Here is a 56,947-nt window from a genome sequence, read left to right as displayed (position 1 = left end):
CTCGACGGCCTGCTCGTCGTGGCCGTCGACCGGGCCGAGGTACTTCAGGCCCAGGTCCTCGAACATCCCCTGCGGGGCGACGATGTCCTTGATGCCCTTCTTCATGCCGTGCAACGTCTCGTACATCGCGCCGCCGACGACCGGGGTCCGCGAGAGGGTGCTCTTGCCCCAGTCGAGGAAGCGCTCGTACCCGCGGGTGGTGCGCAGCGTCGCGAGGTGCTCGGCGAGGCCGCCGATGGTCGGGGCGTAGGAGCGCTCGTTGTCGTTGACGACGATGGTGAGCGGCAGGTCCTTGTCGGCGGCGATGTTGTTGATCGCCTCCCACGCCATGCCGCCGGTGAGGGCGCCGTCACCGATGACGGCCACGGTGTGGCGGCCGCGCTCTCCGCGCAGGCGACGGGCCTTGGCGATGCCGTCGGCCCAGGACAGCGCGGTGCTGGCGTGGCTGTTCTCGACGACGTCGTGCTCGGACTCGGCGCGGCTCGGGTAGCCGGACAGGCCGCCGCTCTTCTTCAGCCGGCTGAAGTCGTGCCGCCCGGTGAGCAGCTTGTGCACGTACGACTGGTGCCCGGTGTCGAAGACGATCGTGTCCTTCGGGCTGTCGAACACGCGGTGCAGGGCGATGGTGAGCTCGACGACGCCGAGGTTCGGGCCGAGGTGACCACCGGTCTTGGAGACCTCGGTGACGAGGAACGTGCGGATCTCCTCGGCCAGCGCCGGGAGCTGGGCAGGCGTCAGCGCCTTGAGGTCTGCCGGGCTCGCGATCGTCTCGAGCAGTCCCACAGGGTGCGTCCTTTCGCCGTGCTGCGTCCTTCGCGGACCCGTGCTGCGTCCTGGGGGGAACGCCCGAGTCTAAGCCGTCACCACCACGGAGACCGAGTCGGGCAGCCCCTCCACGTGCACGCCGCCGTCACGGTCGACGACCACGGAGAACGAGGTCGCGCCCCACCTCAGCCCCCGCACCCGCAGGCTGCCGAACGGCGGCGTGGCGGGCGGCCGCACGACGAGCTCCCCGTTCGGCACGTCGGCACGCAGGCCGAGGGCGGTCGTGACGAGCGCGCCGACCGACGCGGCGGACCACGCCTGGGGTCGGCAGGACGCGGGGTACGGCGCCGGGCTCTCGATGACGGGCAGGCCGGAGTAGAGCTCGGGCCACCTGCGGTCGAACGCGGTCCCGGAGCCGACGAGGGCCTGCGCCAGGGTTCCCGCGAGATCGCCGAAGCCCTCACGCGAGAGCCCCACCGCGGCGATGGCGGTGTCGTGGGTCCAGATCGAGCCGGTGTGGTAGCCGATGGGGTTGAACCCGCCGGTGTCGGTCGACATGGTCCGGACGCCGAACCGGTCGAGCAGACCGGGCGAGGTGAGGCGCTGGGCCACGAGGGCGGCCTCGTCCGCGGTCACCGCGCCCGTGCCGAGGACGTGGCCCATGTTCGAGCCGACGCCGTCGACCGGCGCCCCGCTGCCGTCCAGGGCCATGGCGAGGTAGCGCCCCTGGTCGTCCTCGACCCAGAACCGGTCTCGGACCCGCGCCGCCACGTCCTGCGCCTGCCCCGCCCACCGACCGGCGTCGTCGGCGCCCAGCGCCTCGAGCAGGTCGGCCGCGCCGGCGAGCGCCTCCACGGCATACGCCTGGGCCTCCACCAGCGCGATGGGGGCGTCGGCGATGCGGCCGTCGCGCATCCGCATCGAGTCGCCGGAGTCCTTCCACCCCTGGTTGGCCAGGCCGTGGCCCGTGGTGTCGATGTACTTGAGCAGGCCGTCGGTGTCGGGCCGGCCGGGTCCGGTGAGCCAGTCCAGCGCGGCGTCCAGGTTCGGCAGCAGCGCGCGGACCTCGTCCTCGGGAAGGCCCCACCGCCACGCGTCGACGAGCAGGCAGACCCACAGCGCCGTCGCGTCGACCGTGCCGTAGTAGAGCGGCGGGAGCTGGAGCGCGTGGCCGGCCGCGCCGTATGCCGTGCGGCGCACCTCGTGCGCGATCTTGCCGGGCTGCTCGGCGGAGTCCGGGTCGTCCTTCGTGCCCTGGCGTCGCGCGAGGGAGCGCAGCGTGCCGGCTGCGAGCTCGGTGCCGAAGGGCAGCATGAGCCGTGCCGCCCAGATGGAGTCACGGCCGAAGAGCGTGAGGTACCAAGGGGTTCCGGCCGCGGCGAAGACGTCGGCGCGGTCGAGGGGGTCCCTCAGGAGGAGGTGGCGGAGGTCGGCCATCGACTCGGCCACGAGCGGTGCCAGTCGGGGGTCGTCCGCCTCGACGACCACGTCGTCCCACGTGACCGCGTCGAGCCCGGGGTCGGCGTCGAGCGCGCTCTCCGTCCGCCGTGTCGTCCCGACGCGAACCACCAGCTCCAGGGAGTCGCCGGGCGGCAGGTCGAAGGGGTGCTCGTAGACGGCCGCGCCTGCCTCGACCCGCGGCGACGCCCCTGCCTCGACGGTCACGCGGTGACGAGGGGCCTCCAGGAGCACGCGGGCGCCGTCGACGGACGGTGCCAGCGGGGGCTGGTCGACCTGACCTGCTTTGACCGTGGCCATGTCGGCACCATCGGCCTCGAGCTCGACCCGCAGGACCGAGCTCACCGTCGTGGCCGCCCGGGAGACGACGCGGATCGTCTCGACCAGACCGGCCTCGACGAGCTCCCTGCTGCGCCGGACCTCGACGGTCGGGTCCGCGCCGGGGTTGCCGAGGTCCCGGGCCGAGGAGAGGAACTGGGCCCTGCCGGCGCGCGCCTCCCCGGCGACCAGGCTCGGCTCGTCGCCGCCCACGGTCACGCGCAGGCCGCTGAGCACCCGCTCGTCGTCCACGTAGAGGCCGTGCGCCGTGCCGGGGAGGAGCTGGCCGTCCTCCCCGGACAGGGCCGTCACGTTGCCGCGGACGGTGATCGCCAGGTCGTGCAGCCACGGCTGGCGGTGTCGAGTGGGCATGCGGGCGGCTCCTTCGGGTCGGTGTGCGTCGTACCGGGCGTGGTGGCACGCGGTGCTGCCACCTTCTCAGGTGGCGGACCGTCCGCCGAGCCGGGACTCCGGCAACTTCTTGACGACGCAGTCGCTGTCGGTCATTCTTCCGGTGGACACGGATTTGAACGTTCCAATCGGTGTCCGGGGCAACCGTCCCACCACCGACGATCACTTCGCAAGGGAGCGACGTGGCACCGAGAGCGACCCGGCAGGGCGAGCGCGTGACGATCGTCGACGTCGCCGCCGCGGCCGGCGTGTCGCGCCAGACGGTGAGCAACGCGCTCAACAAGCCGCACCTGCTCGCGCCCGAGACTCTCGCCAAGGTGCACGCGGCGGTCGAGCAGCTCGGCTTCGCCCCCAACGCCGCCGCCCAGCAGCTGCGCCGCCGCCGTGCGAGCGCCTACGGGTTCGAGGTCAACCCGTGGGGGGTCGAGCGGATGGGGCACATCCTCGACGGGTTCCTCGTCGAGATGACGGTGGCGGCGCCGGGCCACGCCGCGCACCTCGTCACCTTCGCCCCCGAGCCGGACTCGCTCATCGAGGGCTACGAGCGGCTCCTCGGCAGCGGGCTCGTCGACGGGTTCGTGCTCGGCGACACCCGGCACGGCGACCCCCGGCCGGACTGGCTGCTCGCGCAGGACGTGGCGTTCGTGTCCTTCGGTCGCATCTGGGACCGCCCCGACCTGGACTGCTGGGTGGACGTCGACGGCCGCGCGGGCATGCGCATGGGCGTCGAGCACCTGCTCTCGCAGGGGTACGAGCACGTGGCGTGGCTCGGCTGGCCCGAGGGCTCCCCCGTCGGCGAGGACCGTCGCGCCGGCTGGCTCGACGCCCTCACGACCTCCGGGCACGAGGACGACGCGTCGCTCACGGCCGAGTCGGTGCAGGACCTGGCCCGAGCCACTGCCGCCGCCGAGCGGCTGGTCGACGGGATGGCGGGCCGCGGGGCGATCCTGTGCGCCTCGGACCTGCTGGCCCTCGGAGCGGTCCGCGCGATCCAGGCCCGGGGCCTGCGGCTCGGTACCGACATCGGCGTCGTCGGCTTCGACGACTCCGACGTCGCCGAAGCGCTCTCCATCACGAGCCTGCGGCAGCCTCTGCACGCGGCGGCCGAGGCCGCCTGGGGCATCCTCCAGCGCGGCGCGCCCGAGGGCGAGGCAGCTGCGCGGACCGCTCTCCTCCCACCCACCCTGACCATCCGTGCGAGCAGCACACGAGACCCGTCCGGCACCCCCACCGGGCGCACCACCCGAAGGAGCAGTTCATGAGGCGCACCCCCATCCTCGCCGTCGCGTTGGCGGCCACCTCCGCACTGGCGCTGAGCGCCTGTGGCGGCGGCGGCTTCAGCAGCAGCACGGCCACCCAGAACACCAAGAAGGGCCCGGTCAAGCTCACCGTCATGATCGGCAGCTCCGGCGACGCCGAGACCAAGGCCGTCAAGGACGCGACGGCCGCGTGGGCGTCGAAGACCGGCAACACCGTCGAGGTCATCGCGGCCTCCGACCTCGGCCAGCAGCTCGGCCAGGCGTTCGCGAGCTCGACCCCGCCGGACCTCTTCTACACCGACGCCTCGAAGATCGGCACGTACGCCAAGGCGGGCAACCTGTACGCCTACGGCGACCAGGTCAAGGACGCCGGCTTCGTCGACTCCCTGGTGAAGACGTTCACCTACGACGGCAAGTTCTACTGCGCCCCCAAGGACTCCTCGACCCTGGCGCTGGAGATCAACACCGACCTGTGGCAGAAGGCCGGCCTCACCGACGCCGACGTCCCCAAGGACTGGGCCGGCCTCGAGACCGTCGCCAAGAAGCTCACCAAGGGCAATGTCACGGGCCTGGTCATCGGCAACGACATCAACCGCTCCGGCGCGTTCATGAAGCAGGCCGGGGGCTGGGTCGTCAGCGACGGCAAGATGAGCGCGGACGCACCCGGGAACCTCCAGGGCCTGCAAGAGGTGCAGAAGATGATGAAGGAGGGGTCCCTCAAGTTCAACACCCAGACCAAGCCTGCCGCCGGCTGGGGTGGCGAGGCGTTCGGCAAGGGCCTGGCCGCCATGACGATCGAGGGCAACTGGATCGCCGGTGGCATGAAGGACTACCCCAACATCAAGTACAAGACGGTGGAGCTCCCGGCCGGCCCGGCCGGCAAGGGCACGCTGCTGTTCAGCAACTGCTGGGGCATCGCGGCCAAGTCCCCCAACCAGGCCCAGGCGGTCGAGCTGGTCAAGTCGCTCATCACGCCCGAGCAGCAGATGAAGTTCGCCGACGCGTTCGGCGTCATGCCCTCGACCACCGAGGGACTGCAGCAGTTCTCGGCGAAGTACCCGGACAGCAAGGCGTTCGTCGACGGCGCGGCATACGGCCAGGGCCCGGTGAACCTCCCGGGTCTGGACGACGTGATCGGCAAGTTCAACAGCCAGCTCGCGACCCTGACCGGCACCTCCGGTGACCCCAAGGCGTGGCTGTCCGACCTGCAGAAGAACGGCTCGGCAGCGCTCGGCGGCTGACCCGTCCCCGACCGCGGGCGGCGTGCGAGCGACCCCCGACGCCTCGCACGCCGCCCGCCACCACTCCTGACCCACCACCGCAATCCCGTTCCACCCGGCCGCCGCGCGGCAGCACGCCCCAGGAGGACCCATGACCCAGCTCGGCAGCAGCGCCAACCAGGCGGTGCGCACGGAGGCCCTGACAGCGACTGCCCGCGCTCCCCGCGGGCGGGGTGGCCGAGGCGCGCCCGGCGGCCGGGGAGGCAGCAGGGGCAAGGGGATCCGGAGTGGCGAGGGCGTGGCCGGCTGGGTGTTCGTGAGCCCGATGATCGTCATCCTGGGGCTGTTCATGGTGGTCCCGATCGTCATGGCCCTCTGGGTCAGCCTCACCAGCTGGAACGGCTCGGTGAACCCGTTCGGCGGTGGCCCGGGGGCCGAGTTCGTCGGGGTGCGGAACTACAGCGACCTCTTCGCACGCGACGGCCTCACCCGCTCCAACTTCATGCAGTCGATCGGCAACACCTTCTGGTACGTGCTGTTCGTCGTGCCCCTCCAGACGGTCCTGGCCCTGGGGCTGGCACTGCTGGTGAACAACCGGATGCTCAAGGCCAAGGGCTTCTTCCGCACCGCGTTCTACTTCCCGTCGGTGACGAGCTCGATCGCCATCTCGACGGTGTTCCTGTTCCTGTTCTCCGCCACCGGCGCCGTCAACGCCCTCCTGGGTGCCATCGGCGCCGGTCAGCCCAACTGGTTCACCGACGACCGCGGCCTGGTCCACCTGCTCCTCAGCGCCGTCGGCGTCGACAACCCCGGGTGGGCTCAGGGCGAGATCCTCGGCCGCTCCCTGTGGGACTGGGTCGCCGGGCCGTCCGTCGCGCTCAGCGTCATCATCATCCTCGTCGTGTGGACGACGTCGGGGACCTTCATGCTCATGTTCATCGCGGCGCTGCAGGACCTGCCCGTCGAGATCGACGAGGCCGCGGCCCTCGACGGCACGAGCGGTTGGCAGAAGCTGCGCCACATCACGATCCCGATGATCCGGCCGACCCTCTTCCTCGTCATCACCCTCGGGCTCATCGGTACCTGGCAGGTCTTCGACCAGATCTACGTCATGGGCAAGGGCAACCCCAACGGCACGACGCTGACGCCGGCATACCTCAGCTACCAGCAGAGCTTCGGCAACTTCAAGTACGGCTCGGGAGCTGCCATGGCGTTCGTCGTCTTCGCGATCATCGTGGTGCTCACGCGGATCCAGCGCTGGGTGCTGACCGACAAGGACGAGCGTCGACCACTGCTGCGCCGGTCGAAGGCGGTGGCCCGGTGAACCGCCGAACCAGCCCGCTGCGGCAGGTGCTGCTCTACGTGGCCCTCGCGCTCTTCTCGGTCCTGTTCATCTACCCGTTCCTCATCCAGATCGCGACGTCGTTCAAGACCGACCCGGACGCCGCGGCCCATCCCCTGTCCCTGGTCCCCAACCCCTTCGACCTGCACGCGTGGAAGCAGATCTTCGGGCAGGGCGCCGGCAGCGTGCCGTTCATGCGGTGGCTGTCGAACTCCGTGGTCATCGCCGTCGTCGTCACGGTGGGTCGCGTCTTCCTCGACAGCCTGGCCGGGTATGCGTTGTCCCGCCTCAGGTTCCGCGGGCGCGGCTTCGTCTTCGCGGCCCTGCTGGCCGTGATGAGCGTGCCCAGCGTCGCGCTGCTCATCCCGAAGTTCCTCATGGTCAACTACCTCGGGATCTACGACACGTATGCCGCGATGATCCTGCCCCTGATCGTCGACGGGGCGGGCGTCTTCATCATGAAGCAGTTCTTCGACTCGGTGCCTGTCTCGATCGAGGAGGCCGCCCGGATGGACGGCGCCAGCATCTTCCGCACGTTCTGGTCGGTGGTCCTGCCGATGGCCCGGCCGGCCCTCATCACGCTGACGATCCTGTCGTTCCAGGGGTCGTGGAACGAGTTCTCGCACTTCCTCGTCGTCACGCGTGGCACCCCCGAGCACATGACCCTGGTGACCGGCCTCGCCAGCCTCGTCAGCGGCCAGCTGGGCACGGGGACGCAGTACCCGCTCAAGCTGGGCGCGGCCCTGCTCACGACGATCCCGGTCGCCGTCCTCTTCTTCGCCCTGCAGCGCCACTTCATCCGCGGCGCCAACGAGGGCGGCGTCAAGGGCTGACATCCATGCGCGAGACCTATGGTTGGGCGCATGACGACCTTCCGCACAGTGCTCGAGTCGACGGGTGGCAACAACGTGGGCATCGTCGTTCCCGAGGAAACGGTGCTGTCCTTCAACCGCGGCAAGCGAGTACCCGTCGTGGTGACGATCGACGGCGGCTACACGTACAGGACGACCGTCGGGGTGATGGGCGGCCGCTACCTCGTCTCCTTCAACGCGGAGACCCGTAAGCAGACGGGGCGTGGCGCGGGCGACGAGGTCGAGGTGGAGCTGGTGGCCGACCCGGACCGCTGAGGCGCGGGGTTCCACCCGCGTGGCCACCGACCAGCGGGGCGGATCACATCGGGGAGACGTCGAAGTCCTGCATGCGGGCCTCCCGGGAGGTGCCGTCCTTGAGCGTGATCCGCACAGTCGGGTTCGGGGGTCCGAACGAAGGGATCAACGACTGCCGACCCGGCCACCAAGCGGCGAAGTAGCCGTCCTTCAGGGTCGACTCCACGTCGCCGATGTCCGTGACGATCGACACGGAGGCGACGTCGGCTCCTGCCTTGCCGGTGACCTCGAACGCGACGTCCCCGTTGTCGTTGGTCATCGGGCGAACGCTGTTCGTCACGAGACCCGCCGATGGAGGGTCTTGCGTCAAGGTGCCCTCGTAGCCTCCGACCATGACCAGGCGGCTTGCGTCGGGGTTCTCCACCAGGCACGTGGCTTCGTGCCCGTCAGCACGCGTCAAGACGGTGTACGCGTAGCTGCCGCGCAGCTCGACGAGCCTGATGAGGTACCCCGTCCCGCTGAGGTGCGACATGCAGTCCCAGCCCAACCGGGCTTGCTGTTGGGGGCTGGCAACGCGTGCGGCCGGCGTCCACGAGGCGTATGCCGTGCCGCCTCTCGCGAAGTCGACGAGGACGGCGCCCCCCACCAACACCGTTCCCGCCGCAACGGCGTACTTCAGGACCTGGCGCGCAGCCAGGCGGGCCGGCGGCGCAGGCAGCTGCGTCTCGTTCATGATCCGGCTCAACGTCCGACGCGCGTGCGGGCTCCTCACGAGGTCATCGGGAACGCCCCTCGCGGCATCGCGTCCTCGTGACCGACCTCGGCCGCATCCAGGTCCGTCGGGTCGCACACCCGGACACGCAGGGCGAGGTCCCGACGGTTGCTCGCCATCAGGAGGTTGCGGGCGATACCGAACAACCATGCCCGCGCGTCGCCCAACTCACGGGGCAGGTCGGCCGACCGTCGCCAGGCGACGGCGAGGGCCTCCGCCGCGATCTCCTCCGCCCGCTGCGGTTCGGTCCGCCGCGCGGCGAACCTCACCAGATCGGCATAGGTCGCCTCGAACACCTCGACGAACCACTCCCCTGTGTCCCTCACGCCCTGATCATGTCGCCTGGACCGGAAGTGTTTCGTCCGAATTCGACGCACCGCGCCGGCGACCGCGTCGTCCCCGGCGGGAAGGCACCCCCTCAGAGCCGGGGCACGTAGCGCTTGCCCTGCAAGGCGTCGTAGACCAGGCCGGCGCTGCGGCGAGCCGCCAACAGCCGCACACCCTCGGACTCGAGGTCGGCGAGCACCTGCGCGAGTCCCTCGTCGGTGAGGTGCTCACCGAGCTCGACGCGCACCTCGCGGTACGCCTGCCGCATCGCGACGAGCTGGGCGTCGATGTGGCGGGTCGCCAGCCAGGCGAGGGCCACCGGCTGGCGCCGCCACGAGGCGTAGAGCCGGTAGTCCGCCGGGCAGAAGTCGAGCAGCCACGACACCGCCGGCACCTGCCACCCCTCGGCTTCAGGGGGCGGGACGAGCGGCGGCCAGCCCGGCGGCACGGCTGCCGTCCTGGGCTGTCGATCGAACACATGTTCGAGTGTAGGACAGCTCCCCGGGAGCTGCGGAACGACCGGGAAATCAGGTCACGAACTGGCCGGAAGCGCTCCTACGCTGGATCCCATGGACACCTCCTCGCCCCAGCCCCAGTCCCCCACCACTGGCTCGCGCGAGCGCGACGACATCATCGAGACGCTGCGCCGCCACCGCGGCTTCCTGCGGTTCACCGTCCGCGGCATCACCGACGAGCAGGCCCGCACCCGGACCACCGTGAGCGAGCTGACCCTCGGCGGCCTCATCAAGCACGTGGCCGAGACCGAGGCGAACTGGGCCACGTTCATGACCGAGGGCGCCGGCACCGCGCCGGACATCGACTGGGCGTCGATCGACTGGCAGAACCCGCCGCCGGAGGTGGCCGCGTTCCAGGACTCCCACCGCCTCACCGCGGACGAGACCCTCGCCGGGCAGCTGGCCCGCTACGAGGAGGTCGCGGCCCGGACCGACGAGCTCGTCCGGACCCTCGACCTCGACACCGCGCACGAGCTGCCGAAGGCCCCGTGGTTCGAGCCAGGTGCGACGTGGACGGTCCGCCGGGCGGCGCTGCACGTCATCGCCGAGACGTCGCAGCACGCCGGCCACGCGGACATCATCCGCGAGGCGCTCGACGGCCAGAAGACAATGGGCTGAGGCGGATCCGCACCCCAGCCGGTGCCGGGCGGACCACGGGGTGGACGCCCGGCATACCCAATCCGCGGCTTCGGAGTTAGCGTGAGGCGGTGACGCACCCTTCCTCCGCGACCACCACTCCGACTCCCGCTCCCACTGCCCGCACCGTGGGCGAGCTGCGCGCCTCCGGCCACCAGCACAAGCCGCTGCGCCAGGAGGTCCGCGACAACCTGCTGGCCAAGCTTGCCGCCGGCGAGGACCCCTGGCCCGGCCTGCACGGCTTCGAGAGCACCGTGATCCCCCAGCTCGAGCGGGCGCTGCTCGCCGGGCACGACGTCGTCCTGCTCGGTGAGCGCGGCCAGGGCAAGACCCGCCTGCTGCGCAGCCTCGTCGGCCTGCTCGACGAGTGGACCCCCGTCATCGAGGGCTCCGAGCTCGGCGAGCACCCGTTCCACCCCGTCTCCCCCGCGTCGATCCGGCGCGCCGCCGAGCTCGGCGACGACCTGCGGGTGGCGTGGCGCCACCGCGACGAGCGGTATGCCGAGAAGCTCGCCACCCCGGACACCTCCGTCGCCGACCTCATCGGCGACGTCGACCCGATGAAGGTCGCCGAGGGCCGCTCGCTGGGCGACCCCGAGACGATCCACTTCGGCCTGATCCCCCGCAGCCACAGGGGGATCGTCGCGATCAACGAGCTGCCCGACCTGGCCGAGCGCATCCAGGTGGCGATGCTCAACGTCATGGAGGAGCGCGACATCCAGATCCGCGGGTACGTCCTGCGGCTGCCCCTGGACGTGCTCGTCGTGGCCAGCGCCAACCCCGAGGACTACACCAACCGAGGCCGGATCATCACGCCGCTGCAGGACCGGTTCGGCGCCGAGATCCGCACGCACTACCCGCGCGAGCTCGAGGACGAGATGGCCGTGATCCGACAGGAGGCCGACCTCGTCGCCGAGCTGCCCGACCACCTCGTGGAGATCCTCGCGCGGTTCACCCGCGGGCTGAGGGAGTCGTCGTCGGTCGACCAGCGCTCGGGCGTCTCGGCCCGCTTCGCGATCGCAGGCGCGGAGACGGTCGCGGCCGCCGCCCTGCACCGTGCCACCCGGCAGGGTGAGGACGAGGCAATCGCCCGCGTCGTCGACCTCGACAGCGCCGTCGAGGTCCTCGGCGGCAAGATCGAGTTCGAGACCGGCGAGGAGGGCCGCGAGCAGGAGGTCCTCACCCACCTGCTGCGCACCGCTGTCGCCGAGACCGCACGCCGCCACCTCGGCGGCATCGACCTCGGGCTGCTCGTCTCCGCCCTGGAGAACGGTGCCAGCGTCACGACGGGCGAGCAGGTGTCGGCGCGCGACGTGCTGACCGGCCTACCCGTGCTGGGCGAGTCCGACCTCTACGACCAGCTCGCCGACCGCCTGGGCGCCACCACGGACGGCGGCCGTGCCGGCGCCGTGGAGCTGGCCCTCGAGGCGCTCTACCTGGCGCGCCGGATCGACAAGGACAGCGCCGACGGCGAGACGGTCTACGGATGAGCGAGTCCTCCGCTATGCCGGGTGGGCGCGGCCCGCACGGAATGGCCCGTGGGCACCGGGCCCGTTACGCCCGGTACTCAGGTGGTCCCGACCCGCTCGCTCCACCGGTCGACCTCGCCCAGGCCCTCGACGCCATCGGCGAGGACGTCATGGCGGGGTACTCCGCGGAGCACGCGATGCGTGAGTACCTCCGCCGGGGCTCGCGCCAGCAGACGGGCCTGGACGACCTGGCGGCACAGGTCGCCCGCAAGCGCCAGGAGCTGCTGCAGCGGCACTCGCTCGACGGCACCCTGCAGGAGGTCAAGGAGCTGCTCGACCGGGCGGTCCTGGCCGAGCGCAAGCAGCTGGCCCGCGACCTCGACGACGACGCCCGGTTCGCCGAGATGCGGATGGAGAACCTGCCGCCGTCGACGGCCGGAGCGGTGAGCGAGCTCGCCGATTACCAGTGGCGCAGCCCTTCCGCCCGGGAGGACTACGAGCGGATCAAGGACCTGCTCGGCCGTGAGGCCCTCGACCAGCGGTTCGCCGGGATGAAGCAGGCGCTGGAGAACGCCACGGACGAGGACCGCGAGGACGTGCGGCGCATGCTGTCCGACCTCAACGACCTGCTCGCGGCACACCGCCGTGGCGAGGACACCACAGACCAGTTCCGCGAGTTCATGGAGCAGCACGGCGACTACTTCCCGGACAACCCCCAGTCCGTGGAGGAGCTCGTCGACAGCCTGGCGCAGCGCGCCGCCGCGGCCCAGCGGATGCTCAACTCGATGACGCCGGAGCAGCGCGCCGAGCTGATGGAGCTGTCGGCGCAGGCGTTCGGCAGCCCGGCCCTCATGGACGCCCTCGCCGACCTCGACGCGAACCTCCAGGCACTGCGGCCCGGCGAGGACTGGTCGGGGTCGGAGCAGTTCGAGGGCTCGCAGGGGCTCGGGCTCGGCGACGGCACCGGCGCCCTGCAGGACCTCGCCGCCCTCGACCAGCTGAGCGAGCAGCTGTCCCAGTCCTACCCGGGTGCGCGGATGGACGACATCGACGTCGACGCCCTGGCTCGCCTCGTCGGTGACGCCGCCGCGGTCGACGCGCGCACGCTCTCCCGCCTCGAAAAGGCGCTGCGCGACTCCGGCTACCTCAACCGCACCTCGGACGGCCAGCTCCGCCTCTCCCCCAAGGCGATGCGCCAGCTGGGCCGGGCGCTGCTGCGTGACGTGGCACAACGACTGTCGGGCCGGCAGGGACAGCGTGACGTCCGGCAGTCCGGCGCCGCGGCGGAACCGAGCGGTGCCACCCGCGAGTGGCAGTTCGGCGACACCCAGCCGTGGGACGTCACCCGCTCCGTCACCAACGCCGTCCTGCGCACAGCCTCCTCCGGGGGCGGGCTGGGACGTGGGGGCGCCGGCGTCGGCCGGGCACCCGGCATACGCATCGACATCCGCGACGTCGAGGTCTCCGAGACGGAGGCACGCACGCAGGCGGCGGTGGCGCTCCTGGTGGACACGTCGTTCTCGATGGCGATGGACGGGCGGTGGGTGCCGATGAAGCGCACGGCGCTCGCGCTGCACCACCTCGTGCGGACGCGGTTCCGGGGCGACCACCTGCAGCTCATCGGGTTCGGCCGGCACGCCCAGGTCATGGAGATCGAGGAGCTCACCGCGCTCGACGCCGAGTGGGCCAAGGGCACCAACCTGCACCACGCACTCCTGTTGGCGCAGAGGCACTTCCGCAAGCACCCGAGCGCGCAGCCGGTGCTGCTCGTCGTGACCGACGGCGAGCCGACCGCCCACCTCGAGCCGGACGGCGGCGTCTACTTCGACTACCCGCCGCACCCGCTCACGATCGCCTACAGCGTGCGCGAGCTCGACAACGTGGCGCGGCTCGGGGCGCAGGCGACGTTCTTCCGGCTCGGCGAGGACCCGGGGCTGGCACGGTTCGTCGAGCAGATGGCCAAGCGGGTCGAGGGACGCGTCGTCGCCCCCGAGCTCGACGACCTCGGTGCGGCGGTGGTCGGCAGCTACCTGGGCTCGCGCGGCGGCCGGGGCGGCGGGTCGTACCGCGACCACTTCGGCGACTGGTTCGGTGGCGGACGCGGCTTCTGGGTCGACGACTAGAAGTCGAGGAGCAGCGGCTGGCGCTCGACGTACGCCTTGCCCGCCAGCGGCAGCAGCGTCGACAGCCCGAACCGGGCGCAGGTCTCCACGTCCGCGTCGCGGTCGGGTGGTCCGGCCGCCCGGATCGCGACTCGCTCCTCGCGGTCGGTGAGACCGATGGCCTCGGCGACCTCCTTGAGCTCGAGCAGCAGGCGGCTCACCGGTGCCATGGTCGTCACCGGTCCGTCGGGGCGTGGCGCCCGGAACACGCGACCGCGGGTCTCGACCGGCAACCACCACTCGGTGCCGCCGAGCAGGCTGGGGAAGCGCGCCGGGGCGGCGCTGGCCGCCTGGTAGGCCTCCGCCCGCTGGAACCCGCGTGGGTCGTCGGCGTGCGCGCGCCGGAAGAGACCGCCCCGCGAGGTGGGGACGAGCTCGGGACGTTCGAGGTATGCCGCAAGCAGCACCAGGCCGCCGTACCCGTCCCAGTCGGGCTTGTCCGTCCAGTACGGCAGGTCGTGGTGGTCGTCCCAGGGGGTGTCGCTGCCGAGGGCCGCGAGCAGCTCCGCCTGCCAGGTGCTGACCATCACATCGGCCGCCTCGTCGTCGAGGAACGGCTGCGCGTCGTCCTGGCTGGCCGGTGAGTCGCCGACGTTCAGCACCTGCACGCGGCGGCCCGTCGCGGCCCCGACCTGCTGCACGACGGTCATCCAGTTCCGCGCGAGGTACCGCGACAGCGGCCCCACGTAGACGTCCATCCCCATGCCGGCAGGCTGGCACGATGACCCGGCGTGGGTGGCCGGGACCGTCGGATGTCGACCGTTCGGGGGAGGCAGCTCGACCTGGCAGGGACGTCGGCAGACCATCACCGGAAGGAACAGGGTGGACTACCGGTGACGCCAGAAGTCGTTGTGGCCCAGTCGCTTTCGCTTGCGCTCATCGACGTTCGGCTGTCGGTGGTCGCACCTAGGCTTGGGTCATGTCCACCGCAGACGAGGGCTTCGCCTGGCGAGGAGCCGCCGGGCCCAGGCCGGTGCTGGCTGCCACGGCGGCGGCACTCGAGGCGATGACCTCCTCGTCGCCGGAGCGGCTGTGGGCCCTGGGCGAGGGGGAGGTCACGGCGGCCCTGCAGCTGCTGGGCCGCCTCTCGGCGTGCGTCGACGCCCACCTCGTCTCGGTCCTCGCGGAGGCGAAGCGGCGCAGCCTGGACCAGGGCGAGGGATGGGGTCCTGTCGACTGGGCCCGGGCCGTCGCACCGGAGCTGCCCCAGCGGACCGTCCTCGCCGCCGACGCGGTGGCGGGGTCCGCGGACGAGCCTCGACTGGCCGACGTGGTCGCGGCCGCGACGGCAGCCTGCACCGGCGACACCGCCTCGAGCCTGCCGGTCTCGAAGGCGGCGCAGCTGGTCCGGTTCCACCGGTCCGTGCGCGGCCTGGCCGATGCCGACCAGCTCGAGAGCCTGACCGGCATCCTCCTCGACTCCGCGCGCGGGCACGGCGGCCTGTCGGAGGGTGACCTCGCCGTGGCCCTGCGCCACACCGCCAACGAGCTGCGCCCCGACCGGCTGGTGGAGCACGAGGACGACGCCCGGCGAGCACACCGGTCGATGGTCAAGAGCAGGGGCCCGCTCGGCCTCTCCCGCTACACGTTGCTGCTCGACGACGAGGGCGCCGCGGTCGTCGACGCCGCTGTCGACGCGCTCGCCAGACCCTCCCGCGACGAGGAGACCGGCGAGCTCGACCTGCGCACCCCCGCCGCCCGTCGCGCGGATGCCCTTCTCGACCTCGTCCGCCGCGCCGTCGAGGTGCCGGACGGGATCCCGCGGCAGGCCAAGACGACCCTGGTCGTGACCGTCGGCCTCGATGTGCTGACGCGGCGCTGCCGGGGCGCCGGCCTGACCTCCGGCGACGCCCTGCTCACCACCGACACCGTGCGGCGGATGGCATGCGACGCCGAGGTGGTGCCGGTCGTGCTCGGCTCTCGCGGTGAGGTGCTCGACCAGGGCCAGGCGAAGAGGCTGTTCACGCCCGGTCAGATCAGACACCTGTGGCTTCGGGACCGGCGCTGCACCTTCCCCGGCTGCTCCAAGCCCGCGCGCTGGACCGATGCCCATCACCTCGTGCACTGGGCCGACGGCGGGGCGACCGACGTCGGCAACGCCGCCCTCCTCTGCCGCGCCCACCACACCGTGGTGCACCGGCAGCGGTATGCCGGGTCGGTGGTCGGGGGCGACCACGGGCCCGTCGTGCAGTGGCAGCTCGTCCCCGGCTCGTACGACGACCTGGTCGAGGCGCTGCGACGCAGCCGCCTCCGTGTGGCGCCGCCGGGCGACCCCGACGGCTGTCCATCACCCCGACCACGTCCCTGCTCCTGACCCCGCCCAGCCGGACGGGGCCTGCAGCCTGCCCGGTGCACGGCCCAGGCGTCCGTGCCTGGCGGAAGTGGGCGGCCGAGGGCGGTCCCGGGACCGTGGCTGTTTCAGTCCCGGGACCGCCGGCTCGCGCATCGGCACCTGACAGCGGCCGACGCAGCCCTCGGTCAGGCCGCCGTGGGCACCCACTTCCTGGTCGTCAGCGCTGCCGCGCCCACCAGCAGCAGGGTCAGCGCCAGGAGCAGCAGCTGCAGGGCTGCAGCACCCGTGTGGGCGAGGACCGTCCCTGCGGCGGTGTCCAGAGCGGGAACCGCAGAGGCAGCGCCCGAGCTGGACGGACCCGCACTGGGGTCCACGACGTCCCCACTCGGCGTGCCCCCGCCACCGGAACCGCCCGGCGTGGTCGTGGAGCCGCCGGTCGTGTCGGGCGGTGTGGTGGAGCCGCCGCCACCGTCACCGGGCGGCGTCGAGCCGCCTCCCCCACTGCCCGGGGGCACCGTCGAGCCACCCCCGGGCGGGGTGGTCGTCCCACCCGTCGAGGGGTCGACGGTGCTGGCGTCCCCCACGACCGAGACCGCGTTCCCCCCGATGGTGACGGGAAGCGTGACCGGGGCGGTGACCTGGTTGCCCCCAGCCGTGGAGTCCGTCCCACTGGTCGTCGAACCCGAACCCGATCCCGTCGAACCCGACGTCCCCGACCCGCTGGTCGACGTCGATGCGGACGCGCCGCTCGAGGACGCGTCCCCCAGCACCGACACCGCGTTGCCGCCGACCGTCACCGGCGCAGCCACCGGGGCGGTGACCTGGTTGCCCCCAGCGGTCGAGTCCGTCCCACTGGTCGTCGAACCCGAACCCGATCCCGTCGAACCCGACGTCCCCGACCCGCTGGTCGACGTCGACGCGGACGAGCCGCTGGAGCCCGAGTCCCCCAGCACCGAGATGCTGTTGCCGGACACGGCGACCGGCGCCGACACCGGCGCTGCCACTTGGTTGCCACCAGCCGTCGAGTCGGTGCCGCTCGTCGTCGAACCCGAGCCCGACGCCCCCGAGCCGCTGGTCGACGTCGAGGCGGACGAGCCGCTCGAGGTCGCATCCCCCAGCACCGAGATGCTGTTGCCGGACGCGGCGACCGGCGCCGACACCGGCGCTGCCACCTGGTTGCCCCCAGCGGTCGAGTCGGTCCCGTTCGTGGTGGAGCCGGCCGTCCCGCCCCCACCAGCCGTGCTCGATCCCGTCGAGCTGCTCGACGTGGAGTCCCCCAGCACCGAGATGGTGTTGCCGGACGCCGTCACCGGCGCGCTGACGACGGTCGCCAGCTGGTTGCCGGCGAGGGTGCCCGACGTCCCGTTCGTGTCGTCGGCCGAGGCCGTCCCTGCGAAGAACAGGATGCCTCCCCCGACGAGCAGGGCCGCTTCGAGGCCCCTGCGCACGTATGCGTGCATGGTCGTTCCTTCCTGATCGTGAAGTCGCCCGCACGAGCGGGCATGGCTCTGTCGCGTCCGGCGAGGGACGCAAGGGAGCCGATCAGTCAGGACGGCTGTCGGGTCGTTCGGGGTCGGAGCCCGTCAGGGACCCCGCGCGGCGCGAACCGAGCGCGCACACCGCGGCACGGAGCACCACGTGCGACGGCAGTGCGGCGACGTCGCCGGCCACCGGGCCGGACGAGCTCGAGGTAGCTGGCGCTGCCGGTGCCTGCGGTTCGGGAGCGAGCGGAACCGCCGGACCGGGATCGTCCGCGCCCCTCGGTGACGCCACCGAAGGCGTTGACGAAGGCGACGTCGACGCGACTCGCGTCTCCACCGCGCCGCTCGGCGGCCCGACAGGTCCGGACGACGCAATCGACTGCGGCGCAACGACTTCGGGGGCCACGCCCTCCTCGGGCGCCATGCGCTCCGAGCGAGGCTGCGCATGCGCAGTCGTCCCGGTGGACGGCTCCCCCGCCGGCGGCTCGGTGGCCTCCGTCGGCTCGACTCCCTGCGACGGCGCCGGAGACGGAGCCGGAGCCGGCTCGGACGGCGCAGGCGGGAGCGCGGCGTCCACCGTGTCAGCGACCGGCGTCGTGACGTCCTCGACGACGTCCCTGACGACGGGGGTCACCTCGGCGACCGCCTGCCCCGCGACGGGCACGCTGCTCGTGGTCCGTTCGACCACCCGCGTCGCCTGCCCGACGACCTCCTGGGTGGTGTCGACGGTGGCCGCGACGGCGCCATCCAGCGGGGCCGTCACCACCCCCGTCGCAGTGCCCGTCACAGCCGCAGTCGCCTGCGCAGACGTCGTCGTGACCTCGTCGAGAGCCGGGAGGAGGGGTGGGGACGCCGTGGCGGCGAGCAGGCCGGCGGGGCGCGGCGAGTCAGCCGCCTGGGCCTCCACCGACGAGAGCACCACCCACGCGACACACAGGAACCCGGCACCGAGCAGCAGCCGCACAAGGCGGCGCCACGGCACGATTCCCCTCATTCCCCTGCTCCCCCAAGCTCCCCGGCTCAAAGGACTTCTGACACCCAGTGCAACACCAACCAGAAGGGGATGCAACCGAACCAGCGATCCGACACCCTCCGCGCGACGTGTCGGCAGCAGTCTCCGCACGGCGTTCGGAGGGGCGTTCGCAGGCTGTCCGCAGGGTCTCTCCGCAGGGCGGGTCCCCGACCGGCGCGGACGGTGGACGGCCCGGCCAGCGCACGGAGAAGGGGTATGCCGCGTGGTCTCCCACGCGGCATACCCCTTGGCGAACTCCGTTGCGGCGGAGGGGAACTCAGCCGTTCACGAGCGAACGCAGGACGTACTGGAGGATTCCGCCGTTGCGGTAGTAGTCGGCCTCGCCGGGGGTGTCGATCCGCACCACCGCGTTGAACTCGACCGGCTCGCCGCCGTCCTTCTCGGCCCGGACCTTCACGGTCTTCGGCGTGCGGCCCTCGTTGAGCTCGGCGATTCCGGTGATCGAGAACGTCTCCGTGCCCTCGAGACCCAGCGACTCCGCCGACTCCCCCTGCGGGAACTGCAGCGGGATGACGCCCATGCCGATGAGGTTGGAGCGGTGGATGCGCTCGTAGCTCTCGGCGATGACGGCCTTGACGCCCAGCAGGCGCGTGCCCTTGGCGGCCCAGTCACGCGACGAACCCGAGCCGTACTCCTTGCCCGCGAGGATCACGAGCGGAACGCCGGCCTCCTGGTAGGCGGCGGAGGCGTCGTAGATCGTCGTCTGCTCGCCGCCCTTGGTGAAGTCCCGCGTGAAGCCGCCCTCGACACCGTCGAGGAGCAGGTTCTTCAGGCGGATGTTCGCGAACGTGCCGCGGATCATGACCTCGTGGTTGCCGCGGCGCGAGCCGTAGGAGTTGAAGTCCTTGCGCTCGACGCCGTGCTCGGCGAGGTACTTGCCGGCGGGGCTGTCGGCCTTGATCGAGCCGGCCGGGCTGATGTGGTCGGTCGTGACCGAGTCACCCAGCTTGGCGAGCACCCGCGCGCCGGCGATGTCCTCGACCGGGGTCGTCTCCATCTGCATGCCGTCGAAGTACGGGGGCTTGCGGACGTAGGTCGAGTCCTGCGCCCAGTCGAACGTCTTGCCCTCGGGCGTCGGCAGCGACTGCCACCGCTCGTCGCCGGCGAACACGTCGGCGTAGTCCTTGGTGAACATCTCCTGGTTGATCGACTGGGCGATCGTGTGCTCGACGTCGTCCGGCGTGGGCCAGATGTCCTTGAGGAAGACGTCCTTGCCGTCGGTGTCCTGGCCCAGCGGCTCGGACTCGAAGTCGAAGTCCATCGTGCCGGCGAGGGCGTAGGCGATGACCAGCGGCGGCGACGCCAGGTAGTTCATCTTCACGTCCGGGTTGATCCGGCCCTCGAAGTTGCGGTTGCCCGACAGCACCGACACGACAGCGAGGTCGTTGTCGTTGATCGCCTTGGAGATCTCGTCCGACAGCGGGCCCGAGTTGCCGATGCAGGTGGTGCAGCCGTAGCCGACGAGGTGGAAGCCGAGCTTCTCGAGGTAGGGCCACATGCCGGCCTTCTCGTAGTAGTCGGTCACGACCTTGGAGCCGGGCGCCATCGACGTCTTCACCCACGGCGCCACGGTGAGGCCGCGGTCGACGGCGTTCTTGGCCAGCATCGCGGCGGCCATCATCACCGACGGGTTGGAGGTGTTGGTGCAGCTCGTGATCGAGGCGATCGACACGATGCCGTGGTCGATCTCGAAGGAGGCACCCTCGGCCGTCGTGACCGTGACCTTCTTCGAGGGACGGTCGCTGCCGTCACCCTCGTATGCCGGCTGGTCGCCGCCGTTGTACCCGTCGCCCGAGCCGCCACCCGCCTGCGGGTCGCTCGCGGGGAAGGACGAGGCCGCGCCCGGGTCGCCCTCGTGGTGGGCGACGTAGGTCGGGAGCACCTTGCGGAACGCCGACTTGGCGTCGGTGAGCGCGATGCGGTCCTGCGGGCGCTTCGGGCCGGCGATCGAGGGGACGACGGTCGACAGGTCGAGCTCGAGGTACTCGGAGTACCGAGCCTCGGGCTGGTCCGGGCCGGACTGCAGCCACAGGCCCTGCTCCTTGGCGTAGGCCTCGACGAGCGCGACCGACTCCTCCGAGCGGCCGGTGAGGCGCAGGTACTCCAGGGTGACGTCATCGATCGGGAAGATGGCGCAGGTGGAGCCGAACTCGGGGCTCATGTTGCCGATGGTGGCGCGGTTGGCCAGCGGCACCGCCGACACGCCCTCGCCGTAGAACTCGACGAACTTGCCCACGACACCGTGCTTGCGCAGCATCTCGGTGATCGTGAGGACGACGTCCGTGGCGGTGGCGCCGGAGGGGATCGAGCCGGAGAGCTTGAAGCCGACGACGCGCGGGATCAGCATGGAGACCGGCTGGCCCAGCATGGCAGCCTCGGCCTCGATGCCGCCGACGCCCCAGCCGAGCACACCGAGGCCGTTGACCATCGTGGTGTGCGAGTCGGTGCCGACGCAGGTGTCGGGGTAGGCCACGCCGTCGCGCACCATGACCGTGCGGGCGAGGTGCTCGATGTTGACCTGGTGGACGATGCCCGTGCCGGGCGGGACGACCTTGAAGTCCTCGAACGCGGTCTGGCCCCAGCGAAGGAACTGGTAGCGCTCGCCGTTGCGCTGGTACTCGATCTCGACGTTCTTCTCGAAGGCGTCCTTACGGCCGAAGACGTCGATGATGACGGAGTGGTCGATGACGAGCTCGGCCGGGCTGAGCGGGTTGATCCTGGTCGGGTCGCCACCGAGGTCGGCGACGGCCTCGCGCATGGTGGCGAGGTCGACGACGCAGGGCACGCCGGTGAAGTCCTGCATGATCACGCGGGCGGGCGTGAACTGGATCTCGGTGTCGGGGTCGGCGTTCTCGTCCCAGCCGCCGAGCGCGCGGATGTGGTCGGCCGTGATGTTGGCGCCGTCCTCGGTGCGCAGGAGGTTCTCGAGCAGCACCTTGAGGCTGTACGGGAGGGTCTCGCTGCCCTCGACCGCGGAGAGTCGGTACACCTCGTAGGAGCTGTCACCGACCTTCAGCTCACCGTGGGCGTTGAAGCTGTTCGTGCTGGCCACTGCAGGCTCCTTCGATGCTGTCGACTTCTTCGTCCGATTTATCTTGACGTCAAGATATCACGTCAGGAGGGGCTCTGCGATCGATCCTGCTCCAGCGCGCGACGCAGTGGAAGCGGAAGGTCTCGCTTGGTCCGCTCGGCGAGACCGGCCGCCACGTAGGTGATGGTGAGGACGGCGCACAGCTGCCCGTCGCCGGCCCGGTGGATCTCGTGCCGGAGGGTGAACGACGTGGTGCCGACGCGCACCGGGCGGACCACGATCTCCGCGTGGTCCCCCGCGGACAGGCTCGCGAGCCACTCGATCTCGGCGTGCCGCACCAGCGGCATCGCGTCGTGCGCCCTGGCCTCCTCGATGCCGTACCCGCGCGAGTCGCAGTAGGCAAGACGTGCGTCGTCGCACCACGCGAGGTACCACGCGTTGAAGACGACCCCGACCTGGTCGACCTCGTAGAAGTGGACCTCGACCCGGTGCACGAACGGGTCGGCGGCCGTCCCGCTCGTCCCGGGCTCCCCCGCGGCGCTGGTCAGGTCGGTCCGGTCGGTGGTGCTCACGTGCGGGTCCTCTCGAAGAGCGCGATGCACTCCAGGTGGTGGGTCATGGGGAAGGCGTCGAAGGCGCGCAGGGCCTGCAGGGCGTAGCCGTGGTCGGCGAGGTATGCCGTGTCGCGCGCGAGCGCCGCCGGGTCGCAGGCGACGTACGCCACGGCCCTGGCACCCAGCGCGGCGACCTGCGCCACGACCTCGCGCCCCGCCCCGGTGCGCGGCGGGTCCAGGACGACGAGGTCGGCCGTCGGCGGCAGCATCGGGTGACGGCGCAGCTTGCGGCCGCGAGCCGCGCGCCGGTTGCCCGACGACCCCTTGCGGGTCGGCCGCGGGACACCGAACGCGTCGTCCACCCTGGCCCGCACGACCAGAGTGGACGGGTGAGCCGCCAGGTTGCGCTCGGCCTTGTCCGTGGCGCGCGGGTCGGACTCGACGGCGACGACCCGGCCGGTGGGGCCGACCTGCTCGGCCAGCGCGCGGGCGAAGAGGCCGACGCCGGCATACAGGTCGAGGGCGGTGTCCCCCGCACGCGGCGCGAGCATGCCGAGGACGGTGTCGACGAAGGTCGTCGCGGCGGCCGGGTGGACCTGCCAGAAGCCACGCGCGGACACCTCGAACTCGCCGGAGAACCGGTCGCCGCGGACGGCCTCGGTGACCACGGGCACCGCCTCGGCGCCGGGGACGGGGACCACGACGGGCTCCCCCACCGAGGGCGCCACGACGTCGACCGACTGCTCCCCCGCCCAGTCCTGTTCGAGCACGCCGGTGGCCAGCACCCGCGGGTCGGCGATGAGGCAGGTGTCGACGGGGACGAGGTCGTGCGACCGGTGCTTGCGCAGGCCCGCCCGGCCGTTCTCGTCGACGGCGAACTCGACCCGCGTGCGCCAGCCGAGGCCGTCCGGCGCACCGGGCAGCGCCTCGACCTCGACGTCGACCTCGAGCCCGGCAAGGCGGGACAGCTGCTCGCGCACGACGGCGGTCTTCAGCTCGCGCTGGTACGCCAGGTCCGCGTGCTGGAAGTCGCACCCGCCGCACCGCCCCGGCCCGGCATACGGACAGGGCGGCTGGACCCGGTGCGGGCTGGCGGTCGTCACGCCCACGGCGTCTGCCCGCACGAACCGCTGCCCCTCGCGCGCCTCGGTGACCCGGGCGACCACCCGCTCCCCGGGGAGGGCGTGCCGCACGAACATGACCCGACCCTCGTGCCTGGCGACGCAGAAGCCGCCGTGCGCGACAGGGCCGACCTCGACCTCCACCTCGTCACCGACGGACAGGTCGCCGGCACCGCCCGGCACCGTGGGCTCGCTGCCTTCGCTCACTGGCCGAGCCGGACCGAGCCCGCCGTGGGGCCGTCGAGCCGCTCCTCGACGCCCTCGGAGGACCGCAGCTGCCACGGCACGCTGGCGACCATGACGCCGGGCGTGAACAGCAGCCGGCCCTTGAGCCGCAGCGCGCTCTGGTTGTGCAGGACCTGCTCGTACCAGCGGCCCAGGACGTACTCGGGGATGTAGACGACGACCACGTCGCGGGGGTGGCCCGAGCGCAGCGACTTGACGTACTCGACCACGGGCCGCGTGATCTCGCGGTAGGGCGAGTCGAGGGCCTTGAGCGGCACCGGGATCCGGCGCCGGTCCCACTCCTCCTGCAGGGCCTTGGTCTCGTCGGGCTCGACGTTGACTGTGATGGCCTCGAGCCGGTTGGGCCGCGTGGCCCGGGCGTAGGCGAGCGCCCGCAGGGTCGGCTTGTGGATCTTGGACACGAGCACGATGGCGTGGACGCGGCTCGGCAGGAGCTGCGCCTCGCTGTCGTCCTCCATCACCCGCAGCTCCTCGCGGACCCGCTCGTAGTGCCGGTGGATGCGCAGCATGATGAAGAACAGCACCACCATGGCCGCAATGGCGTAGCCCGCGCCGTGGACGAACTTGGTGAGCAGCACGACCACCAACACCAGGCCGGACATGGTCGCGCCGATCGCGTTGATGACCCGGCTGCGCATCATGCGGGCCCGTGCCCTGGGGTCGCGCTCGAGGCGCAGGTGCCGGTTCCAGTGCCGGATCATGCCGGTCTGGCTCAGCGTGAAGGAGACGAAGACGCCGACGATGTACAGCTGGATCAGCTTCGTGACCTCGGCGTTGTACAGGATGATGAGGAACGCAGCGGCGCCGGCGAGGATGAGGATGCCGTTGGAGAAGGCGAGCCGGTCACCGCGGGTGTGCAGCTGGCGCGGCAGGTAGCCGTCCTTGGCCAGGATCGAGCCCAGCACCGGGAAGCCGTTGAACGCCGTGTTGGCGGCGAGGACGAGGATGAGCCCGGCGACGATGGAGACGATGACGACGCCCGGGTGGAAGCCGGAGAACACGGCCTTGGAGACCTGCCCCATGATCGTGTCCTGGACGTAGCCGTCGCCGACCGGCTTGCCGTCGAGCAGCAGCTGCTTGGCCGGGTTCTCGGCGTACTTGATGCCGGTCCACTTCGCCAGCACCAGCATCGACATGAGCATCGTGATGGCGACCAGGCCCATCATGAGCAGCGTCGTCGCGGCGTTGCGGGACTTGGGCTTCTTGAACGCAGGGACGCCGTTGGAGATCGCCTCGACACCGGTGAGGGCGGCACAGCCGGAGGAGAACGCCCGCAGCAGCAGGAACATCAGGGCGAAGCCGCCGAGGGACTCGAACCCCGTCTCGGGGGCGAGCGTCAGCTTCGCGCTCTCGGCCTGCGGCAGCGTGCCGGTCACCTCCCGGATGAGCCCGACGACGCCCATGCCGATGACGCTGGCCATGAACGCGTAGACCGGGATGGCGAACGCCTTGCCCGACTCGCGCACGCCGCGCAGGTTCATCGCGGTGAGCAGCACGACCAGCGCCACGGCGACGACGACCTCGTGCCCGCGGATGAAGGGCAGGGCGGCGGCGGCGTTCTGCACGCCCGAGGAGATCGAGACCGCGACGGTGAGGACGTAGTCGACGAGCAGGGCCGAGGCGACGGTGAGGCCGGCCTTGGGCCCGAGGTTGGTGTTGGCCACCTCGTAGTCGCCACCGCCGGAGGGGTAGGCGTGGACGTTCTGCCGGTAGGACGCGACGACGACCAGCATGACGGCGACGACGCACAGGCCGATCTGCCACGAGTGGGTCAGGGCCAGGAAGCCGCCGGCGAGGCCGAGGGTCAGGAAGATCTCGTCCGGGGCGTAGGCCACGGAGGACAGCGCGTCGCTGGCGAAGATGGGGAGCGCGAGCTTCTTGGGGAGCAGGGTCTCCCCGAGGCGGTCGCTGCGCATCGCGCGCCCGACGAGCACCCGCTTGAGGACGCGTCCAGAGGTTGGCACGGCGAACACTCTATGGGGCCCGGGAGGCCCCTGCGCGCCGCCCTCCGCCGGGGGTCTCGCCTCGGTGTAGCGTCGGCGTCGTGCATTTCGTGATCATGGGCTGTGGGCGGGTCGGGTCCTCCCTCGCGCACAGCCTCGAGGCGCAGGGCCACGACGTCGCCGTCATCGACCAGGAGGAGTCGGCGTTCCGCCGGCTGGGGTCCTCCTTCGAGGGGCGCCGCGTCACCGGCGTGGGCTTCGACCGCGACACCCTCAAGGAGGCGGGCATCGACGACGCCTACGCCTTCGCGGCCGTCTCGAGCGGTGACAACTCCAACATCCTGGCGGCCCGCGTGGCCCGGGAGACGTTCGGCGTGGAGCACGTGGTCGCCCGCATCTACGACCCCGGCCGCGCCGAGGTCTACCAGCGGCTCGGCATCCCCACCGTGGCCACGGTGAAGTGGACCTCCGACCAGATGATCCGCCGCCTGCTCCCCCAGGGCCACGTGCCCGAGCTGGTGGACCCCTCCGGCAAGGTCGTCATCGCCGAGGTGACGGTCAACCCCGCATGGGTGGGCCACCGCATCAGCGCGCTCGAGGAGGCCACGGGCGCCCGCACGGCATACCTGACCCGGCTCGGCTCCGGCATCCTCGTCGAGCACGACACGGTCTTCCAGGAGGGCGACCTGCTGCACGTCGCCACCCTGGTGAGCGACCTGCCGTCGGTGGAGCGCACGCTCGATGCCCCGCCCGCTCCCAGCGAGCACTGACGAGAAGCACGAACCAGGAGGACATCGATGCGTGTCGTCATCGCCGGCGCCGGCAGCGTGGGCCGTTCCATCGCCCGCGAGCTGCTGCACAACGGCCACCAGGTGCTGCTCATGGACAAGGAGCGCAAGGAGATCCAGAGCCGGATCCCCGAGGCGAGCTGGCTGCTCGCCGACGCCTGTGAGATCACCGCCCTGCACGAGGCCGGCCTCGCCGAGTGCGACGTCGTCGTCGCCGCGACCGGTGACGACAAGGTCAACCTCGTCGTCTCGCTGCTCGCCAAGACCGAGTTCGGCGTCCCCCGCACCGTGGCCCGGGTCAACAACCCGAAGAACGAGTGGATGTTCGACGAGGCCTGGGGGGTGGACGTCGCCGTGTCGACGCCGCGCCTCATGACCGCCCTCGTCGAGGAGGCCGTGAGCGTGGGCGACCTCGTCCGGATCTTCCAGTTCCAGCAGGGCCAGGCCACCATGGTCGAGCTCACGCTGCCGGCCGACAGCCCGTATGCCGGGAAGCGCGCCGGCGACGTGGCGTTCCCCGGGGAGACGGTGCTCGTGGGCATCATCCGCGAGGACCACCCGATCGCACCGAGCCGGGACGACTCGCTCGAGCCGCACGACGAGCTGCTGTTCATCACGACCCCGGAGTTCGAGGACGAGCTCGAGGCGATGCTCAGCCCGGGCGACCGGGTGCCGCGCGCGGCCGACTGACCCGCGCCGGCGTCGCGCACGACCGACCGACTCGCGGCCCACGGCTCCCCGGGGGCGTCGCGCGTCTCAGCGCGGTGCGGTCTCGGTGTCCCTGGCCGCCTGCGCTAGCGGGCTGCGGACTCGGTGTCCGTCGCCGGGCCGCGCTCGGCGACCTCGACGGCGTGGTGGGGTGCGTGCTCCACCTCGGTCCCCGGCGCGACCTCCTGCGGGGTGTGGCCCCGGACCAGCAGCACGCCCATGACCGCGACGGCGCCGAGCCACAGCGGCCACCCGAGGACGATCTTGGCGACGCCGAGGGCCGCGACGGCGCCGGCGAGGTAGAGCGGGACCATCACGGCGAGCCGGATGGCGAAGATCGCGACCAGCACGAGGGTCAGCCGCTGACAGACGCGGACCAGCCCGCGGTCGCGCCGCCACCCCAGGGGGTCCTCGGCGAGGTCCGGGTCGCCCGCGGCGACCATGAAGCCCACCAGCGGCCAGCGGGTCGCGACGGACACGACCGCGACGACGCCCATGACGGCGTTCCAGAGGATGCCGGGCAGGAACGCGTCCTCGGCCCGGCCCGAGCGCAGCGCGAAGACGGCGGCGACCACGGTCGGCACCACGGCCTGCAGCACGAACTTGACGCTCTGGCGCTGGGCGAGCCGGACCACGGCGAGCACGACCGTCACGGCGACGGCGGCGACGACGGCCGTCCGCAGGTCGTTCCGCGCGACCCACGCCACGACGAAGGCGAGCGTGGGCAGGGCGGTCTCGAGCGAGCCGCGCCAGCCGCCGAGGGTCGCCGACAGCCGGTGGCGGATGACCTCCTCCACCGTCGTCAGCGGGACCGTGGTCCCGCCGACGTCCGCAGCCGGGCGGTCAGTGGCCACGCGGCGGGACGATCTCGTAGGACGGGTTGAAGATGGTGGGCACGCCGCGCGTCCAGGTGACGCGGCCGCTGGCCCGCAGGTAGGTGCCCGGCGAGATGCCGCCGATGGTGCGACGGCCGAGCCAGACGAGGTTGATGGTGCGGCTGCCGTCGTAGAGGTCGACGACGAGGGCCGGCACGTTGACGCGGGGGCGCAGCGTCACCGCGCGGACGGTGCCGGACACCGTCGCCTCCTGCCGGTCGACGAGGTCGCACATGGGGGTGCAGCCCATGCGGGCGGCGTCCTCCTGCAGCTCGTCGGCCTCGATCTGCGTCACCGACTTGGTGAGCCGCTCGCCGAGCCGGGCCAGGGCCGACCGGTGTTCCTTCGTGCCCGTGCCGCCGACCCGGGTCGGGGTGCTGGGGTGAGCCATGGCTGCCTACCTGACCTCGGTGATCTCGGGGCCGCGTTCGAAGGGCTTGAGGTCGTCGGCGCGCCGGGCGGGTGCGTCGTCGCCCTCGGTCGCGTCGCCCTCCGGCACCTCGGCCTGGGCCGGGAGCTGGAGCGGGAGCATCTCCCGCGGGGCCATCGCGGCGTCGCCGCGGACGACGACCGTGTTGCGCACCACCTCCAGCAGCGGGGCGGCCGCCTCGTCCTCGATCGCCGCACGGCCGGAGAACACGGCGCGCAGGAACCAGCGCGGGCCGTCGACGCCGGCGAACCGCGCCGGGGCGAAGACGGTCCGCCCGTCGGGACCGGCGGACGGCATGCGCGTGCGCAGCTCGAGGCCGAGCTCGCCGCGGACCTCGTCGGCGGTGCCCCCCTGGTTGAGGATCGACTCCGCGATCTCGCCGCGGATCTCGTCCCAGATGCCGGCGGTCCGGGGGGCGGCGAAGGCCTGGAGCTGCACGGCGGAGTCGGCGATGACGGCAGTCGCGCCGACCACCTGCCCCGCCTCCTCGTCGACCTCGAGCCGCAGCTCCATCCCGGGGACGCCCTGGATGCGCAGGCCACCGAGATCGAGCCGGCCGTCCGACTCGCCGTCGACCTCCGAGCTGTCGAACGGGCCGAGCTCCTCGCGGCGGCCCGTGCGCGGTGCGCCGGTCGCGTCCGCGTCGGACGGGCCGCTGGTGTCCTCGTCGTAGCCGGTCGCCAGGTCCGCGGAGCCGACCGTGGCGGTGTCCGCGTCGGCGTCCGCGGCGGAGTCCTCGACGGAGAGGTCGTCGACGGCGTCGGCGGGAACCGTCTCGTCGGTCGCCGCGGTCTGCTTGCCTCGTCGGAAGATGCCCACTGCTGTCGTCAGTCCTTCGTCGTCGTGGTGTGGTGCCCGAAGCCACCACTGGCCCCGTGTCCAGTGTCACCCCGGGAGCTGTCCTCGAGCGAATCGACCTCGAGGAACTGCACGCGGGCGACCTGCTGCACCACGAGCTGCGCGATGCGGTCACCACGGCGCACCGTGAACTCCTCGCAGGGGTCGAGGTTGACCAGGTTGACCAGCACCTCCCCGCGGTAGCCGGAGTCCACGGTCCCGGGTGCGTTCACGATCGTGATGCCGTGCCGGGCCGCGAGCCCGGACCGTGGGTGCACCAGCCCCACGTAGCCCTCCGGCAGGGCGAGGGCCACCCCGGTGGGAACGAGCGTGCGCTCACCCGGGGCCAGGGTCACCTCGACCGCTGCGTGCAGGTCGGCGCCGGCGTCGCCCGGGTGGGCGTACGAGGGCACCGGGAGGTCCGGGTCGAGCCGGCGCAGGTGCACGGGCACCGCCGGCTCCGGGACGCGGGAAGGGTCAGCCACGTGGACTGACCCTATCCCTGCCCGGCCCTGCCGTCGTCCGTCCGGACGCGGGTGCCACCTACGCGGCGCACTCCCGGCACACCAGCACCCCGCCGGCCTCGCTGGCCAGCTGGCTGCGGTGGTGCACCAGGAAGCACCGGGAGCAGGTGAACTCGTCGCTCTGCCGCGGGATGACCCGGACCGAGAGCTCCTCCCCGGACAGGTCGGCACCCGGGAGCTCGAAGCCCTCGGCCTGCTCGGCCTCGTCGACGTCCACGCTCGAGGCGCTCTTGTCGACCCGTCGGGACTTCAGCTCCTCGATCGAGTCCTCGGACAGCTCGTCATCGGTCTTGCGCGGCGCGTCGTAGTCAGTCGCCATGGTCGCTGTCGCTCTCCTGTTGCTCGGTACATCTGGCCTCCCGCTCGCCGGGAAGCCATTTCGCCGGTGTCAACGCAGGTGCGTGCGGTTTTGTGCCCACCGCAGGCCGGGATTGTGCCCCATGGAGACCGGGGCGTCACCATCGGGTCCAGATTCGCCTGCCGCACTCTCGCCGGCGTCCTCGTGAAGCGTCCCGTTTCTGCCCGAACGTGGCGGTTCCAAACGCCAAGGAAGCGTCTGCATTCACCCACTGTTCACCCAAGACGGGCAACCCGGTTCCCGGTTCCTGCGTTCGGGTGCATAGAGTCTCTGCTCCGGCCCGAGCCCGACCTACACCTCGTCCCAGACGAAGAGAGGGGTGCACGATGACCGAGTTCCACAGTGAGATCCGCTCCCACGCCCAGAGCGCCATGGAGTCCCTGCGCGGGGCGCGGGAGTCCGGTGACGACTACCTCGCCTCCGTCCGGGAGGCCGAGCTGGAGAACCTCGCCCGCCTCGCTGACGAGCACGGCCTGCGCATCCCGGAGCTGGCGGGGTTCGCCGCCAGCGCCTGACGCGAGGGCGGTGGCCGGCGGTCCCGTCGCCGTCGGGCGCCGGGACGATCGTCACCGTGGGCCTGGCACCGGTCAGGCGCGGGCGGCCCTCGCCTCGCGGACGACGCGCTCGAGCTCCGCGTGCAGGGCCGGCGCCCCGGCCACGACCATGTCGGGCGTCGGCGGGGCGTCCCCGAGCCCGGTGAAGACCCCGCCGGCCTCGGTGAGCACCAGCCACGCGGCAGCCATGTCCCAGGCGTTGAGCCCCTGCTCGTAGTAGCAGTCCAGGGTGCCGTGGGCCACCGCGCAGATGTCGAGCGCGGCGCTGCCGAGGCGCCGGATGTCCCGGACTCGCGGCAGCACCTCGACGAGGAGCCGCGCCTGCTCGCGCCGTCGCTCGGGGTCGTAGCCGAACCCCGTGCCCGTCAGCGCCTGGGCCAGCACCGGGGGCGCCCCCACCTCGAGCCGCTCGTCCTCGCCGTCGCCCGTGCGCAGCCACGCACCACCGCCCGCGCGGGCGTGGAAGAGCTGGCCCGTGACGGGGTTGACCACGGCCCCGGCGACCGGCTGCCACGCGCCGGGCGTGGCGGGGTCGCCGACCACGGCCGCGACGGACACGGCATACGCGGGCAGGGCGTAGAGGTAGTTCACGGTGCCGTCGATGGGGTCCACGACCCACGTGACGTCGGACCGGGCGGCGGCGCCGCCCTCCTCCTCGCCGAGGAAGCCGTCCTGCGGGCGCAGCTGCCCCAGGCGGGCGCGGAGCAGGTCCTGGGCGCGCTGGTCCATCACGGTGACGATGTCCGTGGCCGTGCTCTTGGTCTTCGACACGCCGAGGTCGCGCGGGCGCTCGTCGACGATGAGCCGGCCCGCCTCACCGGCCACGGTGACGGCCACGCGCTCGAGCTCCTCGAGCTCCTCCCCCGACGGCAGCACCGCGTCCACGGTCAGTCCCGGCCGCACAGGGCGGGCTTGGCGACGCGCAGGTTGGGGCAGCAGCCGGGGGCGCAGACCCAGTTCAGCGGCTTGTCGCCCGGCCACGCCGGCTGCTGCGGCTGCTCGCCGCGCGCGAGGGCAGCCCGCTCGAGGAGCAGGTCGGCCAGGCCCGAGACGAACTCGGGGTCGACGCCGACGGTGGGCACACGCACCATGCGCAGCCGGAGCCGCTCGGCCGTCTCCGCGGCCTCGGTGTCCAGGTCGTAGACGACCTCCATGTGGTCGGACACGAAACCGATGGGTGCCACCACGACCGTGCGGGCCCCCTCGGCGGCCAGCTCCTCGAGCCGGTCGTTGACGTCGGGCTCGAGCCACGGCTGGGTGGGCGGGCCGGAGCGGGAGCAGAAGACGAGCTCGCCCTCGAGGTCGGTGTCGAGGGTGGCGTTGACCTCCTCGGTGATGGCCGCGCCGAGGGCCAGGTGCTGGCGGGAGTAGGCGTTGCCCTCGCCGTCGCCGGGACCGGACGTGTCGTCCATCGCGGTCGGGACGGAGTGCGTCACGAAGAGCAGCCGCACGGCCGACGGGTCCTCGCCGGAGCGCAGCACCTCGCGGACCGCCTCGGTGACCAGCCGGCTGTTGGTGCGCGAGAAGCCCGGGTGGTTGGCGTAGGTGCGGACCTTGTCGAGCTCGACGTCGACACCCGCGGCCTCGACCTCCTGCTGCGCGGCGGCGAGGTCCTCGCGGTACTGCCGGCACGAGGAGTAGCAGGAGTACGCGCTGGTCATCACGGTCACGAGCCGTCGTATGCCGTGCTCGTGCGCCTCGGTGAGGGCGTCGGCCACGAACGGGGTGAAGTTGCGGTTGCCCCAGACGATGGGGGTGTCGATCTCCCGGCGGTCCAGCTCGGCGCGCAGGGCGGCGATGAGGGCGCGGTTCTGGTCGTTGATCGGGCTGCGGCCGCCGAAGCCGTAGTAGTGCTCGCCGACCTCCTCCAGCCGCTCGTCGGGGATGTTCTTGCCCGCGGTGACCCGGCGCAGGAACGGCAGGACGTCCTCGGGCTTCTCGGGGCCGCCGAAGGACAGCAGCAGGATGCCGTCGTACGGCGCGAGGGGGCTGGCGGTGTTCTCAGGGGTGCTCACAGGAGGAATCCTTCACTGGGGAAGCTCGGTGCGCAGGGGACGGGGGGCGTGGACGTCCAGGACGACGGCCACCATCCGGACCACGAAGACGAACGCGACGCAGGCCCAGATGACGATCGGGGTGACCAGGTTGAAGTGGTGGGCGGTCACGATGAGGGCCGACCCGAAGAGCGCGGGCAGCGCGTACATCTCCCGGCGCAGCACCTCCGGCACCTGCCCGGCGAGCAGGTCGCGCAGCATGCCGCCGCCGACGGCGGTGATGCCCCCCACCAGCACCGAGGTGAGGGGGTCCATGCCTGCGCCGAGGGCCTTGAGCGACCCGCCGATCGCGAAGACGGCCAGGCCGGCGGCGTCGAGGACCCGCACGAACCGCGAGATGCGCTCGACTCCCGGGTGGTAGACGAAGGTCACGAGCCCGGCGACGACGGCGCTGGTCACCAGCCGCCAGTCCGAGATGCCGACCGGCGGCACGTCGCCGATCAGCAGGTCGCGCAGCACCCCGCCACCCAGCGCCGCGGCCCCGGCCAGCACCAGCACCCCGAACAGGTCGAGCCGCTTCTTCACCGCCACCAGTCCCCCGGACAGGGCGAACGTGAAGACCCCGACCAGGTCGAGGACCAGCTGCAGGTGGGTGTCGAGGGTGAGCATCGCAGGTCAAAAGTACCTGCGCGGCGTGGGCGCTTTCGTGGGGACCTCACGGATGGCAGAGTCGAGCCGATGCCCAGCACAGACCAGGGCGGTACGGGAGAGGCAATGCGAGACCTGCGGCTCATCGGAGTCCACGAGGACGGTCAGCACCTGCTGCTGTCCGACAACGAGGGCGAGCGGTTCCGGGTGCAGCTCGACGAGCCGCTCCGCGCTGCCGTGCGCCGTGACCGCCCACGCCTCGGCCAGCTGCAGATCGAGATCGACGGCGGCATGCGTCCCCGCGAGGTGCAGGCCCTGATCCGGGCGGGCTACTCCGCCGCCGAGGTCGCCGAGCGCTCGGGCTGGACCGTCGAGAAGGTCGCCCGCTACGAGGGCCCGATCCTGGCCGAGCGCGAGTACGTCGCCGGCCTGGCCCGGACCGTGCGGGTGCGCGCCCGGGGCGGCGGTGGGCAGCAGGCCACCACGCTCGCCGCGCGGGTCAGCCAGCGCCTGTCCGGCCGCGGCGTCGACCCGGCGCTCGCCGAGTGGGACTCCGCGCGCAACGACAGCGGCGAGTGGACCGTCATCCTCACCTTCCCCGCCGGTGGCCGCGAGCGGCAGGCGCGGTGGGCCTTCGACGTGCAGGCGCGCACCGTCACGGCCGCCGACGACGAGGCCCGCTGGCTCAGCGAGGAGGAGGCGGCCACCCCGGCCTCTCCCCTGCCTGCCCCCCACCTGGTCTCGACGCCCGCCCGGGCGACCACGGTCTACGACGTGGAGGCCGAGGGCGGTGTGTCCTCGCCACGCCGCCAGGCCGCTCCTCCGGTGCCCGACGAGCCGCTCGACCTCATGTCGGCGATGCGCGAGCGGGCAGCCCACCGGGGTCGTCCCCGCCGGCGCCGCAGCAGCCCCGCCGCGACACCGGTCGACGAGGCCCCGCGCGAGGACGCACTGCCCCTCGAGGACTTCGCGTACGACCCCGAGACCATGCCACCCCCGCCCGCGGCCAGGGGCCCGCACCCGCTCGACGCCGACTCCGCCGGCGAGGTCGGCCACGACGTGCTGCCGGCCGCGTACACCTCGCCCGAGGACCGGCCGGACCCCGTCTCCGGCGTCGGGTCCGCGCCCGGGCCAGACGCCTCCACGGCTGCGGAGGGCCAGGAGACCGACGAGCCCGACGAGTCAAGCCCGCGGCAGCGCGAGGACCGGGCACAGCGGAAGCCGGCACGGCCGGAGACCGAGGACCGCTCGCAGGCGGAGCCCGACCAGCAGCAGGAGCCCCGGCAGGAGGCGCCCGCGAAGGAGCAGTCCTCCCCGGCCGCGTCCAACCGGCCGGCCAAGCGGCGGACCGGTCGCCCGAGCGTGCCGAGCTGGGACGACGTCATGTTCGGGGCCAAGCCCCGCGAGTGACGCCTCGCGCGTGACCTGGGGGAACCGGCGCTCAGGCCTGCGGCACCGGGCAGAGGTCGAGGTCGAACGGCAGCACGTCGGGCGAGCTCGAGGCGGCCCGGGCTGCGGCCGAGTTCATCCGCCGCATGAAGTGGCGGCGGCACAGCACCTCGTACTCCACGAGGTCCTCGCCGCCGGGCTGGGTGTCGCCGACGACGACCTGCTCGCCCTCCACGACCATCGCGCCGTTGACGACGCGCGCGTTGTGCGTGGCGCGGCGGCCGCACCAGCACAGGGCCTCCACCTGGAGCACCTGCACCTTGTCCGCGAGCTCGATGAGCCGTCGTGAGCCGGGGAACAGCTGGGTCCGGAAGTCGGCCGTGATGCCGAAGGCGAAGACGTCGACCCCCATCTCGTCGACGATCTTCGCCAGCTGCTCCACCTGCTCGGCCGAGTAGAACTGGGCCTCGTCGCAGATGAGGTAGTCGACCGGCAGCCCCGAGGTGGCGTGTCCCACCACGGTGTCCCAGAAGTCGAGGTCGTCGTGCACCTCGTGCGCCGCGGTCGACAGCCCGAGCCGGGAGGACAGCCGGTCCTCTCCGGCGCGGTCGAGCTTGCTGAAGATGAGCCCCCGCCGACCCCTGGCCCGGTGGTTGTGGTCCATCTGGAGGGCGAGGGTGGACTTGCCGGAGTCCATGGTGCCGGAGAAGAAGACGAGCTCAGCCACGAGAGGACACCCTAGGCGTTCACCCGGGCAGGGACGTGGAACAACGGCACCGCGGACTCCTCGGGTGTCAGCGACCCGTGCAGCCCGAGCAGCGCCAGCAGCTGTGGCCGGGCGCGGCGGGAGTCGACGATCGCGAAGTTCTGGCGCATCGCGACGACCAGGTCTCCGATGCGGGCCCGGTTGCGGTCCTCCACCCGGCCGAACCAGCCCTCCTCGATGGCCTGGTCCCGGGTGCGGATCCACGCCCGCTCCTGCACGCGCTCGCGCCAGACGTGGGCGACGTCGTGGGCAGCGCCCGGCTGGCAGTACAGCTGCAGTGCCCGCGGCTCGCCGCCGACGTGCCGGACTCCGGCCGCGAGCTCGAGGTCGTGGGCCAGGTCGATGCGCAGCGCGTGCGGCGCGTCGACCATGCCGTGGTCGGCGGTCACGACCACGGCCGTGTCGGGCGGCACCCCGGCGACCAGCCGGGCGATCTCCGCGTCGATGGCCTCGAGCTCGTCACCCCACTCCCAGGACTGGCAGCCGTGGACGTGGCCGACCTTGTCGAGGTCGCCCCAGTAGACGTAGACCAGCGAGCGCTGGTCGCGCCGCAGGGCCGTCTGGGCGGCGTCGACGCGGTCGGCAAGGCTGTTGGCAGCCACGAACCGGCCCCCGCGCACCGCGGCCCGTGTGAGCCCCGAGCCGTCGAAGAACGCCGGGCCGACCCGGGTCACGGCGACGCCGTCGCGGTCGGCAGCCTCGAGCACGGTCTCCAGCGGCTGCCAGGTGAGCGGGTCCGGGCCGTCCTCCCAGGACAGCTCGTTGACGAGCCGGTCCTCGCCGGGCACGAGCACCTCGTAGCCGAGCAGCCCGTGCACCCCGGGCGGGGCCCCGGTACCGAAGGTGCCCATCGAGGTGGCCGTGGTCGACGGGAAGCCGGCGGTGAGCCGGTGGGCGCCCGGCAGCAGCGAGCGCAGGTACGGCGCGTGGCCGCCGCGGCGGCGGATCAGCTCGTAGCCGAGGCCGTCGACGAGCACCACGACGGCGCGTCGCGCCGGCGGCAGCTCGATCGGGGCCCGTCCGGCATACCCCTTGACCCCGAGCGCGGCGGCCACGGAGGGAAGCACTCCGGCGAGGCCTGCGTCGTCGTAGTGGGGTGGGGTCAGACCCTCGTGCGGCATCGGCTACCGGACGTCCGGAGGGGGGAGCACCGTCACGGTCCTCACCGGCCGATGCCGGCCGACAGCTGCCGGGCGAAGCCCAGCGCCTGTCGCAGTGCCGCCTCGCCCTCGGCGTCAGCGCTGATCCGCAGGGAGATGTCGTCCGAGGCGATGCTGCCCTCGTAGCCGTGGTCGGCGTCGCAGTCGGGGTCCGCGCACGAGGCGGGCACGAGGTCGACCCGGCTCACCGCGCCCCACCCGAGGGTCAGGGTGATCTCACGACCGAGGGAGCCCGGGCGGTACTCCTGCGGGTTCGACACGACATGGGTCACCATCACGCCACGCACGGCCGACAGCGGGACGCTCTCGGTGGTGGCGGTGGCGGTGTCCTCGTGCTCGGGGCTGTCGTCGGTGTGGTCGTCGGCGTGGGCTATGACCAGCCGGCTCGAGGTCAGGGCGAGCACGGTGATGTGCCGCCGCACGACGTCGTGGTCGAAGGTCGTCTCCTGGTGCACGAGGTGCGAGACGACGTCCTCCCCCGCGAGCGCTGCCTGGACGACGTCACCCACGAGGGCGGGGTAGTAGCCGGCGCGCTCGATGGCGCGCGTGAGGTCGTCGGGCAGGGGTGCCAGCGGTGTCGACGCGCTGGACGGGGAGGTTGGACCCATGGGGCCATCCTGCCCTAGCCGTGGGCACCACGCCGGAGTGGAGGAGCCCGCCGACCATACCTGCAGGTCAGCCCGCTGCACCCGCCCGCCGCCGCGTCCGTCGGCCTCAGGTGAGGGTGCGCCGGCCCGGGTCCTTGCGCCGCGGCGTGGGCGACAGGGTGACCTCCGCACCGAGCACCTCCACCCCGCCGGCGTGGGCGTTGACCGGGTTGAGGACCAGGCTCGCGACCTCGGGGAGGTTGTCCGCGAGGACCGAGACGCGGGCGATGAGGTCCGCGAGCGCGGCGCGGTGCACGGGGGCCGCCCCGCGGTGCCCGTGCAGCATCGGCGACGCCTTCACCGAGGAGATGAGGTCGGAGACGTCGACGTCGGTCAGGGGCGGGATGCGGTGCCCGATGTCGCCGAGGAGCTCAGTGGGGGCGCCGGCGATGCTGAAGGAGACGACCGGTCCGAAGAGGGGGTCCTCCTCGCTGCGCACGACGCAGGAGATGCCCGGCTGGGCCGCCATCCGCTGCACGACGAACGCGTTGGCGGACAGCGGCGTGAGCAGCTCGTTGAGCGCCTCGAACGCCCCGCGCAGCTGGCCCTCCGTGCGCAGGTCGACCCGGATGCCGGACAGTCCCGGTGAGTGCTGCATCAGCGGCGCGACCGACTTCACCACCACCGGGTAGCCGACGGCCTCGGCCGCTGCGACCGCCTCGTCCGCCGTCGTGACGGGGATGCTCTGCCACATCTCGATGCCGTACGCCTGGAGCAGCTGGGCCGCCTCGGTCGGCGTGAGGCGCCGCCCCTCCGGGTCGCGCTCGAGGACCTCGTCGACGAGGTGCTGGGCCGCCTCGCGGTCGATGCCCACCGGCCGCACGGGCACGCCGTGGTCGCGCGAGCGCCACGCGGCATACCTCGTCGCGGCGGCGAGGGCGCGCACCGCGTCCTCGGGCATGGAGTATGCCGGGACCACCTCCTCGCGTCCGTCGCTCGTGGTGCCGGCCAGGCGCTCGACGACGCCGCGCATGCCGAGGAACGTGGCGACGCACGGCTTGTCGGACAGCAGGGCCGCATCGCGGACCGCGGTCGCGACGTCCTCGTCGAGGGTGACCAGCGGCGGGATGAAGCAGGTGAGCACGCTGTCGACGTCGGGGTCGGCGAAGGCGTCCGCGAGCGCCTGCGCGAACAGCTCGCCGCGGGCGTCGCTGGGCAGCGACACCGGGCCGTGCGTGACCTCCAGGCCCCAGCTGACGCACGCCTCCGCGGTGAGCGCGCCGAGCGCGTCCGAGTTGCCGACGACGGCCACGCGGTTGCCGCCCGGAAGCGGCTGGTGGACGAGCAGCTGGGCGACGTCGAACATCTGGTGGACGTTCTCGACCCGGATGACGCCGGCCTGGCGCAGCATCGCGTCGAAGGCCTCGGGCCGCACGCGGGTCGTCCGGGCCCGGTGGCCTGGTGGGACGCCGTAGCTCGACACGCCGGACTTCACCACGACGACCGGCTTGGTCAGGGCGAGCCGCCGGGCGATGCGGGAGAACTTGCGCGGGTTGCCCATCGACTCGAGGTAGAGGCCGACGACGTCGGTGTCCTGGTCGTCGATCCAGTACTGCATGAAGTCGTTGCCGGAGACGTCGACGCGGTTCCCCGCGGAGGCGAAGACCGAGATGCCGAGGCCGCGGCGCGCGGCGGAGGCGAGCACCGCGATGCCCAGAGCACCGCTCTGGGCGAACAGGCCCAGCCGGCCGGCCGGCGGCAGCTCGGGGGCGAGCGAGGCGTTGAGCCGCACGTGCGGGGAGTTGTTGATGACCCCGAAGGAGTTGGGACCGAGGACACGCATCCCCGCGGCCCGGGCGCGGGTCAGGAGCTCGGCCTGGAGCTGCTCCCCCTCCGGCCCTGCCTCGGCGAACCCGGCACTCACCACCAGCAGGGTCCGCACGCCGGCCTCGGCGCAGTCGGCGACGACGTCGAGCACCTCGTCGGCCGGGACCGCGACGACGGCGAGGTCGACGTCGTCCGGGATCTCCGAGACGCGGGTGTGGCTCGGCAGCCCGAGCACCTCCATGGCCTCGCGGTTGACCGCGTGCACGGCGCCGTGGAACCCGGCCGCCAGGATGTTGGCGAGGATGTGGTGGCCGATGGAGTCGGTCCGGCGGCTGGCCCCGACGACCGCGATGGAGTCCGGGAACAGCACCGAGTGCATGCTCACCGACTCGGCGCGGTGCTCGCGGGAGAGCCGCACCGCCTCGGACCGCTCGGTGGGCTGGATGTCGAAGCGCAGCGACACGACGCCGTCCTCGAACCGCCGGCTCACCTCGTACCCGGCGTCGCCGAACACCGACATCATCTTGCGGTTCTGCGGCAGCACCTCGGCGGTGAACTCCTCGATGCCCGAGTCCCACGCGATGACGGCGAGGTGCTCGAGCAGGACCGACCCGATCCCCTTGCCCTGGAAGGAGTCGGAGATGTTGAACGCCACCTCGGCGCTCGTCGGCGTGATCCGGTCGTACCGGCCGATGCCGATGATCTCGCCGCGCACGGTCGCCACCAGGGCCACCCGGTCGTGGTAGTCGACCGTGGTGAAGCGGGTGACGTCGCGCTCGCTGAGCTGGCGCAGCGGCGCGAAGAAGCGCATGTAGATGGACTCTTCTGACTGGCCGGCGTGGAAGCGGTGGACTGCCGGTGCGTCAGCGGGGGTGATGGGGCGCAGGTGGGCGACCGATCCGTCGCGGAGCACGACGTCGGCCTCCCACCACGCCGGGTACCCGGGTGGAAGGGCCGCGGCCTGCGTCATGGCGCAAGCATGGCAGACCGGTACGACGTGCCCGTCGGGTCGGCGCCGAACCTCGTGTGCTCAGCGCCGAGTGCCCGTCGCATCAGTGCCGAGTGCCCGTCGCGTCAGCGCCGCAGCGGGACGCGGGTGAAGCGCTGGCCCGCATCGGTGCTCTGCCAGTACGCGAGCCCGCCCTCGACGGCATACACGAGGGAACCACCCGCGGCACCCGCCCAGACCGGCGCTCCCCCACGTCCGGGACCGGTGTCGCCCCACGTGCGCCCGCCGTCGGCGCTGACGAGCAGGGCGCTGGCGGCAGGTGTGCCGGACGAGCTGGTGGGCACGCCACCGGTCACGGCGACGAGACGCTTGGCGTCCGTGCCGGTCAGCCACGTCCCCGGCGCCGTGGGGCGACCCAGGCCCGGCGCCGGCGTGGCGGTCCAGGTCATGCCGCGGTCGGTCGACACGACCACCGACCACTCCTGCGCCGGCTTGCCCTTGGTGGCGCAGAGGCCGACGAGGGTGCCGCGGGCGGCCGCGGCGCCGGAGGCCCAGACGCCCCCGTCGCAGCCGTCGACGGGATCGAGCGCACCGGCCGGCCCCGTGAGCCGGACCAGCGGGCCCGGCAGCGCCTGACCCCGTCGGGCCGGGTCGGGCACCGAGGTGTTGAGGTACGCGTCGTGGCCGTCCATGGCCACCCAGGCGGCGTCGACGGCGGTCGGGGTGCCGTTCGCCTGGACCGGGGTGGTCGTGGTGTCACCGGCCCTGCCAGTCCTGGCCTGGACGTCGGTGCAGCCGCCCTGCTGGCCGAGGTCGCTCGGCGTGCAGGAGCGTGCCGTCGCCATCCAGATCCGGTCGCCGTCGGTCTCCAGCGACAGCACGGTGCGGCGGTCGACGTCCACCGGCTGCCAGCTCCGGCCACCGTCGGTGGTGCGCAGGGTGGTGCTGCCGAAGACGTAACCGACGTCGGGCTCGGCGAAGCGGATGCCGACGAGCTGGTTCGGGCCGGTCGGGGTCGTGCGGGCACCGGCCGTCGTCAGCGTCGTGAAGGTGGAGCGGGCGACCCAGGTGCGGCCGTCGTCGCGGGACGTCACGACCTGCGTGCACGGGTTGCCGCCGGGGCAGGTCGCCGAGCCCAGCGCGTAGAGGACGTTGCCGCCGGCGTTGGTCATCGAGACCAGGCCGAAGGACTGCGCGACGGGCAGCGGTCCCGTCGCCGTCGAGACCGCGGGGCTGGGGGTCGTCGCCTGTGCGGGGAGCGAGGGCGTGGAAGGTGCGGTCGTGGGCGTCGTCGTCACGGTCCGGGTCACCGTCTCGGCCGAGCGCTGGGACGACGCGGTCGCGGGCGTGGTGCGGTCGTCGGGCCGGTGCACGAGACCCGCCCACGCCCCCGCGGCGACGACCGCGGCGACGGCAGCCGCGGCGGCATACGGCAGCCACGACCGTCGCGCGGGCCTGCGGGCCTCGCGGACGATGCCCTCCCAGTGCTCGCGCCCGGCCGGCAGGTCGCGCAGGTCGGCCCGCTCGCGGGCGAAGAACTCCTCCACGGGGTCGCGCTGGTCGCCGGCCCCGGGCAGGTCGGTCAGGTCGCGGCGGCTCATCGGGTCTCTCCCAGCATCTGCGCCATGCGCTGGCGCGCGTCGAACAGGTCTCGCTTCACGGTGCCCTCGGACTTCTCCAGCTGCCGGGCGACCGTCGCCACCGGCAGGTCGGCGAAGTAGTGCAGCAGGACCACCACCCTCAGCCGGTCCGGCAGCGCCTGGACGGCGTCGCGCACCGTGAGGGTGGTGGCGTGGTCGGGCGCGGGCGTCACGAGGTCTCGCCCCGCCTCGTGCCGCTGGTATGCCGCGGCCTCGCGACCGCGCTTGCGCCAGTGGTCCCGCACGAGGTTCGCGGTGACCGTGTAGAGCCAGGGGCGGGGCTCGTCGACCTTGGCGAACTCCCGGTAGAGCTTCACGAAGGCCTCGCTGGCCAGGTCGTGGGCGGTGTCCGGGTCGCCGACCAGCTTGGCGGTCCAGCCGGCCAGCCGGGCGTAGTGCACGTCGTAGAGCTCGCGCAACGCGGACTCGACGTCCACCGACTCGTGCGCAGGCACCGACAGCCCTCCCCGACTGCTCACCGCGGGAATCGGCCCGGCCAACGTGGTCATGTCCCTGTGACGCCACTGTGGTCCGCGCGGTTGGGCCCATCCTCCCAGCCCGGGTGACCGGGAGGACCTTGGCCCCTGCGCATCCGGCCTGACCGGTGCCCAGCATGGGTCATGAGGTCCGCTCGTGCGAGGTCGAGCCGCGCCGCCCCGGTGGTGGCCCTGATCGCGGGTGCGCTCCTGTGGTCCGGCTGCGGCGGCCCGGAGCGGACGCCCGCCACCAGCCCCCCGGGCACGTCGACCGGCAGCACGACCACCGGGCCCACCACGTCCGGCCCGCAGTCCCCGTCGAGCTCCTCGACGTCGCCCACGAGCCGCGGCACGAGCCCGACCACGCCCCGGCCGAGCTCCTCGACACGGGCGACACCGTCACCGTCCCGGACCTCCTCGACGTCGCGGCCGCCCACGACCTCGCCGACGTCACCGCGCCCGACCCTGCCGGCGGCGCTCGCCGACGGCGTCGTGACGCGGGTCCCGACGAGCCGCAAGGTCGTGGCCCTGACCTTCGACGGTGGCGCGGGCGCCCAGGGCGCGGCGTCGATCCTGTCGACCCTGCGGGCGCAGGGCGTCCCCGCCTCCTTCTTCGTCACGGGCCAGTTCGCCACCGCGAACCCCGCCCTCGTCCGTCAGATGGCGGCCGTCGGCCCCGTGGGCAACCACACGTGGGACCACCCGCACCTGCCCGCCCTGTCCGACAGCGCGGTCCGCACCGAGGTCTCGCGCGCCGAGTCGGCGATCCGGGCTGCGACCGAGCGCACTCCGCGGCCGTTCTTCCGGTTCCCCTTCGGCGAGTCCAGCAGCCACTCCCTCGCCCTCGTCCACGCCGCCGGGTACGGCGCCGTGGGCTGGACCACCGACTCCCTCGGGTGGAAGGGCACGAGCGGCGGGCAGTCGGTCGACTCGGTGGTCGCGCGCGTGCTCGCCGGCCGCACCCCCGGCCAGGTCGTCCTCATGCACGTGGGCGCGAACCCGGACGACGGCACCACCCTCGACGCCGCCGCCCTGGCGCGCGTCATCGCCGGCTACCGCGCGGCCGGGTACGGCTTCACCACCCTCGACGCCCTGCGCTGAGGCCGGCGCCGACACAATGGCCGCGTGGAGCTTCGCGAGGTCCTGCGCCGACGACGGATGGTGCGACGGTTCGACCCCGGCCGCCCGGTGGGCCGCGCCGAGCTCGACGCGGTCCTGTATGCCGCGCAGCGGGCCCCCAGCGCCGGGTACAGCCAGGGCTGGGACTTCGTCGTGCTGACCGGCGAGGACGAGCGGACGGCGTTCTGGGCGGCCGTCGCCGATGACTCCTCCGGCGACTCCTCCGGTGGCTCCGCCGGGGAGCCCGACGCCTGGCTCCGGGGGGTGTCCGCCGCGCCTGCGCTCGTCCTGTGCCTCTCCGACCCCGACGCCTACCTCGACCGCTACGCCGAGCCCGACAAGGGCTGGACCGACCGCGACCCCGCCCGCTGGCCCGTCCCCTACTGGGACGTCGACACGGGGATGGCGGCGATGGCGATGCTGCTGGCCGCCGTCGACGAAGGGCTCGGCGCCCTCTTCTTCGGGGTGCCGCCGGCGGCCCACGACCGGGTGCGGCAGGCACACGGCATACCGGGCAACCGCCGGCTCGTCGGGGTCGTGGCGCTCGGCCACGAACGCACCCGGGTCGGCGGGTCGAGCCGCACGCGGGCTCGCCGGCCGGCGGCCGAGGTCGTGCACTGGGGCACGTTCGGCGGAGCCGGCCACGGGCCCAGCGGCGTGGCGGGCGAGGGGCCCTCCGACCGGTAGGACAGGATGGTGGGGTTCCCCACCGTCCGTGCCAGGAGATCGCCACCGCATGGCCCGCAAGACCACTGCCTCCCCTCCCCCGCCCGACGACTTCGTCGAGCGCATCGCCGACATCGACGTGTCGGAGGAGATGCAGAACGCCTACATCGAGTACTCCGTCTCGGTCATCAAGGCCCGGGCGCTGCCCGACGCCCGCGACGGCCTCAAGCCGGTGCAGCGACGGATCCTGTTCTCGATGCAGGAGATGGGGCTGCGTCCCGACCGCGGCCACGTGAAGTCCTCGCGCGTCGTCGGCGACGTCATGGGCAAGTACCACCCGCACGGCGACACGGCGATCTACGACGCGCTGGTCCGCATGGCCCAGCCGTTCACGATGCGGCTGCCGCTGGTCGACGGGCACGGCAACTTCGGCTCGCTCGACGACGGCCCGGCCGCGTCCCGGTACACCGAGGCCCGACCCGCGCCGGCCGCGCTGCTCATGACCGGCAGCCTGCACGAGGACACCGTCGACTTCGTCCCCAACTACGACGACCAGCTCATGCAGCCGGACGTCATGCCGGCGGCGTACCCCAACCTGCTCGTCAACGGCGTCAGCGGCATCGCGGTCGGCTTCGCCACGAACATGCCGCCGCACAACCTCGTCGAGGTCATCGGCGCGGCCCGCCACCTGCTCTCGCACCCGTCGTGCTCGCTGGACGACCTCATGAAGTTCGTCCCCGGCCCCGACCTGCCCCAGGGCGGGCGCATCGTCGGGCTCGACGGCATCCGCGACGCCTACCTCACCGGCAAGGGCTCGTTCCGCACCCGCGCGACCGCCCGGGTCGAGAAGGTCACGCCGCGCCGCCAGGGCATCGTCGTCACCGAGCTGCCCTACCTCGTCGGCCCCGAGAAGGTCATCGAGAAGATCAAGGACAACGTCCAGTCCAAGAAGCTCCAGGGCATCGCCGACGTCAAGGACCTGACCGACCGCAAGCACGGCCTGCGGCTGGTCATCGAGGTCAAGAACGGCTTCAACGCGGACGCCGTGCTCGAGCAGCTCTACAAGCTGACGCCGATGGAGGACTCGTTCCCCATCAACAACGTCGCGCTCGTCGACGGCCAGCCGCGCACGCTGGGCCTGAAGGACCTGCTGCGCGTCTTCGTCGACTTCCGGACCCAGGTCGTCCGCCGACGCACCGAGTTCCGGCTCGGCAAGAACAAGGACCGGCTGCACCTCGTCGAGGGCCTGCTCGTCGCGATCCTCGACATCGACGAGGTCATCCAGGTCATCCGCTCCTCGGACGACTCCGCGATCGCACGCACCCGCCTCATCGAGGTCTTCGACCTCACCGAGGTGCAGGCCAACTACATCCTCGACCTGCAGCTGCGGCGACTCACCAAGTTCTCCCGCATCGAGCTCGAGAACGAGAAGACCGAGCTCGAGCGGCTCATCGAGGAGCTCGAGGCGATCCTCGGCGACGAGGCGCTGCTCACCAAGCTCGTCTCCACCGAGCTCGCCGAGGTCGCCAAGGCCCACGGGACCCCGCGGCGCACCGTGCTGCTCGAGTCGGCCGGGGTGCCCGCCACCGCGGCCTCGCCGCTCGAGGTCGCCGACGACCCGTGCTGGGTCCTGCTCTCCTCGACCGGGCTCATGGCGCGCACGACGACCGCCGACCCGATCCCCACCGAGGGTGGCCGCAGCAAGCACGACGTCGTCGTCGGCGCGGTGCGCACGACCGCCCGAGGCGAGGTCGGCCTGGTCACCTCGCTCGGCCGGATGATCCGCCTGTCCGCCCTCGAGCTGCCGACCCTGCCGCCCACCAACGGCTCCCCCAACCTCTCGGGCGGCGCGCCGCTCGCGGCGTACGTCGACCTGCCCGCCGGTGAGGAGCCGCTGACGATCGTGTCGCTCGGCGCCGACGGCGCGGGTGTCGCGCTCGGCACCGCGCAGGGCGTCGTCAAGCGCGTCACCACCGACTACCCCGGCCGCACCGACTTCGAGCTCATCTCGCTCAAGGACGGCGACCAGGTGGTCGGCGCGGTCGGCCTCGCCTCCGACGACGTCGACCTCGTGTTCATCACCACCGACGCCCAGCTCCTGCGGTTCCCCGCGACCGCCGTGCGCCCCCAGGGCCGGGCAGCCGGCGGCATGGCCGGGATCAAGCTCGCCTCAGGGGCGCGGGTCGCGTTCTTCGGCGCCGTGGCGGCCGGGGCCGACGCCGTCGTCGTCACCTCCTCCGGCTCCTCGGGCGCCCTGCCCGGCACCGAGCCCGGGTCGCTCAAGGTGACCCCGTATGCCGAGTACCCACCCAAGGGGCGCGCCACCGGCGGGGTGCGCTGCCACCGGTTCCTCAAGGGCGAGGACACCCTCGTCCTCGCCTGGGCGGGCGAGACCCCGGCCCGGGCAGCCGCTGCCAACGGCGTGGCCATCGAGCTGCCCGAGGCCACCGGCCGCCGCGACGGCTCCGGCACCCCGGCCGCCAGCCCGATCGCGCGGATCGCGAGCCCGCCCCGGTGAGCGACTCCCCCGGCGACCCCACCGCCGCCGCACCGTCGGCCGGCCACGGCCACTCGGCACCTGACGCGTGCTCGGTGGGGTTCGACCGGGCCGACGTCGCGGCCTACGGCACGGCGGCGCGGGCGACCTTCTTCGTCGCCCTCGAACAGCCCGGCCCCTGGGGTCGTGACGCCGCGACCCAGTCGCACCTGCCGCCCGGGCTCGGGGCGCAGCTGTCGTCCGCGTGCAGCGACCGCGGCGGCCGGCTCTCGCTGCTGCGCCGCCCCGGGCGGCACGCCGACGAGCACCACGGCGGCGGCCACACGGCATACCTCGCGTGGAGCGGACCGGACGCCTGGCTGCTCCGGGCCACGGTCGAGGACCCGGCCACGCTGCTGTCCGTCGACCTCGACGCGCTGGCCCGCGGCGACCGCGACGCCGTCGTGGCGTCGCTCCCCGGCGCCGCGCCGGCCGAGCCGGTGCTGCTCGTGTGCACGAACGGGCGCCGTGACGTCTGCTGCGCTGTGCGCGGCCGCCCGGTCGCGGTCGAGGCCGCCGCCGCCCGCCCGGGGCGCATCTGGGAGGCGTCGCACACCGGCGGCCACCGCTTCGCACCCACGGGTGTCCTGCTGCCGCACGGCGCCACGCTCGCCCGGCTGGACACCGCGCTGGCCACCACCGTCCTCGACGAGGCGGACCACGGCCGGCTGCCCGCCGCCGTGCTCGGGCCGCAGCACGACCGGGGCCGCAGCGGCCTCGAGCCCGACGCCCAGGCGGCCGAGTCGCACGTCCGCGCCGAGCACGGGGTCACGCAGCTCGGTGCGCTGGTCACCGAGCCGGTCGCCGACGGGTCCGCGGGGCGGTATGCCGTCCGGCACCGGGACGGGCGCGCGTGGGTCGTCGAGGTGCAGCGCCAGGAGGCCGGGACGCTGCCGGAGTCCTGTGCCAAGCTGCCCGTCGCCGTCGTGCAGAGGGTGCCCCGCACCGTCGGCTGAACCGGCGCGCACTGCTTGTCCGGATGTGACACGCGTCACCTCTGGCGGAGACGCCCGAGTTACGCAATCGTTACCCGAAGGAATACGCGCAACGATTGCGAGCCGCGGGCGTAAACGTTTACATGGGGTCGGTTCACCTCAGCGCTGAGGGGGCGTGTCCGCCTCAGCACGACGCGAGAAATGGAGGCGGGCACATGGCCCTCCGAATGCACACACGGCGCACCCTCACGGTGCTGGCCGGAGCCGCGTCCGTGGCGCTCGTCGCCGCGGCGTGTGGTGGTGGGAGCAGTGGTGGCGGCAACAGCGCTGCGTCCTCGGGCGCGGACAGCCGCGGCCCCATCACCTATGTCCAGGGCAAGGACAACAGCAACCTGCTCGGCCCCATGGCCGAGAAGTGGAACTCCACGCACCCGAACGAGAAGGTGACGGTCAAGGAGCAGTCCGACCAGGCCGACCAGCAGCACGACGACCTCGTGCAGCACTTCCAGGCCAAGGACCCCGGCTACGACGTCGTCTCGGTCGACGTCGTCTGGACCGCGGAGTTCGCCGCCAAGGGCTGGCTGACCCCGCTCAAGGACAAGTTCGCCCTCCCGACCGACGGCTTCCTCGAGCCGACGATCAAGGCCGCGACCTACAACAACACGCTGTACGCCGCTCCGACGTCCTCCGACGGCGCGATGCTCTACTACCGCAGCGACCTGGTCCCCAACCCGCCGAAGACCATCGACGAGATGTGGTCGATGTGCTCGATCGCCAAGAAGAACGGCATCGACTGCTTCGCCGGCCAGTTCGCCAAGTACGAGGGCCTGACCTGCAACGCCACCGAGTGGATGAACGCCTACGGCGCCAAGGTCGTGGACGCGGCTGGCAAGCCGACGGTCGACTCCCCCGAGGCGGCCAAGGGCCTGCAGGCGCTTGCCGACCACTACAAGAACGGTGACATCCCCAAGCAGGCGATCACCTACCAGGAGGAGCAGAGCCGGCAGTCCTTCGAGGACGGCAAGCTGCTGTTCCTGCGCAACTGGCCGTACGTCTACAACCTGGCCACCACCGACGCCTCGTCCAAGGTCAAGGGCAAGTTCAAGGTCGCCCCGCTCCCCGGCGTCAGCGGCCCGGGCACCTCGACCCTCGGTGGTCACATGGCGGCCATCAGCGCCTTCTCGAAGCACAAGGCCACCGCGCTGGACTTCCTGAAGTTCCTGACCTCGCCCGAGCAGCAGAAGACGAACATGGAGAAGGGCTCGCTGGCCCCGGTCATCGAGTCGATCTACACCGACCAGGCGCTCGTCTCCAAGTACCCGTACCTGCCGGTCCTCAAGGAGTCCATCTCCAACGCCGTGTCCCGCCCGGTCACGCCGTTCTACCCGGCCGTCACCCAGGCCATCCAGGAGAACAGCTTCGCTGCGATCCAGGGCCAGAAGACGCCGCAGCAGGCAGTCAAGGACATGCAGGACGCCATGAAGGCCGCCTCGGGCGGCTGACCTGACGGTCCCAGCATTCCCAGTGGTGTGGGGGTGGTCCCCACGGGGCCACCCCCACACCCGTACGGCGGCACGACAACCGCCACGCACCACCACCTGAACACTCGAGCATGACGTCCACCACCCGCCCTCCCCCGAGGGCGCGGCGCAGCCGGGGCAAGGAGCAGGCATGAGCGCAGTCGCGGAGTCGACGAAGAAGTCGACCCCCACGAGGAACAAGGCACCCAAGGAGAAGGGGCTCCACGCGGGCCAGGGTCGTCAGGGGCTGCTGCTCGTGGCACCGACCCTCATCTTCTTGGCCGTCATCATCATCTACCCGCTGCTGCGGGCAGTGCAGCTGTCCTTCCAGAAGGACGCCGGCCTCGATCCCGCCACCGGCCTGTTCGTCGAGGGCGGCAGCGCCGGCATCTCCAACTACACCCACTGGCTGCTGCAGCAGTGCGGCACCGTCGACTGCCCCCCGGGCACGCTCGGCGCGCAGTTCTACGACGCCTTCTGGGTGACGCTGTTCTTCACCGTCACCAGCGTCGTCATCGAGGTCATCCTCGGCATGTGGTTCGCGATGATCATGAACCGCGACTTCCGTGGACGTGGTCTCGTCCGCGCCGCGATCCTCGTGCCGTGGGCCATCCCCACCGCGGTCACCGCGAAGCTCTGGTTCTTCATCTTCGCCTACCAGGGAATCGCCAACAAGCTGCTCGGCTTCGTCGGGATCTCCCCGCAGCTGTGGACCAGCGACCCGCTGGCCGCCAAGCTCGCGATCGTCATCGCCGACGTCTGGAAGACCACGCCGTTCATGGCGCTGCTCATCCTGGCCGGCCTGCAGCTCATCCCGGGCGACGTGTACGAGGCCGCCCAGATCGACGGCGCCACCAAGTGGCAGACGTTCGTGCGGATCACGCTGCCCCTGGTCAAGACGCCCCTCATGGTCGCAGTCCTCTTCCGCACCCTCGACGTGCTGCGCATCTACGACCTCCCGGCCATCCTCACGCAGGGCGCGGGAGGCACCACGTCGTTGTCGATGCTCGTCATCAGGCAGATCCGCTCCGGTTTCCACAGCGCGTCGGCCCTGTCGACGATCGTCTTCCTCCTGGTCGCGTTCGTCGCCTTCCTCTTCATCAAGTTCGGTGGCGCCGACGTGATCCAGCGGCCGCCGCAGTCGAAGAAGCCGAAGAAGGAAGAACCCCAGACCGGCAACCCCGTCGCCGCCAACGCCACCTCCACGGGAGCCTGACATGACCGCCACCACCGCCACCACGGCGCCTCCGAACGCCGGCCGCACGGAGGCCCAGGAGATCCACTTCCGCAGCGACCGCAACGCCAAGATCCGGATGTACATCGGTCTGGCAGTGCTCGTCATCTGGGGCCTGGCCCCGTTCTACTGGATGGTCGTGACCGCGTTCCGCGACGTCGGCTACACCTTCGACAGCTCGCCCTGGCCGACCCACGTGACGCTGGACAACTTCAAGACGGCCTTCTCCACCGACCGTGGCAACCACTTCGGGGCCGCGCTCGTGCACTCGATCATCATCGGCATCGTCACCACCGCCGTGGCCATGCTCGTCGGTGTCTTCGCCTCGTACGCCCTGGCCCGGCTCAACTTCCCGGGCAAGTACGTCGTCCTCGGGGTCATCCTGGGGTCGTCGATGTTCCCCGGCGTCGCTCTCGTCTCCCCGCTGTTCCAGCTGTTCTCCAGCCTCGGCTGGCTGAGCGGCGTGAACTACCAGGCGCTGATCATCCCGAACATCTCCTTCGCGCTACCCCTCACCATCTACACGTTGACGGCGTTCCTGTCGGAGATGCCGTGGGAGCTCGAGGAGTCGGCGCGGATCGACGGCTGCACGCCCGGCCAGGCCTTCCGCAAGATCATGCTGCCGCTGGCCGCCCCGGGCCTGTTCACGACGGCGATCCTGGCGTTCATCGCGAGCTGGAACGAGTACCTGCTGGCCCAGCAGTTCTCCACGCCCTCGACCCAGACCGTCACCGTCGCCATCGCCCAGTTCACCGGCGCGCAGCCGCACCAGGAGCCGTACACCGCGGTCATGGCGGCCGGCACCATCGTCACCGTGCCGCTCATCATCATGGTGCTCGTCTTCCAGCGGGCGATCGTCTCCGGCCTCACGGCGGGAGGTGTCAAGGGCTAGGCCGCAGGCCTCGCCCGGACGACATGGGACTGTTCAACCCGGGCAGCGGCACCGGTGACGCACGCGCCAAGGCGCAGCGCCTCGACGTGCTGCTCGGAATCCTGGCTTTCTTCACGTTCATGGCGGCGGTGCAGACCGTCGTGCTCGAGGTCCGCGGGGAGGCGGCGGGTGGTTCCGCCGCCCTCCTCGCGGTGCTCCTGCTGGCCTGCTGGCTCACCTGGCGAGCCCGCCGGAACACGGGAGCCTGAACCACAGCGGGGAGGGGTCGATGAGCACCATCGGGGACGTGGCCCGCGCCGCCGGCGTGTCGGTGGCGACCGTCTCGCGCGCCCTGCGGGGCCTGGACCGGGTGAGCCCGGCCACGCGGGACCGCGTGCTGAAGGCGGCGGCCGAGCTCAACTACATGGCCTCCCCCGCGGCGACGAGCCTGGTGTCGGGGCGCACGCGCGGCATCGCCGTCGTGACGCCGTACTTCGACCGCTGGTTCTTCGCCACGGTCGTCAGCGGCATCGAGAAGGAGCTGCGGGACAAGGGCTACCACGTCCTGCTCTGCGACCTCGAGGGCCACACGTTCGACACCCGCCTGCCCATCACCCAGAGCATGTTCTGGAAGCGGGCCGACGGCATCATCCTGCTCAACGTCCCGCCCGACGCCTCCGAGCGGGCGCTCATCGACCGGCTGGGCCTGCCCGTCGTCACCGTCGGCAACCGCCAGCCGGGCTGGCCGTCGGTGCGGATCGACGACCGGGCCGCGATGGCCCTCGCGACACGGCACGTCATCGGCCTGGGTCACCGCGACATCGCGTATGCCGGGACGGTCCCGGGCTCGATCACCCACCTCCAGACGCCGTACGACCGGCGGGAGGCGTTCACGGCTGTCATGCGCGAGCACGGCCTGGCCTGCCCCACCGAGTGGGTGCTGGAGTGCGACTGGACCGCCGTCGGCGCGATGGAGCACGCGGACCGGCTCTTCACGAGCGGCCACCTGCCCACGGCTGTCGTCGCGGCGTCGGACGAGATGGCCTTCGGCGTCATGGCCTCCGCCCGGCGGCACGGCCTCGACGTGCCCGGTGACGTGTCGGTCATCGGGATCGACGACCACGTCTACTCGGACATCATGGGCCTCACGACGGTCCGCCAGGACGTGCTGGCGCAGGGGCGCCGGGCCGGCCGCATCATGCTCGACGCCCTCCACGGGCACGTCGACCCCGACCTCGACGAGGTCCTCGGCATCACCCTGGTGGACCGCGGCTCCACGGCGCCGGTCGGCTCCCGCGTGACGAAGGGCCTGACGACCGCCGGGACGAGGACCTGAGGCTCCTCAGGGGTCCTCGCGCCGGGATCAGGCGTCGATGCGCTCGCGACCGAGGTCGGCGGCGGACTCCACGATGAAGTCCTTGCGCGGTGCCACGTCGTTGCCCATGAGCAGCTCGAAGACACGCTCGGCGGCCTCGGCGTCCTCGAGCCGCACGCGCCGGAGGGTGCGGTGGCGCGGGTCCATGGTGGTCTCAGCGAGCTGGTCGGCGTCCATCTCCCCGAGGCCCTTGTACCGCTGCAGCGGCTGCTTGATCGTCCGGCCCCGCTTGTTGAGGTTCGCGACGGTCGCGCGCATCTCGCCCTCGGAGTAGGTGTAGATGAGCTCGTTCTTCTTCGAGCCCGGGTTGACGACCTCGATGCGGTGCAGCGGCGGCACCGCGGCATACACCCGGCCGGCCTCGACCAGCGGACGCATGTAGCGGAAGAAGAGGGTGAGCAGCAGGGTCCTGATGTGGGCGCCGTCGACGTCGGCGTCGGTCATGATGATGACCTTGCCGTAGCGGGCCGCGTCGAGGTCGAAGCTGCGGCCGGAGCCGGCACCGATGACCTGGATGATCGCCGCGCACTCGGCGTTCTTGAGCATGTCCGAGACGGACGCCTTCTGGACGTTGAGGATCTTGCCCCGGATCGGCAGCAGCGCCTGGTAGTCGCTGGAGCGGGCGAGCTTGGCGGTGCCGAGGGCACTGTCGCCCTCGACGATGAACAGCTCGGAGCGCTCGACGTCGGTGGAGCGGCAGTCGGCCAGCTTGGCCGGCAGGCTGCTGGTCTCGAGGGCGTTCTTGCGGCGCTGGGTCTCCTTGTGCAGCCGCGCGCTGATGCGCGACTTCATCTCCGAGACGACCTTCTCCAGCAGCAGCGAGGCCTGCGCCTTGTCGCCGCGCTTGGGCGACGTCAGCCGGGCGGTGAGCTCCTGCTCGACGACCTTCGCGACGATGGCGCGGACGGCGTTGGTGCCCAGCACCTCCTTGGTCTGGCCCTCGAACTGCGGCTCGGCGAGGCGCACCGTGACGACCGCGGTGAGGCCGGCCAGGACGTCGTCCTTCTCGGGCTTGTCGTTGCCCACCTTGAGCCGGCGGCTGTTGACCTCGAGCTGCTTGCGGAAGACCTTGAGCAGCGCCTGCTCGAAGCCGGCCAGGTGCGTGCCGCCCTTGGGCGTGGCGATGATGTTGACGAAGGACGAGACCTTCGAGTCGTAGCCGGTCCCCCACCGGACGGCGATGTCGACGCTGCACTCGCGCTCGACCTCGGTCGGCGTCATGTGGCCGTTGGAGTCGAGCACCGGCACGGTCTCGGTGAACGTCCCCGTGCCCTGCAGCCGCCACACCTCGGTGACCGCGGCGTCCGGCGCGAGGAACTCGGCGAACTCGGAGATGCCGCCGTCGTGGAGGAAGACCTCCTCGTGCGGGCCGTTCTCCCCCGGCGTGCCGGGCAGGCGTCGCTCGTCGCGCACGACGATCGCGAGGCCGGGCACGAGGAAGGAGGTCTGCCGGGCGCGCGCGACGAGCTGGTCGTAGTCGAAGGCGGCGTCCTTGAGGAAGATCTGCCGGTCGGCCCAGTAGCGGACCCGGGTGCCGGTGACGCCCCTCTTGGTCCTGCCGACGACCGCGAGCTCGGACGACCGCTCGTACGGGGTGAACTCGTGGTCGGGGCTCTTGTCGTCGCTCGCGACGTCCGGGAAGTAGCCGGGCTCGCCGCGCCGGAAGCTCATGGCGTAGGTCTTGCCGCCGCGGTCCACCTCCACGTCGAGCCGCGAGGACAGGGCGTTGACCACGGACGCGCCGACGCCGTGCAGGCCGCCGGACGCGGTGTAGGAGCCGCCGCCGAACTTGCCGCCGGCGTGGAGCTTGGTGAAGACCACCTCGACACCCGTGAGGCCGGTGCGCGGCTCGATGTCGACGGGAATGCCGCGGGCGTTGTCCCGGACCTCGACCGAGCCGTCCCGGTGCAGGACGACGTCGATCCGCTCGCCGTGGCCGCCCAGGGCCTCGTCGACGGCGTTGTCGATGATCTCCCAGAGGCAGTGCATGAGGCCGCGGCCGTCGGTCGAGCCGATGTACATGCCCGGCCGCTTGCGGACGGCCTCGAGGCCCTCGAGGACCTGCAGGTGGTGGGCGCTGTAGTCGCTGCTCGACTTCGTCGTCGCGGTCTTCTTGGCAGTGGTCTCGGTGGTGGCGGTGGCCACGGTCTGGGGTGCTCCTGTGCTGGGTCCGGCCCCGGTGGTGGGTGGCCCGTCGTCATGGGCCCCGGGTGGGGACCACGCTATCCCGGCGCGCCGACGAGGCCGCGCAGGCACGCGGCATACGACATCGGGCGTAGCCCCCTCGGGCCACTCGCGCCCCACCCGGACCCGGTTCCTCCCATCCACCGGACGTCCGAGCACCGAATCCCCTGATGTGACATGCATGACGTGCATCACGACCCAATGCGAGCCGGGAAGAACTGCGCATGCTTGACTGTTGCTACCGGCGCCGGAACGGGTAGGTCTCCACGGAGGCGAACCCCGGGACGGAGTAGGACGTCTCATCGGAGACACGACTTATGGAGGAAGGCTGACGTGACCACTGCACTGGCACCCACCCTGAGCGCGGCCGACCGCTGCGACCGCTGCGGAGCCCAGGCCTACGTGCGCGCTCGCCTTCACGCCGGCGGTGAGCTGCTCTTCTGTGCCCACCACGGACGCGAGCACCTGCCCAAGCTGCGCGAGTACGCCGACATCGTCGACGAGACGGACCGCCTCAACGAGACCCCGGCGATCGCGCCGGCCGAGGAGCGGTAACCGCCTCTAGGCTTCCGGGATGGAAGCCTCCACCTGGGTCCCCGCCCTCCTGATCCTGATCGGGATGGTGGGGATCGTCATTCCCGTGCTGCCCGGGCTGTTCCTGTGCCTGGCCGCGGTCTTCCTCTGGGCGCTCGACGCCCGGTCCGCGCTGGGCTGGACGGTGTTCGGGGTGTGCGCGGTGCTCTGGGCGGCCGGGGTGGGGCTGCAGTATGCCGTGCCGGGGCGTCGGATGAAGGCCGCCGGCGTGCGCAGTTCGACCCTCGTGCTGGCCGTCCTCGTGGCGGCCGTGGGGTTCTTCGTGATCCCGGTCGTGGGCGCCTTCGTCGGCTTCGTGCTCGGGATCTACCTCGTCGAGCTGAGCCACTCGCGGGACCGCGCCCTCGCGTGGGTGTCGACGAAGGCGGCGCTGCGCGCGGTGTTCCTGTCGATGGGGATCGAGCTGCTGGCGGCCGTGGCGATCGCCGTGACGTGGGTCGTGGGGGTGCTGCTCGCTCAGTAGTCGTCGTGCCGACGGTCCCAGCGCTGCTCCATGCGCTCCATGAAGGAGCCGCCACGGGCGGACCGGGTGCGCGGCGCCGGGTTGGCCCGGCGGATGGTGCCGTCGGACTGCACGCTGCCGAGCTTGGCGCGACGGCGCTGCGGGGTGAGCGCGAAGGCGGCCGAGGCGACCATCACCGCGAAGCCGACGGCGCCCAGGACCCAGAGCTGGGTGTTGACCCCGACGAGCACGACCGCGAGGCCGACGACGACACCGACGATGCCGACGGCGATTCGGCGCCGCTGGGCGGCGCGGGCCCCGGCGCCCTGCATCTGCGAGGCGAACTTGGGGTCCTCGGCATACAGCGCTTGCTCCATCTGCTCGAGAAGCTGCTGCTCGTGCTCTGACAGGGGCACCGTGACCTCCTACGTCGGTGTTCACCACGGCCAACGCACAGCCCCACCGGATGGTTCACCGAGGGCGAATCGGCGCCGGTCAGGGCTGGTGTGCTGACCTCTTCAGGATAGGTCCCCACGCGGGGATGCACTACCTGATCGGTGACCTCCGTCACGGATGAGGCTGGCGGGACGGACGCTGCCCGCGCCGAACCGCGCGCTGGCCCGGTCGACCGCCCGGTCGGCCTCGCGCCAGCCCGCGTCCGGCTCGTCGAGCAGGCCCTGGATCGGGGCGCCCTCGGTGTCGACGAGGCCCTCCATCCGCACGCCGACGAGGCGGATCCGGGCGCGCTGCAGCCCGAGCCCGTCGAAGAGGGAGCGGGCGGTGGCGTAGATGTCGCGGCTGACGTCGGTGGGGTCGCGCAGGGTGCGGCTGCGGGTGATCGTCGTGAAGTCGGCGAAGCGCACCTTGATGCTCACGGTCCGGCCCATCATCCCGGCGGAGCGCACGCGGGCCGCCGTGCGGTCGCTGAGCTTGAGCAGCTCGCGGTGGATGTATGCCGGGTCGTCGACGTCGTGCTCGAACGTCTCGTCCGAGCCGATGGACTTCTCCCGCCGGACCGGCTCGACGTGGCGCGGGTCGCGGCCCCAGGAGAGGTCGTGCAGGTGCGGTCCGAGACTGTCGCCCAGGGCGCGGCGCAGGGTCTCCAGCGGCGTGTGGGCGATGTCGGCGACGGTGTGCAGGCCGAGCCGGACCAGCGCCTCCTCGGTCTTGTCCCCCACTCCCCAGAGGGCGCCGACCGGCAGCTGCTGGACGAACCCGACGACCTCGTCGCGGGGCACGACCACCATGCCGTCGGGCTTGGCGAGCCCGGAGGCCAGCTTGGCGACGAACTTGGTCGGGGCGACCCCGACCGAGCAGGTGATCCCCTGCTCGTCGTGCACGGTGTCGCGGATGAGCTGGCCGATCCGGGCAGGGTTGCCCAGCCGCCGCACCGACCCGGACACGTCGAGGAACGCCTCGTCGAGCGACAGCGGCTCGACGACCGGGGTGATGGTGTCGAAGGTCGCCATGACCGCCGCCGAGATCCGGGAGTAGAGCGC

The 56,947-nt window shown here is 72.2% G+C and carries 52 protein-coding genes (2 of these 52 cut by a window edge); 24 read left to right on the top strand and 28 right to left on the bottom strand.

Features of this window, described 5'->3' with window-relative positions; translation table 11 throughout:
* Positions 1-783 carry the 5' end (the start) of a 1-deoxy-D-xylulose-5-phosphate synthase gene (gene dxs / locus J2X64_RS15145; protein ID WP_310156330.1) on the bottom strand. 1,086 nt of this gene lie to the left of the window's left edge, so only the first 783 of its 1,869 coding nucleotides appear in the window; it begins with the start codon at positions 781-783; its stop codon lies beyond the left edge, outside the window.
* A gap of 69 nt (positions 784-852) precedes the next feature.
* Positions 853-2,913, bottom strand: a complete 2,061-nt coding sequence (locus J2X64_RS15140) for a glycogen debranching N-terminal domain-containing protein (protein ID WP_310156328.1) — start codon at positions 2,911-2,913, stop codon at positions 853-855.
* Between the two features lie 254 nt (positions 2,914-3,167).
* On the opposite strand from J2X64_RS15140, the gene J2X64_RS15135 reads away from it, so the two are divergent.
* The 5 genes from J2X64_RS15135 (at position 3,168) to J2X64_RS15115 (ending at position 7,900) form a co-directional block, all read left to right on the top strand.
* Entirely contained in the window at positions 3,168-4,214 is a 1,047-nt protein-coding gene (locus J2X64_RS15135) for a substrate-binding domain-containing protein (protein WP_310156326.1), read from the top strand.
* Positions 4,211-5,452, top strand: coding sequence for an extracellular solute-binding protein (locus J2X64_RS15130; RefSeq protein ID WP_310156324.1), 1,242 nt, complete (start codon positions 4,211-4,213; stop codon positions 5,450-5,452). Before J2X64_RS15135 ends, J2X64_RS15130 begins: the two co-directional genes overlap by 4 nt.
* A 130-nt stretch (positions 5,453-5,582) precedes the next feature.
* Positions 5,583-6,755 carry a sugar ABC transporter permease gene (locus J2X64_RS15125; protein ID WP_310156321.1) on the top strand — a complete coding sequence of 391 codons (1,173 nt, stop codon included), beginning with the start codon at positions 5,583-5,585 and terminating at the stop codon, positions 6,753-6,755.
* The gene (locus J2X64_RS15120) at positions 6,752-7,606 is read left to right on the top strand and encodes a carbohydrate ABC transporter permease (protein ID WP_310156319.1); all 855 of its coding nucleotides are present in this window, start codon (positions 6,752-6,754) and stop codon (positions 7,604-7,606) included. The genes J2X64_RS15125 and J2X64_RS15120 overlap by 4 nt, the downstream gene beginning before the upstream one ends.
* 30 nt (positions 7,607-7,636) lie before the next feature.
* The gene (locus J2X64_RS15115; RefSeq protein WP_310156317.1) at positions 7,637-7,900 is read left to right on the top strand and encodes a DUF1905 domain-containing protein; all 264 of its coding nucleotides are present in this window, start codon (positions 7,637-7,639) and stop codon (positions 7,898-7,900) included.
* A gap of 43 nt (positions 7,901-7,943) precedes the next feature.
* Here J2X64_RS15115 and J2X64_RS15110 read toward each other — a convergent pair whose 3' ends face one another.
* From J2X64_RS15110 to J2X64_RS15100, 3 genes are all read right to left on the bottom strand, one after another.
* The gene (locus J2X64_RS15110) at positions 7,944-8,612 is read right to left on the bottom strand and encodes a hypothetical protein (RefSeq protein ID WP_310156314.1); all 669 of its coding nucleotides are present in this window, start codon (positions 8,610-8,612) and stop codon (positions 7,944-7,946) included.
* Positions 8,613-8,647: 35 nt separating this feature from the next.
* A complete protein-coding gene (locus J2X64_RS15105; RefSeq protein WP_310156311.1) occupies positions 8,648-8,947 on the bottom strand; it encodes a sigma factor in 300 nt (99 codons plus the stop codon).
* Between the two features lie 122 nt (positions 8,948-9,069).
* The gene (locus tag J2X64_RS15100; protein ID WP_310156308.1) at positions 9,070-9,456 is read right to left on the bottom strand and encodes a hypothetical protein; all 387 of its coding nucleotides are present in this window, start codon (positions 9,454-9,456) and stop codon (positions 9,070-9,072) included.
* A gap of 91 nt (positions 9,457-9,547) precedes the next feature.
* Here J2X64_RS15100 and J2X64_RS15095 point away from each other — a divergent pair, with 91 nt between their 5' ends.
* The 3 genes from J2X64_RS15095 (at position 9,548) to J2X64_RS15085 (ending at position 13,721) form a co-directional block, all read left to right on the top strand.
* Positions 9,548-10,111 carry a DinB family protein gene (locus J2X64_RS15095; RefSeq protein ID WP_310156304.1) on the top strand — a complete coding sequence of 188 codons (564 nt, stop codon included), beginning with the start codon at positions 9,548-9,550 and terminating at the stop codon, positions 10,109-10,111.
* A gap of 89 nt (positions 10,112-10,200) precedes the next feature.
* The gene (locus J2X64_RS15090; RefSeq protein WP_310156301.1) at positions 10,201-11,619 is read left to right on the top strand and encodes a magnesium chelatase; all 1,419 of its coding nucleotides are present in this window, start codon (positions 10,201-10,203) and stop codon (positions 11,617-11,619) included.
* 41 nt (positions 11,620-11,660) lie between these two features.
* On the top strand, positions 11,661-13,721 hold the full coding sequence (locus J2X64_RS15085) for a VWA domain-containing protein (RefSeq protein ID WP_310157561.1): 2,061 nt from the start codon (positions 11,661-11,663) through the stop codon (positions 13,719-13,721).
* Here the strand turns inward: J2X64_RS15085 and J2X64_RS15080 are convergent.
* Positions 13,718-14,464 (bottom strand): hypothetical protein, encoded by a 747-nt coding sequence (locus tag J2X64_RS15080; protein WP_310156298.1) that lies wholly within the window; start codon positions 14,462-14,464, stop codon positions 13,718-13,720. The genes J2X64_RS15085 and J2X64_RS15080 overlap by 4 nt on opposite strands.
* 215 nt (positions 14,465-14,679) lie before the next feature.
* Here J2X64_RS15080 and J2X64_RS15075 point away from each other — a divergent pair, with 215 nt between their 5' ends.
* Positions 14,680-16,074 (top strand): DUF222 domain-containing protein, encoded by a 1,395-nt coding sequence (locus J2X64_RS15075; RefSeq protein WP_310156296.1) that lies wholly within the window; start codon positions 14,680-14,682, stop codon positions 16,072-16,074.
* 164 nt (positions 16,075-16,238) lie between these two features.
* On the opposite strand, the gene J2X64_RS15070 is transcribed toward J2X64_RS15075, so the two are convergent.
* From J2X64_RS15070 to J2X64_RS15050, 5 genes are all read right to left on the bottom strand, one after another.
* Positions 16,239-17,513, bottom strand: a complete 1,275-nt coding sequence (locus J2X64_RS15070; protein WP_310156293.1) for a hypothetical protein — start codon at positions 17,511-17,513, stop codon at positions 16,239-16,241.
* Between the two features lie 1,310 nt (positions 17,514-18,823).
* Entirely contained in the window at positions 18,824-21,619 is a 2,796-nt protein-coding gene (locus tag J2X64_RS15065; RefSeq protein WP_310156291.1) for an aconitate hydratase, read from the bottom strand.
* Positions 21,620-21,681: 62 nt separating this feature from the next.
* Positions 21,682-22,170: a thioesterase family protein gene (locus tag J2X64_RS15060; protein WP_310156289.1), complete on the bottom strand. Its 489-nt coding sequence runs from the start codon at positions 22,168-22,170 to the stop codon at positions 21,682-21,684.
* Positions 22,167-23,480 carry a class I SAM-dependent RNA methyltransferase gene (locus J2X64_RS15055; protein ID WP_310156286.1) on the bottom strand — a complete coding sequence of 438 codons (1,314 nt, stop codon included), beginning with the start codon at positions 23,478-23,480 and terminating at the stop codon, positions 22,167-22,169. Before J2X64_RS15055 ends, J2X64_RS15060 begins: the two co-directional genes overlap by 4 nt.
* A complete protein-coding gene (locus J2X64_RS15050; protein ID WP_310157559.1) occupies positions 23,477-25,435 on the bottom strand; it encodes an APC family permease in 1,959 nt (652 codons plus the stop codon). Before J2X64_RS15050 ends, J2X64_RS15055 begins: the two co-directional genes overlap by 4 nt.
* 128 nt (positions 25,436-25,563) lie before the next feature.
* Between J2X64_RS15050 and J2X64_RS15045 the strand changes: the two genes are divergently transcribed.
* Complete coding sequence (locus J2X64_RS15045; protein WP_310156284.1) at positions 25,564-26,232, top strand: TrkA family potassium uptake protein; 669 nt, start codon at positions 25,564-25,566, stop codon at positions 26,230-26,232.
* A 27-nt stretch (positions 26,233-26,259) separates the two neighbouring features.
* Positions 26,260-26,940, top strand: a complete 681-nt coding sequence (locus J2X64_RS15040) for a TrkA family potassium uptake protein (RefSeq protein WP_310156281.1) — start codon at positions 26,260-26,262, stop codon at positions 26,938-26,940.
* A gap of 104 nt (positions 26,941-27,044) precedes the next feature.
* On the opposite strand, the gene J2X64_RS15035 is transcribed toward J2X64_RS15040, so the two are convergent.
* From J2X64_RS15035 to J2X64_RS15015, 5 genes are read right to left on the bottom strand one after another with little or no spacing between them, the layout of a single operon-like run.
* Positions 27,045-27,812, bottom strand: coding sequence for a DUF3159 domain-containing protein (locus tag J2X64_RS15035; protein ID WP_310156276.1), 768 nt, complete (start codon positions 27,810-27,812; stop codon positions 27,045-27,047).
* Positions 27,802-28,224: an OB-fold nucleic acid binding domain-containing protein gene (locus tag J2X64_RS15030; RefSeq protein ID WP_310156273.1), complete on the bottom strand. Its 423-nt coding sequence runs from the start codon at positions 28,222-28,224 to the stop codon at positions 27,802-27,804. Before J2X64_RS15030 ends, J2X64_RS15035 begins: the two co-directional genes overlap by 11 nt.
* 6 nt (positions 28,225-28,230) lie before the next feature.
* Complete coding sequence (locus J2X64_RS15025) at positions 28,231-29,082, bottom strand: DUF3710 domain-containing protein (protein WP_310156270.1); 852 nt, start codon at positions 29,080-29,082, stop codon at positions 28,231-28,233.
* Between the two features lie 8 nt (positions 29,083-29,090).
* A complete protein-coding gene (dut, locus tag J2X64_RS15020; protein WP_310156267.1) occupies positions 29,091-29,585 on the bottom strand; it encodes a dUTP diphosphatase in 495 nt (164 codons plus the stop codon).
* Positions 29,586-29,643: 58 nt separating this feature from the next.
* Positions 29,644-29,943, bottom strand: coding sequence for a DUF4193 domain-containing protein (locus J2X64_RS15015; RefSeq protein WP_310156266.1), 300 nt, complete (start codon positions 29,941-29,943; stop codon positions 29,644-29,646).
* Between the two features lie 365 nt (positions 29,944-30,308).
* Here J2X64_RS15015 and J2X64_RS15010 point away from each other — a divergent pair, with 365 nt between their 5' ends.
* Complete coding sequence (locus J2X64_RS15010; protein ID WP_310156263.1) at positions 30,309-30,497, top strand: hypothetical protein; 189 nt, start codon at positions 30,309-30,311, stop codon at positions 30,495-30,497.
* Positions 30,498-30,569: 72 nt separating this feature from the next.
* Here the strand turns inward: J2X64_RS15010 and J2X64_RS15005 are convergent, their stop codons facing one another.
* The 3 genes from J2X64_RS15005 to J2X64_RS14995 are packed head-to-tail and all read right to left on the bottom strand — an operon-like array spanning position 30,570 to position 33,199.
* Positions 30,570-31,412 (bottom strand): inositol monophosphatase family protein, encoded by an 843-nt coding sequence (locus J2X64_RS15005; RefSeq protein WP_310156260.1) that lies wholly within the window; start codon positions 31,410-31,412, stop codon positions 30,570-30,572.
* A gap of 11 nt (positions 31,413-31,423) precedes the next feature.
* Positions 31,424-32,551 carry a ferrochelatase gene (locus tag J2X64_RS15000; RefSeq protein ID WP_310156257.1) on the bottom strand — a complete coding sequence of 376 codons (1,128 nt, stop codon included), beginning with the start codon at positions 32,549-32,551 and terminating at the stop codon, positions 31,424-31,426.
* 12 nt (positions 32,552-32,563) lie between these two features.
* Complete coding sequence (locus tag J2X64_RS14995) at positions 32,564-33,199, bottom strand: TRIC cation channel family protein (RefSeq protein ID WP_310156255.1); 636 nt, start codon at positions 33,197-33,199, stop codon at positions 32,564-32,566.
* A gap of 69 nt (positions 33,200-33,268) precedes the next feature.
* Here J2X64_RS14995 and sepH point away from each other — a divergent pair, with 69 nt between their 5' ends.
* A complete protein-coding gene (gene sepH, locus J2X64_RS14990) occupies positions 33,269-34,588 on the top strand; it encodes a septation protein SepH (RefSeq protein ID WP_310156250.1) in 1,320 nt (439 codons plus the stop codon).
* A 31-nt stretch (positions 34,589-34,619) separates the two neighbouring features.
* Here sepH and J2X64_RS14985 read toward each other — a convergent pair whose 3' ends face one another.
* The 6 genes from J2X64_RS14985 to J2X64_RS14960 form a co-directional block, all read right to left on the bottom strand.
* Entirely contained in the window at positions 34,620-35,294 is a 675-nt protein-coding gene (locus tag J2X64_RS14985) for a thymidine kinase (RefSeq protein WP_310156247.1), read from the bottom strand.
* An 11-nt stretch (positions 35,295-35,305) separates the two neighbouring features.
* Positions 35,306-36,454, bottom strand: a complete 1,149-nt coding sequence (locus J2X64_RS14980) for an alkaline phosphatase family protein (protein ID WP_310156244.1) — start codon at positions 36,452-36,454, stop codon at positions 35,306-35,308.
* Positions 36,455-36,495: 41 nt separating this feature from the next.
* Positions 36,496-37,101 (bottom strand): DUF5998 family protein, encoded by a 606-nt coding sequence (locus J2X64_RS14975; RefSeq protein ID WP_310156241.1) that lies wholly within the window; start codon positions 37,099-37,101, stop codon positions 36,496-36,498.
* 106 nt (positions 37,102-37,207) lie between these two features.
* A complete protein-coding gene (locus J2X64_RS14970; protein WP_310156238.1) occupies positions 37,208-39,877 on the bottom strand; it encodes a GNAT family N-acetyltransferase in 2,670 nt (889 codons plus the stop codon).
* Between the two features lie 104 nt (positions 39,878-39,981).
* On the bottom strand, positions 39,982-41,457 hold the full coding sequence (locus J2X64_RS14965) for a sialidase family protein (RefSeq protein WP_310156235.1): 1,476 nt from the start codon (positions 41,455-41,457) through the stop codon (positions 39,982-39,984).
* The gene (locus J2X64_RS14960; protein WP_310156232.1) at positions 41,454-41,975 is read right to left on the bottom strand and encodes an RNA polymerase sigma factor; all 522 of its coding nucleotides are present in this window, start codon (positions 41,973-41,975) and stop codon (positions 41,454-41,456) included. Before J2X64_RS14960 ends, J2X64_RS14965 begins: the two co-directional genes overlap by 4 nt.
* Before the next feature lie 141 nt (positions 41,976-42,116).
* Between J2X64_RS14960 and J2X64_RS14955 the strand changes: the two genes are divergently transcribed.
* From J2X64_RS14955 to J2X64_RS14915, 9 genes are all read left to right on the top strand, one after another.
* Positions 42,117-43,073: a polysaccharide deacetylase family protein gene (locus tag J2X64_RS14955; protein ID WP_310156229.1), complete on the top strand. Its 957-nt coding sequence runs from the start codon at positions 42,117-42,119 to the stop codon at positions 43,071-43,073.
* 24 nt (positions 43,074-43,097) lie between these two features.
* Complete coding sequence (locus J2X64_RS14950) at positions 43,098-43,778, top strand: nitroreductase family protein (RefSeq protein ID WP_310156227.1); 681 nt, start codon at positions 43,098-43,100, stop codon at positions 43,776-43,778.
* 49 nt (positions 43,779-43,827) lie between these two features.
* Positions 43,828-46,275, top strand: a complete 2,448-nt coding sequence (locus tag J2X64_RS14945; RefSeq protein WP_310156224.1) for a DNA topoisomerase IV subunit A — start codon at positions 43,828-43,830, stop codon at positions 46,273-46,275.
* Entirely contained in the window at positions 46,272-47,249 is a 978-nt protein-coding gene (locus tag J2X64_RS14940; protein WP_310156222.1) for a sucrase ferredoxin, read from the top strand. Before J2X64_RS14945 ends, J2X64_RS14940 begins: the two co-directional genes overlap by 4 nt.
* 206 nt (positions 47,250-47,455) lie before the next feature.
* Complete coding sequence (locus tag J2X64_RS14935; protein WP_310157557.1) at positions 47,456-48,730, top strand: ABC transporter substrate-binding protein; 1,275 nt, start codon at positions 47,456-47,458, stop codon at positions 48,728-48,730.
* Between the two features lie 169 nt (positions 48,731-48,899).
* Positions 48,900-49,964 (top strand): sugar ABC transporter permease, encoded by a 1,065-nt coding sequence (locus J2X64_RS14930; protein WP_310156219.1) that lies wholly within the window; start codon positions 48,900-48,902, stop codon positions 49,962-49,964.
* Position 49,965: 1 nt separating this feature from the next.
* Positions 49,966-50,874 carry a carbohydrate ABC transporter permease gene (locus J2X64_RS14925; RefSeq protein ID WP_310156216.1) on the top strand — a complete coding sequence of 303 codons (909 nt, stop codon included), beginning with the start codon at positions 49,966-49,968 and terminating at the stop codon, positions 50,872-50,874.
* Between the two features lie 23 nt (positions 50,875-50,897).
* Positions 50,898-51,122, top strand: coding sequence for a hypothetical protein (locus J2X64_RS14920; protein WP_310156213.1), 225 nt, complete (start codon positions 50,898-50,900; stop codon positions 51,120-51,122).
* Positions 51,123-51,142: 20 nt separating this feature from the next.
* Positions 51,143-52,189 (top strand): LacI family DNA-binding transcriptional regulator, encoded by a 1,047-nt coding sequence (locus J2X64_RS14915; RefSeq protein ID WP_310156210.1) that lies wholly within the window; start codon positions 51,143-51,145, stop codon positions 52,187-52,189.
* Between the two features lie 27 nt (positions 52,190-52,216).
* Here J2X64_RS14915 and J2X64_RS14910 read toward each other — a convergent pair whose 3' ends face one another.
* Complete coding sequence (locus tag J2X64_RS14910) at positions 52,217-54,373, bottom strand: DNA topoisomerase IV subunit B (RefSeq protein ID WP_310156207.1); 2,157 nt, start codon at positions 54,371-54,373, stop codon at positions 52,217-52,219.
* A gap of 372 nt (positions 54,374-54,745) precedes the next feature.
* Here J2X64_RS14910 and J2X64_RS14905 point away from each other — a divergent pair, with 372 nt between their 5' ends.
* Together J2X64_RS14905 and J2X64_RS14900 are read left to right on the top strand one after the other, a co-directional pair.
* Positions 54,746-54,967, top strand: coding sequence for a hypothetical protein (locus J2X64_RS14905; RefSeq protein WP_310156205.1), 222 nt, complete (start codon positions 54,746-54,748; stop codon positions 54,965-54,967).
* Between the two features lie 19 nt (positions 54,968-54,986).
* Positions 54,987-55,469, top strand: coding sequence for a DUF456 domain-containing protein (locus J2X64_RS14900; RefSeq protein WP_310156203.1), 483 nt, complete (start codon positions 54,987-54,989; stop codon positions 55,467-55,469).
* On the opposite strand, the gene J2X64_RS14895 is transcribed toward J2X64_RS14900, so the two are convergent.
* Together J2X64_RS14895 and dinB are read right to left on the bottom strand one after the other, a co-directional pair.
* Positions 55,463-55,864 carry a DUF3040 domain-containing protein gene (locus tag J2X64_RS14895; protein ID WP_310156200.1) on the bottom strand — a complete coding sequence of 134 codons (402 nt, stop codon included), beginning with the start codon at positions 55,862-55,864 and terminating at the stop codon, positions 55,463-55,465. The two genes, J2X64_RS14900 and J2X64_RS14895, sit on opposite strands and share 7 nt — an antisense overlap.
* A gap of 102 nt (positions 55,865-55,966) precedes the next feature.
* A protein-coding gene (gene dinB, locus J2X64_RS14890) for a DNA polymerase IV (RefSeq protein WP_310156197.1) crosses the window boundary here: on the bottom strand, positions 55,967-56,947 show its 3' portion. It continues 282 nt past the right edge of the window; the window shows 981 of its 1,263 coding nt (coding positions 283-1,263); the start codon falls outside the window, past its right edge; it ends in the stop codon at positions 55,967-55,969.

The sequence above is a fragment of the Phycicoccus sp. 3266 genome (assembly GCF_031456495.1).
Classification (GTDB): Bacteria; Actinomycetota; Actinomycetes; order Actinomycetales; family Dermatophilaceae; genus Pedococcus.
The sequence above is the reverse complement of the archived record's forward strand: the minus strand, read 5'-3'. Positions and strand labels throughout refer to the sequence as shown.

Bases quoted from the DNA above. Each gene is read 5' to 3' on its own strand.
- J2X64_RS15080 (WP_310156298.1), bottom strand. From the start codon at position 14,464: ATGGGGATGGACGTCTACGTGGGGCCGCTGTCGCGGTACCTCGCGCGG.
- J2X64_RS14970 (WP_310156238.1), bottom strand. From the start codon at position 39,877: ATGACGCAGGCCGCGGCCCTTCCACCCGGGTACCCGGCGTGGTGGGAG.
- J2X64_RS14980 (WP_310156244.1), bottom strand. From the start codon at position 36,454: ATGCCGCACGAGGGTCTGACCCCACCCCACTACGACGACGCAGGCCTC.
- J2X64_RS15130 (WP_310156324.1), top strand. From the start codon at position 4,211: ATGAGGCGCACCCCCATCCTCGCCGTCGCGTTGGCGGCCACCTCCGCA.
- J2X64_RS15140 (WP_310156328.1), bottom strand. From the start codon at position 2,913: ATGCCCACTCGACACCGCCAGCCGTGGCTGCACGACCTGGCGATCACC.
- J2X64_RS15075 (WP_310156296.1), top strand. From the start codon at position 14,680: ATGTCCACCGCAGACGAGGGCTTCGCCTGGCGAGGAGCCGCCGGGCCC.
- J2X64_RS15115 (WP_310156317.1), top strand. From the start codon at position 7,637: ATGACGACCTTCCGCACAGTGCTCGAGTCGACGGGTGGCAACAACGTG.
- J2X64_RS15110 (WP_310156314.1), bottom strand. From the start codon at position 8,612: ATGAACGAGACGCAGCTGCCTGCGCCGCCGGCCCGCCTGGCTGCGCGC.
- J2X64_RS15050 (WP_310157559.1), bottom strand. From the start codon at position 25,435: ATGCGCAGCGACCGCCTCGGGGAGACCCTGCTCCCCAAGAAGCTCGCG.
- J2X64_RS14965 (WP_310156235.1), bottom strand. From the start codon at position 41,457: ATGAGCCGCCGCGACCTGACCGACCTGCCCGGGGCCGGCGACCAGCGC.
- J2X64_RS14955 (WP_310156229.1), top strand. From the start codon at position 42,117: ATGAGGTCCGCTCGTGCGAGGTCGAGCCGCGCCGCCCCGGTGGTGGCC.
- J2X64_RS14945 (WP_310156224.1), top strand. From the start codon at position 43,828: ATGGCCCGCAAGACCACTGCCTCCCCTCCCCCGCCCGACGACTTCGTC.
- J2X64_RS15085 (WP_310157561.1), top strand. From the start codon at position 11,661: ATGGCCCGTGGGCACCGGGCCCGTTACGCCCGGTACTCAGGTGGTCCC.
- J2X64_RS14920 (WP_310156213.1), top strand. From the start codon at position 50,898: ATGGGACTGTTCAACCCGGGCAGCGGCACCGGTGACGCACGCGCCAAG.
- J2X64_RS14900 (WP_310156203.1), top strand. From the start codon at position 54,987: ATGGAAGCCTCCACCTGGGTCCCCGCCCTCCTGATCCTGATCGGGATG.
- J2X64_RS15010 (WP_310156263.1), top strand. From the start codon at position 30,309: ATGACCGAGTTCCACAGTGAGATCCGCTCCCACGCCCAGAGCGCCATG.
- J2X64_RS14995 (WP_310156255.1), bottom strand. From the start codon at position 33,199: ATGCTCACCCTCGACACCCACCTGCAGCTGGTCCTCGACCTGGTCGGG.
- sepH (WP_310156250.1), top strand. From the start codon at position 33,269: ATGCCCAGCACAGACCAGGGCGGTACGGGAGAGGCAATGCGAGACCTG.
- J2X64_RS14975 (WP_310156241.1), bottom strand. From the start codon at position 37,101: ATGGGTCCAACCTCCCCGTCCAGCGCGTCGACACCGCTGGCACCCCTG.
- J2X64_RS14925 (WP_310156216.1), top strand. From the start codon at position 49,966: ATGACCGCCACCACCGCCACCACGGCGCCTCCGAACGCCGGCCGCACG.
- J2X64_RS15015 (WP_310156266.1), bottom strand. From the start codon at position 29,943: ATGGCGACTGACTACGACGCGCCGCGCAAGACCGATGACGAGCTGTCC.
- J2X64_RS15070 (WP_310156293.1), bottom strand. From the start codon at position 17,513: ATGCACGCATACGTGCGCAGGGGCCTCGAAGCGGCCCTGCTCGTCGGG.
- J2X64_RS15125 (WP_310156321.1), top strand. From the start codon at position 5,583: ATGACCCAGCTCGGCAGCAGCGCCAACCAGGCGGTGCGCACGGAGGCC.
- J2X64_RS14915 (WP_310156210.1), top strand. From the start codon at position 51,143: ATGAGCACCATCGGGGACGTGGCCCGCGCCGCCGGCGTGTCGGTGGCG.
- J2X64_RS15030 (WP_310156273.1), bottom strand. From the start codon at position 28,224: ATGGCTCACCCCAGCACCCCGACCCGGGTCGGCGGCACGGGCACGAAG.
- J2X64_RS15095 (WP_310156304.1), top strand. From the start codon at position 9,548: ATGGACACCTCCTCGCCCCAGCCCCAGTCCCCCACCACTGGCTCGCGC.
- J2X64_RS14935 (WP_310157557.1), top strand. From the start codon at position 47,456: ATGCACACACGGCGCACCCTCACGGTGCTGGCCGGAGCCGCGTCCGTG.
- J2X64_RS15040 (WP_310156281.1), top strand. From the start codon at position 26,260: ATGCGTGTCGTCATCGCCGGCGCCGGCAGCGTGGGCCGTTCCATCGCC.
- J2X64_RS14930 (WP_310156219.1), top strand. From the start codon at position 48,900: ATGAGCGCAGTCGCGGAGTCGACGAAGAAGTCGACCCCCACGAGGAAC.